We start from the raw sequence: 54158 nt of genomic DNA, 5'->3' as shown, positions 1-54158 counted from the left end.
GCAAGGCGACTGGCAATTCCTCCGGCGGCACTACTCCGCCCCTCTGCAATTCATCGATCTCTGCGGGCAGCCGGCTCACATCGCAGTCCGGCCCGGTGAGCACTTCCCCGAGGGCTCCCGGTGGATCGATAGAGATCAGATGTTCCGAGTTGAGCGCCTCCGGCGCCGCGACACCGTGCCCGACGACGAGTGGGGTCCTGTCTGGGCGGTCATGCGGACGCTTGCCGGGCTGCACGGCAACGACGGGGTCAGACTGGTGGTCTGGTTCGACGACTGACTCACCCCACGGCGCGGTCGTTCTCACCAATCGCCAAGTCGATCACCTGCCCAACCGGGTCGACCCCGTCGAGCGGGGCGGCCTCCCGGCCGCCTTCCACGCCGCGCCCCGGTTGCCGGCACCTGCCCGGAAACCCCGGCTTCATCGAGGCCATGTCGCCCCGCTCGGGACGTCTGGCCCGGCGACGGGTCATTCTTCGTAGCGGGCAGCGAGGGTCCGGACCGTCAGGGCGATGCGGTTGCGTAGTTCGGCCGGTGCCAGGACCTCGATGTCGGCGCCCAGCCGCAGGAATTCCCGGTGGGCGTGGTCGATGGACTCGATGGGCACGGAGGCCTCCGTCCATCCGTCGCCCGTGGGTGTCAGACCGAGGAGGCGGGCACCCTGCGGCGTCAGGCGCACCAGGGCGTCCGCGGTGTGGAGTCGGGCCCGGAAGCCGGCGAGGTAGGCGTTCCAGTGGGCGGCCAGGTCGAATCCGTCCGGAGGGGTGAACTCTTCGTCCAGCGGCCGGACTCCGAGGATCTGGTCGACTCGGTAGGTGCGGATCCCGGACGGTCCGCCGGCGACCAGGTACCAGCGGCCGGCCTTGAGAACGAGTCCGTACGGCTCCACCCGTCGCTCGATCTCCTCCGGCGCGCGCCAGCGCCGGTACCGCAACTCCACCGCGCTCCGCGCCCACAGCGCGGCGGCGACGGTGGCCAGGTGGGGCACCTGGTCGGCGGCGCCGTACCAGCCGGGGGCGTCGAGCAGGAAGCGTTCCTGGATTCGTTCGGCGTGCTCGCGCAGTTCGACCGGTAGGGCCGTACGCAGTTTGAGCAGGGCGGTGGTGAGCGCTTCTCCGAGGCCGAGTTCGGCGGCGGCGCCGGGGAGGGCGACGAGGAAGGCGGCCTTCGCCTCGTCCACGGTCAGTCCGGTGAGCCGGGTCCGGTATCCGTCGACGAGGCGATAGCCGCCCGCGTGCCCGGCGGCGCCGTACAGCGGGATCCCGGCGGCGCCGAGCGCGTCGACGTCCCGGTAGACCGTCCGGACGGAGACGTCCAGTTCCTCGGCCAGCTGCCGGGCGGTCATCCGGCCCCGGTTCTGGAGCAGCAGAAGGAGGGTGACCAGCCGGCTCGCGCGCATGCCGTTCAGTATCCACTGACAGAAGATGTCAGCAGACCGGCTCTAACCTGCGGCCCATGGATGACACCTGGGTCATGGACCTCACACGCACCGGGCAGGCCACCGCATGAGCATCGTCGAACTCCGGCAGTACACCCTGCATCCCGGCGCCCGGGAGACGCTGATCGAGCTGTTCGAGAGCGAGTTCGTGACGGGGCAGGAAGCGGTCGGCATCACTGTCGGCGGCCGGTTCCGCGACCTGGACGACCCCGACCGCTTCGTCTGGCTGCGTGCCTTCCCCGACATGGCACATCGCCGGCGTGCGCTGGAGGCGTTCTACACCGGCCCGGTGTGGCGGGAGCACCGCGACACCGCCAACGCCACCATGATCGACAGTGACGACGTCCTGCTGCTGCGCGGTCCGGGCTTCCTACCGCAGCCGGGCGCGCGCGAGGTGAGCGCGACCGTCTGTCACCCCGCCGACGCGGCCGCCTTCGACGCGTACGCCGTCCGGCACCTTGGCCCACACCACGCGCTGCACCGTACCGAGCACGCCGAGAACGACTTTCCCCGGCTGCCCGTACGAGCCGGGGAGGACGTCCGCGTCTGGTTCGGCCGGGCCGAGTCGGCCCCTTGGCCGGCCCGGCGGCTCCGATTGGAGCCGGTGGATTCTCGGAACTCCTCACGCACGCGCTCGTGAAATGTGCTGTCCGAGGGGGCGGCGGGGTTTGCGAGATGTGCCGCCTGCTGTCTCACGGCGGTTCCCGCACGAACCCTCCCCCTCTCGGCCAGCCCCGGCGCCGCACCGCTCAGCGCCGGACGATACAGAAGGGGTGTCCTGCCGGGTCGGTGAGGACCCGGGCCCTGTCACCGTGCGGCTGGTGATCCGGCTTTCCCGCACCCAGTTCCAGGAGACGGGCCTCGGTCTCCTCCAGGCTCTCCGCGGCCTTGAAGCAGATGTGAAGTTGCTGCGGGACGGCCCCGTCGGGCCAACTCGGGGCCCGGTAGTCCTCGACCCGCTGGAAGCCCATAAAGAGGCCGTCTTCTCGATTGAGGCCGGCGAACTCGGAGTCCGACTTCGGGTGCGGTTCAAAGCCCGTGGCCTTCTGGTAGAACGCCGCCAGAGCCAGTGGATCAGGGCAGTCCAGCGTTATCGCGACCAGTTCCATCCCCAGGGACATGCGACCTCCGAGCCGATTCGTGAACTGCCGGGCACGCCGTGGAGGAAGCTCCTCGGCGTTGAGCGGAACGGGAAAGGGTGTGGTGGTTCTCGTTCCGCCCAGGGCCGTAAGCACAGCAGGTCAGGACCTTCACATGCCAGCAGATATCCGGGACGGGCGGCAGGCGACTGCCTACGGACCCTCTGGCCGACCGTCGGGCAGTGTGCGCAGCCAGCCGCGATCGACGAGTTCGATCAGCTTGCTGCGTGGCGGTTCGAGTTCGGCCTTTACGCCGACGTCCGCCCCCACCAGGAGGCGGCAGAGCCGCAGCGTGCAGGAACCGGATTCAACTCCAGCTTCTGCTGCGGGCCTCGTGCTCAAGAACTGCTTCGCCGCCTCGACGGATCGACGGTGTCGCTCTGCCCTGTTGTTGCTCCGCGTGGTCCCTTATGCCGTTCCCCGGCAGCGCAGATGCGGATGCGGGCGGGTCCTCAGTTCTCCGTCGGCACCTGGACGTCGTAGACCAGCGCGTACACGATGTCCCGGGCCTGCCGCAGGTCGTAGCCTGTCGCGTCGACGATCACCTTGACCGCCCGGATGGTGTCGCCGCCCAGCATGAACATGCGCGCGTCGGTCTGCGCTCCGGCCGGAACCGGCAGGGCACGGGCCCGCCGTGGGTCCACGCTCCGTGGAATCTTCGGCAACCCGCCGTCGCTCCTCCTGGCCCCCAGCACCACAAGCCCCCACCCGTCCATCCGTTCGGCCACGTTCGTGGAGCGCATCCTATGCCGCCGGGGGCGCGGCTGAAGGTGACGTCTCCTTGCCGCAGCGGGGCGTGGTCGGGGTCAGCCGTTGAGCCAGTCGCCGGGGATCAGGTCACGTACGCGGTCGATGGCCTCCGCGGTCCGGCCACGGGCCAGGAGGGCCGCGCCGTCGTCATCGCGTACGAGGGCGTCGCGGCCGAGGAACCAGCGGGTCTCCTCCCCCTGGGGACAGGTGGGGAACGGCAGCCGCGTGAAGTGCGTCTCCAGCAGTTCCAGGCTGTCGTCCTCCGGGAGGAGGAAATCACAGAGCTCGTCATCGGCGTGCAGGGACTCGGACAGAGTGATCTCGACGGAGCAGAGGGAGAGACGTTCCAGCCACGGCTCCCACTGCTCGGCGCTCTTGTCGGCAAGATCGAGCCGGATGAACACCGCGGGATCATCGTCCTGAAGGTGTTTCAGGAGGATGCCCCAGGAAGCGGCTCCCTGGTTCTCGTGGCGGAAGACCAGGGCCTCCTGTGCCTCATCGACATACAGGTCCGCCGGGTCGAGCAGCACATCGTGGTTGCTGGTGAGATCCCGGCGACGCCCGAAGAGGGCGTATGCCTCACGCAGCACGGCCGGGAGGGGAACACCCAGCCTCGCCTCGGCGGAGGCGAGGTCGGCCTCCGTCCATCCGTCGGCGGCGCCGAGTGCGGCCCCGGCCCAGTGAGCGGCAAAGTTCTGGATGAACGTCCATGCGCCGCTGCGGCTCTCCACGCCTTCGGAGAGGGACGCGGCAAGATCGAACTCTTGTGTCATGCCAGGACGATATCCGCCCCGCCCACGACGACGTCGCCACCGCCGGACGGACGGACGTGGTGCCCGCTACGGATGGCGACGCGCCGCGGCCGTCGGCCTCGGGCAGGTCGACGGTGACGCGGTGGCCGGGCGGGTCCTCTCCTTCTCCGAGGATGCGGACGCGGCTGCGGGGTTAAGGGGCGCCTGCCTACTCGAAGCCGACCGCGCGGAGCTCTTCTATCGCTCGGCGGAGGTCGTCGAAGGCGCGCTGCTCGTCGCGGCGGGAGTCACGGCCGGTCGGGAGGAGTCGGTTGCCCGCCCCACGGGCACGGTCGTAGGCGTCGAAGCAGATGAGCACCCTTTCGATGTGGGGTTGGGAGGAGGAGGCGGGTGTTCGTGGGGGCATGGCTGGTCCTTGGTGGGCGGGAGTTGGGGGGGGAGGAAAGCGGAAAGCGGAGGGCGGCGGTGTGGTCGAGGGTCGTGGTGAGTCCCGCAGTTGCTGCGGGGCCGGCTCCGGACCGGCGGGGGGGGTGGGTGCGGCCCTGCGGGAGGCGCGACGCCTGTCTCGGTGCGCCAGCGGCGTCGGGCCACGGGCCACGGCGCTCGGCGGTCTCCCGGGAACGAAGGCGGACCGGCGGTGGTGGCGGCGGGCGGCATCGTGGGCACGCGGGGGCCGGGTACGGGACAGCGGGGGCACGGCAGACCTTCCAGGGCACGGCTGAGACAACGCCGACCAGGCTTCCCGGCACACCACCCGCTCCGAAGGAACGAGCCAGGCGACATGCTATCCGGAGGGACGCGGCGGAACAGGGGGCCGTCCACCTGTTCGCAATTCGCGCAGTCCGTGGTGACCCGGTGCTGACGCGGCCCACCGTCGTCGTGCGGTGCGCGGCGGGGCCGCGCAGGGCAGCGCAGACGGCTGAACGGGCAAGGGAGAACGGGATACACGCCGAGCCGGCCTGGGCCGGCGGGCGCTTCCTACCGGCGACGGGCTCCGGCGCGGCGGAGTGCGTACACGGCGGCACCGGCGAGGAGTACGGCCGCGCCGGTGACGACGGAGGGCAGGGGCAGGGCGCAGGCCAGAGCGGTGCAGCCGGCCAGGCCGAGGGCGGGGACGAGGCGGGCGGGGCGGCCCTCGGCGGGGGTCAGGGTCCATGCGGAGGCGTTGGCGACGGCGTAGTACGCCAGGACGCCGAAGGAGGAGAAGCCGATCGCACCGCGTACGTCGGTGGTGGCGGCCGCGACGGCGACGACGGCGCCCACGAGGAGTTCGGCCCGGTGGGGGACCTTGAAGCGCGGGTGGACCGCGGCCAGGGCGTGGGGAAGGTGGTGGTCGCGGGCCATGGCGAGGGTGGTGCGGGACACGCCGAGGAGGAGTGCGAGAAGGGAGCCGAGGGCCGCGAGGGCGGCGGTGATCCGGACGACGGGGACGAGCCGGCCGGCGCCGGCCGCGCGGGCGGTCTCCGTCAGCGGGGCCGCGGCGGAGGCGAGGTTCTGAGGACCGAGGACCACGAGAGTGGAGACCGCGACGACGGCGTAGACAAGGAGGGCGACCCCGAGGGCGATCGGAATGGCGCGCGGAATGGTCCGGGCGGGGTCGCGGACCTCTTCGCCCAGCGTGGCGATGCGGGCGTAGCCGGCGAAGGCGAAGAACAGCAGGCCCGCCGCCTGGAGCACTCCGCCCGGCGTCGCGTCCGCACCGACGCCCAGGCGGTGGGCCTCCGCCCCGTCGGAGCCGAGAGCGGTGACGGCGACCGCGGCCAGAACGGCCAGGACGACGGCCACGATCACGCGCGTGAGCAGGGCGGACTTCTGTACACCGGTGCAGTTGGCCACCGTGAGAGCGATGACTGCGGCCACGGCGACCGCGTGTGCGTGCGCGGGCCAGAGGTAGGTGCCGACGGTCAGCGCCATGGCCGCGCAGGAGGCCGTCTTCCCGACGACGAACGCCCAGCCCGCCAGGTGGCCCCAGAACGCGCCCAGCCGTTCGCGTCCGTACACATAGGTGCCGCCGGAGGCCGGGTAGAGGGCGGCGAGCCGGGCGGAGGAAGTGGCGTTGCAGTACGCGACGACCGCGGCCAGGGCCAGTCCGAGCAGCAGCCCGGAACCGGCCGCGCGGGCCGCCGGGGCCAGCGCGGCGAAGATCCCGGCGCCGATCATCGACCCCAGCCCGATCATCACGGCGTCCGGCACGCCCAGACGCCGCCGCAGTTCGTCGGGGAGTCCGGCGGCGGGTGAGGGCGTGCTGCTCATGGTCGCTTCTCCTTGCCCGATGCGCACCGCGCGGACGGACTCCGCCGTGCGCGGGCACGATAGAGCACGAATCCGAACAGCCGGTGGCGAACGGTGACGGTGCACCGGGGCGGGCCGGAGGGGACTGCGGTCCGTTGGCGTCGGGTGCGCCCGCTCATGCGGCGCTCGCGGGGAGTGAAGCCGTATGGGCGCGCTCGCGCAGCAGGCACAACCGTTGAGGCGCGTTCGCGCAGCAGGCGCAGCCGTTGAGGCCGAAGGCGACGGCGGAGCCCGTGACGCCGAGCGGCAGGCGTGCCGTCATCCGCCTCGGCCGCGCCGCCGTGCGCCTGCGCCACGGAGCCCCGGTGCGGGACGCCGCCCGGTTCAGGCTCCGGCCTGGATCCGGAGGCCGGCCAGGGTGAGATCGAGGGCGGAGCGGAACTGGTCGGCGTCGTCGTGGCCGTCGAACTCGTCCACGGTCTCGTGGATGTACGGGAATTCGGCGGGGTCGAGGGTGCGCCAGGACTGGGTGTAGCGGCCGAGGAACTCCTCACGGCTCACCGCCCCGTCGAGGACCTCGGCGGGCGGCTCCTGTCCGATGTCGAGGGCCGAACTGACCACGACGCCGAGGACGGCCGTCACCGCGTGGAAGCGCTGGCGCGGGGTGAGGTCGAGGCGCAGGGTGTGCTGGCCGATCCGTTCGTAGAGCCGCAGCGAGTTGCCCTGGGCGAGTGCGGAGCGCATGAAGCGCATGCCGAGCCAGGGGCGCTTCACGATCGCGGCGAAGAGGGTCAGCGCCGTCGCGCGCAGGTCGTCGACGGGGTCGTCGGTGGAGGGCAGTGCTTCGACCTCGGTCAGGACGCCGGCGATCACGTGGTCGGTGGCCCGGTCGAGGAGTTCCTCCTTGTTGGCGACGTACCAGTAGATGCTGGCGACGCCGCCGCCGAGGCGCTGCGCGAGGGCGCGGAAGGTCAGCGCCTGTTCGCCGGCCTCGTCGAGCAGGGCCACGGTCTCGGTGATCACGGACTCCAGCGAGTGCGACGCCCGTCGGCGTCCTTCGCCCGAGCGGCTCTGCATGCGTGCCACGGCTCACATCCCTACGCGACCGGTTCCTGTCCTGCCTGCCTTGCATCCGTATCGAACGCTGTTCTATCGTAACTCATCGAACGTCGTTCGATAGTCGAACGCTGTACGAGTGGAGGACGCCATGACTACCGATACCGGCACCGCCGGCACCCCTGACGCCACCGGCGCCGCCGCCCTCGACAGCGGCTCGCGCACATATCCCTCGCTCCGCGCGGCCTGGATCCCGCTGTTCGCGCTCTGCCTGGCCTTCTTCGTCGAGATGGTCGACAACACGCTGCTCTCCATCGCCCTGCCGACCATCGGCCGCGACCTCGGGGGCAGCACCACCTCGTTGCAGTGGGTCACGGGCGCGTACTCGCTGACCTTCGGGGGCCTGCTGCTGACCGCGGGCTCGATGGCCGACCGGATCGGGCGGCGCAAGGTGCTGCTGGTCGGCCTGGGCATCTTCGGCGCGCTCAGCCTCTGCGCCTTCGCGGTCGACACGAGCGGCCAGCTCATCGCGTTGCGCGCCGCGCTCGGCATCCCGGCCGCGGCGATGGCCCCGATCACCAATTCGCTGGTCTTCCGGCTCTTCGACGAGAAGGCCCTGCAGATGCGGGCCATGACCGTCATGATCATCGTCGGCATGTCCGGCTTCGTGCTCGGCCCGCTCCTCGGCGGGACGGCCCTCGCCCATGTGCGGTGGGAGTGGCTGCTCGTCGTCAACGCGCCGATCGCGCTCATCGCCTGCATCGGCGTACGGCTCGGGGTCCCGGCCGACCGCCGCGAGGACCTCACCACCGACCGCCTCGACCTGCCCGGCGCCGTCCTCAGCGTCGCCGCCATGGGCCTCGCCTGCTACTCGCTGACCAGCGGCGTCGACCACGGCTGGCTGTCGGCCGCCACGCTGGCCTCGGTCGTCGGCGCGGTGGCCGCCGGGGCCGGGTTCGTATTGCGCGAGCGCCGGGCCGCCGCACCCATGCTGGATCTGAAGGTGTTCAAGCGGGGTACAGTCCGGGGCGCCGCGATCGCCCAGGTCGGCACGGCCATCGCCATGGCCGCCGTGATGTTCGGCATGATCCTGCACTTCCAGTACGCCTACGGCTGGAGCCCGGTCCGCGCCGGTCTGGCCAACCTGCCGATCATCGTGACCATGATCGCGGCCACCCCGCTCTCCGAAGGGCTCGCCCGCCGCTTCGGCCACCGTGTCGCCTGCCTGGTCGGCTCGGCCTGCCTGGCCGTCTCGCTGGCCGGAATGGCCTGGGGCGTCTACCACGGTTACGCGGTCATCGCGGCCTGCATGGTGGTGATGACGATCGGCCTGCGCACGGTGATGACGATCTGCGCGGTCGCGCTGGTCGACGCGATGCCCAGCAACCGCACCTCCATCGGCACCGCCCTCAACGACACCGCCCAGGAGGTCGGTTCCAGCGTCGGCACCGCCGTCGCCGGCACCCTGATCGCCGCCCTCGTCACCGCCACGCTCCCGGCCGGTGTCTGGAGCGGCGAACTGATCCAGTCCTTCTTCCACGGCGAACGGATCACCTACGGCATCCTCGCCGTCGTCGTCGGCCTGATCGCCGCCCTCGGCTCCCTCGGCCTCACCGACTCCCACTCGGTCGAGGAGCACCCGCAGGAGGCGTAGGCCGGGCGCGCAACACCTTCCCGGACGACAGCACCGGCCACCCGCCGCGTACCCGACCATGGCGCTGGTCGGGTACGCGGCGGCCGCCTCCGCTCACACGGCCCGCCGCATGCACACGAGTTGCTTCCGCTCCTCCCAGGACTCGGTCACGGTGAATCCGAGCCGCTCGTAGAGGGCGATCGCCCCGGTCCGCCATTCCCACACCGAGAGCCGGAGCGTGTGCACGCCGTCCTCGGCGGCCTGCGTGAGCGCCGCACCGATCAAGGCCGACGCCACCCCTCGGCCGCGCGCCTCCGGGTCGGTCCAGAGCCTCTTGATCTCCGACCGCCCCTCGGCCGGCGGGGACACCACCAGGCACCCCACGGGGGCATCCCCCAGGAGCGCCACCAGCACGACGGCGTCCGCGAAGGCGGTGCCGGGGTCGGTGATCTCCGCCCGATACCGGTCCGGCAGTTCGTCCACGCCGGCCACGGGAACGCCCTTCTCGGCCTCCGTCCGCAGGTGGTACGCGGTGAGCAGCGCGGCCAGACCGCCCGGAGGGGTCCGACCCGGCCGGCGGACGACGGCGAGGGCTCTGTGATCAGTCATCCGGTCACCCTGGCACGGGCAGAGGCCGCCGATGACGCACCGCGCCCAGGGTCAGGCGGCACAGCCCGGCCCGCACCCGTGGGCGTCCATCGCGGCCACCAGGTCCCGGGCCGCGGCCCGCACGGAGGGATCGCCGTCGCCGGTCAGCCGGTCCGCCCGTGCCCGGCCCTCCAGTACGGCGCGGTGGGCCGCGTACTGCACGTCGAGGCGTGGAGGATTGGCCTGCTCCAGGACGGTCCTGAGCAGGTGGATCACCTCGCCTCGGCCGTTGACCGACTCGGTCACGGCGAGGTCCCAGAAGAACGGGACCGCCTCCACCGTCGCGTCGAAGACGGACAGTTCGGCGAGCCAGAGTCCGAGATCGGCCAAGGCCGAGGCGCTGGTCGCCGCATCGCCCCACGCCACCCGGGAGAGCCGGCCGGGAACCGCTTCCGCCGTCCCGTACGCGTGTGTCAGCCGGCGCCACGGAATCCGGTTCACGCCCTTCAGGATCGTGCCCACCGCGCCTCCGCCCCGGTCCTGGTGTGCCCTCTGCGCGCTCGCGCGGCTACGGCTGCTGCCCGACGGGGAGGAGGCCGCGCTCGGCGAAGACCTTCTTGGCCACGAAGGTGGCGTTGAGGGCCTTGGGTATGCCGCAGTACACGGCGGCCTGGAGGAGGGCTTCGACGATCTCCTCGGGGGTGAGGCCGACATTGAGGGAGGCGTTGATGTGGACGTCCAGCTGGGGTTCGCAGCCGCCCAGGGCCGTGAGCATGCCGAGGGTCACGAGCTGGCGGTCGCGCGGAGGCAGGGCGGTGCGCTCGTAGATGTCGCCGAAGGCCCAGGAGACGACCTGGTGGCCGAGTTCGGGGCTGATGTCGGCGAGGGCGTCCACGACGCGCCGGCCGCCCTCGGCGTCGATGGCCGTGAGGGTCTTCATTCCGCGGTCGAAGCGGTCCTGGCGGGTCTCTGCGACGGCGGGGGCGGGCGTGTTCATGGCTGGTCCGTTTCCGGCTGCTGGTCGAGCAGCTGTTCGTAGTGCGTGATCTTGGTGTCGAGCGCGGCGGCGTTGCGGCGCAGGGTGCGGATGCGTTCGGCGAGGTCGTGGCGGTGGTCGCGCAGCATCGTGAGGCGTGCGGCGACGGTGGCGTCACCGGCGGCCCGCAGCCGGGCGTACTGCTGCATGTCGCTGATCGACATGCCGGTCTCGCGGAGGCGGATCAGGAACTCCAGCCAGGCGAGATCCGTTGCGGCGTAACGGCGTTGGTTGCCGGTGGTGCGTCCGACCCGGTCGATCAGGCCGGCGCGCTCGTAGTAGCGGAGGGTGTCGTGCGAGAGGCCCGTACGCTCGGCGACCTGGGCGATCGTGAGGGTCGGTTCCGGTTGCGGGAGGGCGTTTCCGTCGGTCACAAGACAAACCTAGAACCTGGAGCGCGCTCCAGATCAAGCGGCGCCATGGTGACGCGCGCCACTCGGGCGCTGCGGGCCCGCGGTCCGCAGGGCGGTGACTCCGTCACGACGGGAAGAAGGTGAACCGGCTGTACTCGTAGGCCAGTCGGGTGGTCGACTCCGGCACGGGCCGCGCCGGGGCGCTGTGCCGGCCGCGTGGTGCCGTCGCACTCAGTGCGGACGAGCCTCGTGGTCCAGCACCCCGGTCACCACCGTGTGCAGATGGTGGCGGAACCGGTCCAGGGCGGGCAGGTCATGGGGGCCGCGGCGGCGGCCGGCGGGGTCGATCACTCCGGCCTGGCCGAAGGAGTGGGTCGTCCAGACGATGGTGAAGACGAGCATCTCGATGTCGACCCCGGCGCCCATTCCGGCGCGGTCCAGGACCGTGCGGACACCGGCCGCCACCTCGGCGACGAGCGGGCCGGCGAACTCCGTCTCGATCTCGTCGAGTTCGGCTCCCTCCGAGAGCCAGCGCCGCATCCACAGCGCGGGGACCTCGGGGTGGCCGAGGCAGAAGGAGAGATAGGTGTCGACGAACCCGAGCAGCGCGGCGCGGGTCTCGTCCGCGGAGGAGCCGCAGGCGCGCAACTGGTCGAGGGCCGTGGTGGCGACATCGCGCTGGGCGAGGTGGGCGCGGCGCATGACGGCGCGGTAGAGGTCCGGCTTGCCGCCGACGTGGTAGGCGACCGTGGCGATGTTGAGGCCGACGGCCTCCGCGATGGCGCGGGTGCTGGTGGCGTCGTACCCGCGCTCGGCGAAGAGTCGGGTGGCCGCTTCCAGGATGCGCTCCCGGCTGGATCCGTCGTCGGCTCGCTGGCTCATGGCTCAGAGGCTACCCGACGGGCGGGGGCCGGTTCAATCAGCTGCCGGAGAGCAAAAGAGCAGGTCAGAGACGATTGCACTCTTCTCCATCATTCGATTGAATGAGCGCCCTCACGGAAGGGAGGGCTTGGCATGGGTGCGACGAGGGTGGCGGTGATCGGTGCCGGCGCGGCCGGGCTGGCCGCGGCGAAGGCGCTGCTCGACGAGGGTCTGGACGTCACGGTCCTGGAGCGCGGCGAGCGCGTCGGGGGTCTGTGGGCGCCGGACGACGAGGGGGCGACACCCGCGTACGGGAGTCTGCATCTCAACACCAGCAAGGGGCGGACCGAGTTCGCGGACTTCCCGATGCCCGCGCGGTGGCCGGACTTTCCGTCGGCGGCCCTGGTCGGGGGCTATCTCGCGGCGTACGCGGACGCCTTCGGGGTCACCGAGCGCGTCCGGTTCGGTGCCGAGGCCGGTGCCGTGCGGCGGTGCGGCACCGGGTGGGAGGTGACGACCGGGCACGGCGGGGATGCTGCGGCGGAGGTGTACGACGCCGTGGTCGTGGCGAACGGGCACAACCGCGAGCCGAAGTGGCCCGCCCCCGCGTATCCGGGCGCGTTCGACGGTGTGCAGATGCACGCCCACGACTACCGGAGTCCGGAGGTGTTCGCCGGGCGGCGGGTTCTCGTCGTGGGCATGGGCAACTCCGCGATGGACATCGCCGTGGACGCCTCGTACGTGTCCTCGGGGCCGGTGCTGCTGTCGGCGCGGCACGGGACGCACATCGTGCCCAAGTACCTGTTCGGCCGTCCCGCGGACGCGACCGGCGGGGCCCTGGCGGTGCTGCCGTGGCGGATCCGGCAGAAGGTGGCGGAGAGCGTGCTGCGCCTGGCGGTCGGCACGCCGGAGCGTTACGGGCTGCCGCGTCCGGCGGGCGGGCTGTTCCAGAACCATCCGACGGTCAGCGACACGATCCTGCACCGGCTCACCCACGGCGAGGTGGTCGCCCGGCCCGGCATCGAGCGGCTGGACGGGGGCCGGGTGGTCTTCACGGACGGCTCGGCCGAGGACGTCGACGTGATCGTGTGGGCGACCGGCTACCACGTGACGATGCCGTTCCTGGACCGCGACTGGACCGGGGACGATCCGGAGGAACTGCCGCTCTACCAGCGGGTCTTCCATCTCGACGATCCGACGCTGTCCTTCGTCGGCCTGATGCAGTCCACCGGCGCGGCCCTGCCGGTCGTCGAGGTGCAGGGCAGGCTCGTCGCCGCGTATCTGTCCGGCCGGTACGCCCTGCCCTCGCCGGCCGAGCAGCGCACGGCGGTCGGGCGTGCCCGCGCCGCCGCGGTCGGGCGCTGGGGCGCGCGGCGGCCGGTGATGCGGATCGACTTCGACCGGTACGTGGCCGCGCTCCCCCGCGAGATCCGGGCCGGTGTCCGCCGGGCCGCCCGCGGTGCCACCGTCCACACCTCGACCACGAAGGCTGATGTGTCATGACCTCTTCGTCCTCCGGCCGCCGTCACGACGCCCACGGGCGGCGGGTCCTCATCACCGGTGCGTCGGGCACCATCGGCCGGGCCCTCGGAGAGCGGCTGACGCGTGCGGGGGCGCGGGTGGTCGGTCTCGATCTGCGTCCGGGAGGCGACGAGCCCTTCCCCGTCCTCGCGTGCGACGTCACCGACGACGCCCGTACGGCCGCGGCCGTCGCGGAGGCGCTCGACGTGCTCGGCGGTCTGGACGTGCTGGTGAACAACGCGGGCCTCGGCGGACCGGCTCCGGCCGAGTACGCGCCGGGGGCCGAGGTGCGCCGGCAGCTGGAGCTGAATCTGCTCGGGACCTGGCGGGTCACGGCCGCCTGCGTCGGCGCGCTGGTCGCGGCGCGCGGGCGGGTGGTCATGGTGACCTCGCGGATGGCGGTGATGCAGCTGCCGCTCGCCGCCGCGTACGGCGCGTCGAAGCGGGCCATGGTCGCGTACGCAGACGCGCTGCGCCTGGAACTGGGCACGCACGTCTCGGTCAGCTGTGTGTACCCGTCGGCGGTGCGCAGCCCCATCCATGACTCGACGAAGGCGGCGGGGCTCTCGCTGGAGGGCATGAGCGTGTACGAGCCTCTGGACGGCGTGGTGGACGCGCTGGTCCGTACGGCGCTGGCCCGACGGCCGCGCCGGGACGTGACCACGACGCGGCGGGGCGCGGTGGAGTTCTTCCTCGCCCGGCATCTGCCCGCGCTCACCGACCGGGTCGTGGCCCGCACGCTCGCCGCGCGCGCCCGGTCGGGGGTCTTCGACGGGGCGGACCTGGCCGCCGGTGTGGTCGAGCGGCACCGGAGCGGGACATGACGGCCGACCGGGCCACCGGGGCCGGCCCGGTCACCGGCGCGTCGCCGGGCCGGGGCGCGCTGTCGGCGTACGCGGCGGGCTCGGTGGGCATGGGCGTCTGGGTCACGGTGCCGGGGCTGCTGCTGCTCTACTTCCTGACGGACGTTCTCGGCGTGCCCGCGTTCGCGGCCGGTCTGACGCTGCTGCTGCCCAAGGTCGTCGACATCGTCGTGCACCCGCTGCTGGGTTCGCGGTCGGACCGGGAGGCCCGGCGGTTCGGGCACCGGCGCCGGATGCTGCGGTCCGGGCTGCTGCTGGGGCCCGCCATGGTGGCGATGTTCAGCGTGCCGTCGGGGCTGAGCGGCGGGGCGGCCGCGCTCTGGGTGGGCTGCTGGTTCGTGGTGGGCAATCTGCTGTTCGCCGGCTTCCAGGTGCCGTATCTGACGACCCCCTCCGACCTTCCGATCGGGTACCACGAGCGGACCCGGGTCTTCATGTTCCGCATGGTCCTGCTGACCGTGGGTCTCCTCGGCGCGGGTGTCGCCGCTCCGGCGCTGTCCTCGGCGGGCGGGCGCGGCGACTACACCCTGATGGCGGCGGTCCTCGCGGTGGCCATGACCGGCTCCGCGGCCGTCGCCCTGGCCGGCGTACGCGGGCTCACGGACGCCTGCGGCTTCCGGACACCCGGCGTACGGGCGGGTCACTCCCCGCTCGCCGATCTGCGGCTGGCCTGGCGGGACGGCGCGTACCGGCCGCTGGTGCTGTCGTACCTGTTCACGGGGACGACGACGCATCTCTTCCTCGCGGCGCTGCCCTATGTGACCGAGTACGTCTTCGACGCGCCGGGGCTCACCGCGCTGTTCATGGGGCTGTTCCTCGGACCGGCGCTCTTCGCGGCCCCGGTGTGGACGGCGTGGTCGCGCCGGCACGGCAAGCAGCGCGGACTGCTGCTGTCGCAGGGCGTGTTCGCGGCCGGGTCGCTGGCGCTGCTGCCGGGCGTGTCACTGAGCGGGACACCGGGTGTCGTGGTCACGTCCGCCGTGGTGATAGTGATGGGCGTGGCGTTCGCGGGGCTGCAGTTGTTCGCGTTCTCGATGCTGCCCGACGCGATCGTGGCGGCCGGGGCGGCGAAGGCGGGGGCGTACACGGGGGTGTGGACCGCGACCGAGGCGACCGGGACGGCCGTCGGGCCGTATGTGTACGCGGCGGTCCTGGCGGCGGGCGGATTCGTCTCCAGCACGGCGGGCACGTCCGCCGAGCAGTCCGGTACGGCGCTGACCGCGCTGCTCGTCGGCTTCACCTGTGTGCCGGCGGTGCTGATGGGGGTGGCGCTGTGGTTCCAGCGGCGTTGTGCGCTGGACGGGGCGGCGTGAGCGTGCGGGAGCGGGTGACGAGAGGGGTGGGGACGATGGCGGTGGGTCCGTCCGGTGTGTGCGGTGCGCCGGTTCGCGTGGCACGGGGGACGGGCTTCCCGCCGGGCGGTGCGCGGTGAGCATGTGGGAGCAGGCCGCCGTCGCGGCGGTCGCCCTCGGCGCGTTCGCGCAGGCGTCGACGGGGATGGGCTTCTCGCTGGTCGCGGCGCCGGTGCTGATCGCGGCGTTCGGGCCGCACCGGGGCGTGCCGATGGTCCTGGTCCTCGCGGTGGGCGCCTCCCTCCTGCCGCTGTCGCGCGACTGGCGGCACGCCCGGCCCCGGGACGCGGGCCGGCTGCTGCTGCCCGCCGTCCTGGGGACACCCGTGGCGGCCTGGCTGCTGGGGGCCATGGACACCCGGGTGCTGGCCGCGGCGGCCGGCTGCGGGGTCCTCGTCGGGGTGGCGCTCCTGGGCCGCGGGGTGCGTTCGTCGTTCCTCAACACTCCGGCGGGTGCCTGGCTGACCGGGCTGGGCAGCGCCGGACTCAATGTCATCGGCGGTGTGGGCGGGCCGCCGGTCGGGCTCTACGCGGCCAACGCGGGCTGGCCCGCCCGCGAGACCCGGGCCACGCTGCACTCCTTCTTCCTCGTCCAGAACCTCGTCACGGCCGCCGTCCTGGGCTTCGCCCTGCCGCCCTGGCCGGCGGTGGCCGCCCTCGCCGCCGGCGCGGCCGCCGGGATGGTGTCGGCGCCCCGGCTGCCCGCGACGGCGACGCGCGTCGGGGTGCTGGCGGTGTCCTGCGCGGGCGGGCTGACGCTGGTGGGCAGTGCGCTGACCTGACCTTGGCCGGCCTGCGGTGGCGCGGCCGGGCGCGTGCGCCGGGTCACGGCCGCTCGGCGCGCCGGCGGCGGTGGTAGGAGACCGTGACCGCGCCGAGCAGCGGTCCCCAGGCCACCAGCGGCAGGTAGAGGAGCCCGGCGACCAGGTTGCCGGTGTCGGTCATCCCGTCGTGGGGAACGGTCCACCACAGGGCGAACGGAGACCACAGCACCGTCAGCGCGACCGCGCCCACGGCGGCCGGGACGACGGCGGCCCGCACCGCGACCCGTCGGCCGCCGAGCACGGGGATCCACCCGGGCACCCTCTCGCCCCAGGGCCGCACCAGGCCCAGCGTCAGGAGGGCGGCCGCCTCCACGGCCGCGCTCAGGCCGATCACGTAGACCGTCCCCCAGCCGTCGATGCCCATGGCCGCGTACCCGGCCTCCGTGTACCCGCCCCGGTGTCCGGCCGCCAGCCACAGGCGCCAGAGGCCCGAGGGCAGGGTGAGCAGCGGGACGAGGTGGGCGGTGCGCACGGCCCAACGGGGCGGCGCGGAGCGGACGTCGGCCGCCGGGCGGGTGATCGTGCGCTTCGTGGTGGTCATGCCTCCATCGTTCCGGCGGCCCGGCGCCGGGGCGTCGGCCCGGGGGCCCGCTCGTTCGGCCGCCCGGGAAGGAGGCGTCCGCCTCCGGTCCCACCCGCGCGGCGGAGGGGGTGTCATCCCGAGGTCCCTGTGGAACGCCCCCCTCCGGTGCCCGGCCGGGCTCAGGCACCCGGTTCGCGCAGCGCTCCCCCGACGACGGCGGTCACGGTCCGGCGGACGGCGGCGGCCGGTGGCGGGGGGCTCGTCCGGTCGGCGAAGAGGAGATGGGCGGCCCCGACGAGCGTGGGGGCGAGGGTGTCGATGTCGGCGTCCTCGGCCACGCGTCCGCGCTCCCGTTCGGCGGCCAGATAGGCGGCGATCCCCGTCGTGGCCTGCGCGGCCAGCGGGATCCCGGCGAGACCGGCCTCGCGCAGCCGGGCCCGCAGGCCGTCGCGGAAGGTGATGAGGGCGACGACCGACACCGTGAGGGGGCCGAACAGGTCCTGGAGCGCCTCGGTCAGACGGTCCGCGACATCGCCGGTCCCGGCCGCGTCGAGCAGGGCCGCGGTCCGGTCGTCGACGGCGCGGACGCGGTCGAGGACCAGTTCGGCCAGGAAGGCGTCGAAGTCGGCGAAGTGCCGGTGCAGGACGCCCTTCGCGCAGTTCGCCTCGTCCGTGACCGCGCGGCTGGTGAGGGCGCTGGGCCCGTCCCGGAGCAGCACGCGCTCGGCCGCCTCGAACAACTGGCCGCGCACGTTCCGGAGGTGGACTCCTGTCGGCATCGCTCCTCTTCCCGGTCCGGCCCACTTCCACAAGTGGGCACTCGCCCACTAGTGTGGGCACATGCCCACTCTAACGCGGGGACCGTCAGGACCGTCCGGACCCGAACCCCATCACCACCGGCGGGTGGCCGAGTCCTTCGGCACGGACGCCGCTCGTTACGACCGCGCCAGACCGCCGTATCCCGACGCCCTGGTGCACCGGATCGTCGCCGCGCTGCCGGGGCGGGACGTCCTCGACGTGGGGGCCGGGACCGGCATCGAGGCCCGGCAGTTCACGGCGGCCGGCTGCGCCGTGCTCGGCGTCGAGCCGGATGCGCGGATGGCCGGCTTCGCCCGGCGCGGCGGCGTCGATGTCGAGGTCGCGCGGTTCGAGGACTGGGAGGCGGCCGGGCGGCGGTTCGACGCGGTCGTCGCGGGAACGGCGTGGCACTGGGTGGACCCGGTCGCCGGCGCGGTGAAGGCGGGGCAGGTGCTCAGGCCGGGCGGCCTGCTCGCCCCGTTCCACCACGTTCCCCAGCTCCCGGGCGAGGTGGCCGGCGCGCTCGCCGAGGCGCACCGGCGCGTCGCCCCCGACTCCCCCATCGATCTGGGGCGGTTGAAGGGCTCCGCCCTCGACCCCTCGCAGCCGCTGTTCACGCGCATCGCCGACGGCATCCGGCGGTCGGGGCTCTTCGAGGCGCCGGAGCAGTGGCACGTCGCCTGGGAGCGCACGTACACACGGGAGGAGTGGCTGGACCAGCTGCCCACGTTCGGCGCCCTGACCGGGCTCCCGCCGGACGGTCTGCGGGAGGTCCTGGACGCGGTCGGAGCCGTGGTCGACGCGCGGGGTGGCGAAGTCACCGTGCCGTACACCACGGTCGCGGTCACCGCGCTCCGCTCCGGCGACGCCTGACCCGGGGAGCGGCGGGCGGTGGCGCCCGTACGGGGGCTCACACCGCGTCGGCGACGCTCTCCCGCGCGGCGTCCCCGTCCTCCGGGCCGTCCGGGGACTCCTCTTGCGGGGCGGCTGCGCGCAGGGCCGCCTCGACCCGGCGGTTGCTGGTCATGGAGGCGGTGACGGCCGTCATGGTGAGGAGCAGCACGGCGGCGGCGTACAGCGGGGTGCGGATGTCGTAGGCGGTGGCCAGCCAGCCGCCGAGGAGGGCCCCACCGGGGGCGGCGCACATCGCGAGCATGCGGGAGGTGGAGGCGACCCGGCCCATCAGGTGCCCGGGGACGATGGCCTGTCGCAGGGAGGGGGCGAGCACCATCGTGGCACCCATGCCCGCGCCGCAGACGGCGAGCGAGAACCCGGCGACGTACGGGTCGGGCGCCGAGGCCAGGCCCAGGATGGCCAGGCCCTCGACAGCGGCCGTGCAGGTCAGCGCGGTGCCGGTGCCGAGACGCCGGCCCAGGTACGAGGCGATGCCCGCGCCGAGCAGACCGCCGGCGGCCTCCGCGGTGAGGAGCAGACCGAAGCCGTAGGTGTCGATGCCGAGACGCTCGTGCGCGAAGAGCGCGAGGACGGTCTCGACGGCGACAAAGGCGATGTTCCCGACGGCCGGACGCAGCGCGAGGCCGAGCAGCACCCGGTCCCGGAAGACGTACGCGGCACCGGCCCGCGCCTGGCGGAGCAGTGATTCCCGGGCCTCCGGCACGGGCCGGGGCACGGCGGGCAGCGTCCGGACGAGCAGGGCGGAGCAGAGGAAGGAGAGCGCGTCCGCGAGCAGCGGTACGGCACGGCCGAGGGCGAGCAGCGCGCTGCCCGCGGGCGGTCCGGCGAAGCCGGACATGGCGGTCTGGGCGCCGCGCAGGCGGGAGTTGGCGCGCTCCAGGAGGGCCGGTTCGCGGTCGAGGAGGGCCGGCAGATAGGCGGTGGCGGCGGTGTCGAAGAAGAGTCCGCCGAGGCCGAGCAGGAAGGCGACGGCCGCCAGCAGGGGGATGCTCAGGGCGTCGAGGACGGCCGCCGCCGCGGGGATCGCGAGCAGCACCGCGCGGGCCGTGTCGGCGACCCACATCGTGCGCCGGCGGTCCCAGCGGTCCACAAGCGCGCCGCCGAGCACCCCGAAGAGCAGCCACGGGAGTGTCCCGGCGGCGGTGACGGCGGCGAGCGCCATGGGGTCGCGGGTCAGCGCCAGGGCGAGCAGCGGGAGTGCCGCGTGGGTCACGCCGTCGCCGAACGAGGAGACGGTCTGGGCGGTCCACAGCCGCCCGAAGCCGGTCGGCAGCTTCTGCGTACGCGTACTCACTCGGCACCCTCCGCGGTCCGCGTGCCCGACGCGGGGTGGAACAGGGCGAAGACGAGCGAGGTGTCGGGCAGGGCGGGGTCGGACAGCGCGCGGTACTCGTCCGCCAGGGCCTGAAGCCGCTCCCCCAGTTCCGCGAACTGCGTGTCGGTCAGGCGCAGATGGGCCATCCGCACCTGCCGGTCCTCCACCGGCGACGCCTCCAGGTCGGCGACCGCGTGGCGCATCAGGACGTCGGGCCCGCCCTCTCCTGGATCCGGCAGCGTGACGGAGCGTGCGGCCATCGCGTAGTACCGCTCCATGACACCGCGCACCTTGCGGGTGCGCACGACCTTCACCAGGCCGGCCCGTTCCAGGAGCCGTACGTGGTAGCTGGAGCTGCCCTTCGCGAGGCCCACGCGGTCGGCGATCTGCGTGATCGTCGCGGGCTCGAAGCGGAGGACGGCCATGATCCGATGGCGCGTCAGATTGGAGACGGCGCGCAGTTGTTCGTCGGTGGTGACGTGAAAGGTCTCGGGGAGATCGTCGGCAGGCATGCGAGCAATGGTCAACGATTCTTGACCATTGCGCAAGGGGGTCATCGCGGAGGTGTTCATTCCGCTCCGGAAACGCCAACTGGCCCCGGCCGTCCGGGTGGACGGGCAGGGCCAGCGGGTGTGCGGTGAGGGCGGGCGGCTACGGCTTGGCGGCCACGAAGCCCCACTGCTCGACCGGCGTTCCGGTGAAGGGCTCCTCGGGGCGCCACAGGCTGATGGAGCCGAAGCCCGGCTCCACCAGGTCGAGCCCGTCGGCGAAGGTCGCCATGATCTCCTTGGGGCGCGAGATGTACGGCATGGCGCCACCGCTGGCGTACTCGTCGGAACCGGCCGCCGTCATCGGCGTCTCGATGGTGTCGCACTGCATCAGGTAGCTGCCCGAGGGCAGCGCGTCCAGGTAACCGCGCAGCAGCGCGGAGGCCTCGGCGGAGTCCGCCACGTGACCCAGCGTCGAGAGCAGCATCACCGCCACCGGCCGGTCGAGGTCCAGCGTCTTGGCGGCCTCGCGAAGAACCGATTCTGCGTCTCGGAGGTCCGCGTGCACGTAGTCCGTGGCGCCCTCGGGGTGGCTGGTCAGCAGGGCGCGGGCATGGGCGAGCACGATCGGGTCGTTGTCCACGTACACGATACGCGCCGTCGGATCCACGTCCTGGGCGACCTCGTGCGTGGCGTTCGCCGTCGGCAGTCCCGTCCCCAGGTCGAGGAACTGACGCACCCCCTTCTCACTCGCCAGGTAGCGCACCGCCCGCGCCTGGAACGCCCGCGAGGCACGCGCTATCTCGATGATCTGCGGGTACAGCTCCTCCATCGTGGCACCGAGGCGGCGGTCCACCTCGTAGTTGTCCTTGCCGCCCAGCCAGTAGTTCCACACCCGCGCCGAATGCGGCGTCCCCGTGTCGATCCCGTCCACCGCCGCCGGATACCCCTGCTCGCCAGTCATCAGCCCTCTTCATGTCGCATTTTCGGCCACGCGGACAACCCCCGTACCGCGCACCCCCATGTTTCCTCACCAGCAACTTTCGCACCAGCCCCCGCAGGAACAACTCCCCTTCCAGGGGCGGAAACCCGATGCCCCGCCGGGGACGAGGCGGTGCCCGTGCCGGTCGTCGTCGCACCCCGCCGCCCCGTGACGGGGCCGTGCCGGATCTCCGCACCGAACGCACCGGGCGGGATGGTCCACGCCCCGGATACGCTCGTCCGCATGACCGATCGAATGCCCTTCACCGAGCAGCTGCGCTCCGCCGTCGGCACGCCCCGGCGTGCCACGTTGCTGGACAGCAGTCCGCGATCCCGCGTGTGGCGGGTCCAGCTGGCCGACGGGCGGCAGGTGGCCGTCAAACAGATCACCGACGACGGCGCTCCGGGCGTCGACGCGGGCAGCCGGTTCGCCCGTGAGGTGGCCGCGCTGCGTCTGGCGGGGCGGGCCACCGCGCCGGCGGTCGCGCCCGTCCTCCTGGCCACGGACCCCGAGGTCCGGATGATGGTGCTGGAACTTCTCGACACGTCCGCCGCACCGGAGGACTGGCTGCCGGGCTACGCCGAGGCGCTGGCCCGGCTGCACGCGCTGACCGGGCCCGCCGACGCCGGAACGCTGCCGGTCTGGGCGGGACCCACGGCCGCCGACGCCGAGTCCTTCCTCTCCCTCGCGCGGGCGCTCGACGTCCCGGTGCCGCCCCGCGTCCCCGACGAACTCGCCGCGCTCCTCGTACGGCTGGACCCCGCCCCGCACCACGCGCTGCTGCACGGCGACCCGTGCCCCGGCAACGACGTCCACACCTCCGGCGGCGTCCGCTTCCTCGACTTCGAGGGCGCCTCGCTCGGGAACGGGCTGATCGAACTGGCCTACTTGCGCATCGGCCTCCCCACCTGCTGGTGTGCCATGTCCGTGACGGGGGCCCCGCTCGCCGAGGCCGAGGGGATCTACCGCTCGACCTGGCGGGACCTCACCGGGCGCGAGGTGCCCGGTGATCTCGCCGACGCGTGCGCGGCCTGGCTGATCCGGGGCGACTCCCTCGTCGAACGGGCCGAGCGCGGCACCGTGGACCAGTTCGCCCGGGTCCCGGGCAAGGACTTCGAGTGGGGGTACATCACCGCCCGCGAACGTCTCGTCCACCGCCTGGACGTGGTCGCCGGACTGGCCCGCGACCACGACCACCTGGAGTCGCTGGGCCGCCTCTGCTCGGACCTCGCCAACCGCCTGCTCACCCACCGGCCCGCCCCGCGGCCGCTCCCCACGCACCACACCCGCCCCTGGTTCTGACACCGCCTCAGCGGTTCCGGCCGGACGGAACGCCGTCCCCGGTCCGGGCGTGTCCACGTGCGACCGCCCTGGTCGGCTTCTGCCTCATAGTCAGGTGACCGTACTATGGGCGCTCGTCGAACGAACGGACCAGAACCCCGCATGACCGACCCCCGGCCCTCCCTCCGTGTGCTGTCGCTCTACCCGCGCCGCTACCGGGCGCGCCACGGCGCCGAGATCCTGGAGATGTACCGGGCGGCCACGGCGGACGCCTCCCCCGCCGCCCGCCGCCGGGAGCGGCTGGACATCGCGGCGCACGCGGTGCGCGTACGCACGCGCACCGGCTCCGATCGCCCGGCCGGCCGTTTCCTGGTGGCCGTCGCCCCGTACGCCCTGGCCGCCGCCGCTGCGATCTCGGCCGCCGGACCGACCGTCGCGGTCTCGCGCGCCCTGCACGGCGGCCCGTTGCCCGGCCTGCCGGAGACGGCCTTGTGCACGGCGGTGCTCGTCGCCGGGGTGCTGGCCTTCCTGGGGCGCCGGCCCGCGGCCCGGGGCACGGCCGCCCTGTGCCTCGTGGCGCTGGTCGCGGGCGTGCCGGGTTCCGCCTGGCTCCTGCCGCTGCTGGCCCTGGTCGCGGCGATGCCCCCGGCGGTCGCTCCGGCGGACCGGGACGGCCGGCTCGCCGCCGCGTTCGCCGTCATGACGTGGCTGCCGTCGCTGGGTTCGGCCCTGTCGGGCGGTCACGTCGGCTTCGGCCTCGTGCAGCAGGTCGGTCCCACGATGCTGCTGCTCGCCCTGCGCACGGCGGCTCCCGATGTCCGGCCCCGCCACCTCCTCGCGATCCTGGTCGCGGGAGTGCCCTGGGCCGCGTCCCCCACGGGCTCACCGGCCGGTGCCCTCGTGGTGGCCGCCGCCCTCGGCCTGGCCTGGACGGGCGGCCGCCTGTCGCGGGGCGGCACGCCCGCCGTCGGCTAGGGACGGGTCCTTCGCGCCCTGCCCGGTGGTGGAGCGGTGGCGTTCAGGCGCGTTCCGGGTCGAACTCCAGGACCTGGGTGAGCCGGATGTTGTTGCCCGAGGGGCGGGGCCGGCCCTCAGGCGCCGGCGGGGCGGGTCCCGTCGAGGCGGTCCAGTTCCTCCTGGGACAGCCGGATCGTGCCGGCGGCCATGTTCTGGGCGAGGTGGTCCGGGTCGCCGGTGCCGGGGATCGCCAGGACGTGCGGGCCCTGGTGGAGCGTCCACGCGAGCCGGATCTGCGCGGGGGACACGCCGTGCGTCCGGGCGACGGCCGTCACCGCCTCCTCGGATTCGGCGGCCGGGCCGCTCTCACGGCCGGTTCCCGCGATGGCGAAGAACGGCACGAAGGCGATGCCCTGGTCGCCGCAGAACCGCAGGAGTTCCCTGCTCGCGTCGTTCGCGCCGAGCCCGTACGGGTTCTGGAGACAGACGACGGGCGCGATGGACCGTGCCTCGGCGAGCTGCGCGGAGGTGGCGTTGGAGAGACCGAGGTGCCTGATCAGTCCGGCGTCCCGCAGGCGGGCCAGGGCACCGAAGTGCTCACCGACCGGTCCCTCCTTGCGGCTCGGCGGCACACGGAGGTTCACGACGTCGAGATGGTCGCGGCCGAGCTGGCGCAGGTTCTCCTCGACCTGGCCGCGCAGCTGCTCCGGGGACGCCCACCACCACTCCCCCGAGGCGTCGCGGCCCGGCCAGACCTTGGTGGTGATGACCAGCTCCTCCGGGTAGGGCGCGAGGGCCCGGTTGATCAGCTCGTTCGCCGAGCGGGTGGTGGAGAAGTAGAACGCGGCGGTGTCGATGTGGTTCACCCCGAGGTCGACCGCTCGCCTGAGGACCCGTATCGACTGCTCCCGGTCGCGCGGCACCCCCTGGTCGAAGGGCTTGGTCCCGGTCAGCCGCATCGCGCCGAATCCGATCCGGTTGACGGTCAGATCACCGAGACGCCAGGTGCCGGCCGGTGCCGAGGTCGTCGCATGGGTGCTCATGGCAGGATTTCTCCTTGTACGTATCGGGGGCGGACGGCGGCCTTGTCTCCCGGGCCGGGGCCGTCCGGTGCGGGGCGCGGAACGGGCCCCGGACACAAAAAAGCCTTCCTGGTGGCGGGATCTCCATCAGGAAGGCTCGGCTGCTTCGGTGAGGCATTCTAGCAGGCCCGGGGGCGGAGGGTTCCGCCCCCGGGCCTGACGGACGGGGTGTCAGTCCGCACGGACCTGGGTGTTCTGGCCCACGTGCAGCAGCCAGCCTCCGTCGTCCTGCTTCGTCATCACATACAGCGGGGTGCCCTCCGAATCGCCTTCGGGCGCGTGGTAGACCTGCCGGATCTTGACGGCCGCCACGTCCGGGCGCAGGAACTTCGTGTGGACGGTCTCGTAGGTGACGGCCCCGTCCCAGTCGCTGTCGGGCAGGACCTCACGGGTGAAGTCCGCGATCGCGTCGTAGCCGACCAGGACTTTCCCGTGGGCCGTGGTCCACAGCGCGTCCCGGTGGAAGAGGGCGAGGAATCCCTCGACGTCCTTGTCGCGCTGGGCGCGTTCGACGGTGGCCACGACGTCCTCGATGGCCTTGATGTCCGCGGTCTCGGTGTCCATGGAGATCACTCTGCGACCTCGATCACGCTTGAGGTCAAGGAAGTCACCCGGCCCGGTTCTCCCGGAGCGGATGCCAGGCCCGCTGTTCCCGCGTGTCCGGTACGGAGAGGCCGCGGGCGCGCTGGATGGTACTCCAGGCGGTGTCGGGGTCGACGCCGTCGAGGATGAGGACCGCGGCCGCGAGGAGGGAGGAGCGTCCGATGCCGGCCCGGCAGTGGACGACGATGTGCGCCCCCTCGCGCCGTTGCCGGAGGAGGTCGCGCAGGGCCGGCAGCACGGCGGCGTGATCGGGGACGGACAGGTCGGGGACGGGCAGGGCGACGAAGCGCAGCCCTGCCGCCGTGGCGGACCGCGGCTCGTCCGCGAGCCCCAGCTCCGCGCGTTCGGGTTCGGTGAGCGCGCAGACCAGGACGTCGGCCCCGGCGTCCTTGAGCGCGGCCATCTCCGGCTCCAGCCAGTCGCCGCCCCGGGGTCTGGCCATGGTGCTGAGCCGCCCGGGGCCGGGGAGGTCGACGGTGAAGAGGGTGGGACGCATGCGGGACACCGCCTTCGGGTCGGACGGGTGAGGTGGTGCGCTCTTGCGGGCCGGGCCTCGCGCGGCGGGCCGCCTCGTCCGACGCTCCTCGTCCCAGGGGCGCGGGCGGTCGTCGCGGCGCCGGACGGTGGGAGGCGGGACCCCGGTGAACGGGGGTGGCGGGAGGGGGCGCGGTCATATGTGGCGGTGGTAGGCCTTGTTGGCGATGCGCCAGCCGGTGTCAGTATGCACCAGCAGGAACACGTCGGTGAAGGTGTCCGCCCCGTGCCACAGCGTCATGCGGGCGGTGGCGACGGTCCCGTGGACGTCGACCGTGTCGACGCGGCGGACGCGGGAGATCTCGTCCGGTGCCGGGTGGCCCGGGAAGAGCGCGCAGTAGGCGTCGAGGTCCCACGAGACGAACGCGCCGTCGCGCACGCCCTCGATGTGGGCGGTGGGCAGGAAGGCCTCGCGGAAGTGGACGGGGTCGCCGGTGGCGTGGCCGCGCAGGTACGCGCGGAGCGGCGCGCGGACCGCGGCGTCCGGGGCGGGGGCCGTCGCGGCGAGCGCGATGTCGGCACCGGGGCCCGCGGGGGTCGCGGCCAGCTCCGACGCGCTGGGCAGCGGAACGTCCGAGGCCGCGGCGAGGAGGGCCATGTCCTTGGCCAGGGCGCCCGTGGTGAAGTCGGCGTTCCCCTCCGTCGGCCCGCCGAGCAGGAAACGGCGTTTGCCGGCCACCAGGGCACCGAGCCGGCCCAGTTCGAGGACGTCGAGGACATCGGCGCGCGGGAGCCCGAGGGCGTCCGCCTGGCGCAGCGGATCGCGCAGGGCGAGCACGGCACCGGCGAGCCCGCTGTTGGCGACGAGTTTGAGCGCGGCGGCCGTGGCGGCGTCGTCGACACGGCGCACCGTGCCGAGATCGTCGAGCACCGGCCGCACGCGGTCGAACGCGCTCCCCCGCGCCGCCGCGAGGATCTGGAGGGTGCCGGCGGCCGCCGCCGGAACGGATCCGAGCACCGGCGCGTGGACGTACGACGGGCCGAGCCTCCCGGCCAGCGCCGCCGCCTCGGCGGGCGACACGGTGGCGGTGTTCACCACCACCGCGTCCTCGCGCAGCGACGCGCTCGTCGCGTCGACGACCTGGGCGCAGGCCGGTCCGTCGAACAGGGCCAGGACGACGACATCCGCCTCTGCGACGGCCTTCGCCGGATCGTCGGTGGTCCTGACGGCGCCGTCCGGCCGCCCCGAGCGGGTCCAGCCGACGACGTCATGTCCCCGGGAGGCGAGTCGTGCGGCGAAGGCGGTTCCCATACGTCCCAGACCGAGGACGGCGATCGTGTGCGATGCGTTCATACGAGCCACGGTGCGGCACGACGAGAGATGCGACAAGCGCATAGTTCGCATGCCTGATCTGCCTCGCACGCATACCTGGGAGGCATACTTGCCGCATGGATCTGCAGGTGTGGCGTGCGTTCGTGACGGTGTGCCGGCTCGGTTCGCTGTCCGCGGCGGCGGCCGAGCTGAACCACACGCAGTCGGCCGTCTCCCGGCAGATCGCGGGCCTGGAGCGGCAACTCGGCGTTTCCCTGATGGAACGTCATGCGCGTGGGGTGCGGCCGACGGAGGCCGGGGAGGTGTTCCGCCGTCATGCCCTGGCGACACTGGCCGAGGCCGACCGTGCGCTGCGTGCGGTACGGGAGGCGCGGGACGGGACGGCCGGGCGGCCGCTGGTCATCGGGGCGACCCCGTCGCTGGCCGCCGGGATCGTGCCCGAGGCCGTCCGGCGTCTGCTGGACGGGGCGGGGGCGCTGCGCTGGAGTCTGCTGCCGGGGCTCAGCGCGCATCTGGTGAGCCGTGTCGTCTCCGGCGATCTCGACCTGGCGGTGGTGACCGACGCCCCTCCGGGGCTGCCCGCCGACGCGTCGTGCGAGCGCCGCTTCCTGGGGCTCGACGCGATGGTGGTCGTGGTTCCGGTGGGTCATCCGCGGGCCGGACAGGGCCCCGTGGAGATGCGGGCCCTGGGTGACGAGACCTGGGTGGAGGACAACGAGGGCTCGGCCGCCCTGCTGCGCCGGCACGCCGCCCGAGCGGGGGTCGGCGCCCGGATCGGTCTCGCCGCGGCCGATCTGCCCGGCAAGCTGGCCATGGTGGCGACCGGGCACGCGATCGCGCTGGTCCCGGGCGTGCTCGCGGGCGCGCTGCGGGCCGACGTCACCACCGTAGGGCTCGTGGATCCTCCGACCAGGGGCATCTACGCGCTCACTCCGCGCCGCTCCCCCCATCCCGCCGCCGCACCCCTCGTCGACCTGCTGGCCGAGGCCTTCGCGTGACTCCCTGCGCCGCGGCGCCCGGTGGGTGGGGCGCGGCGGCCCGGTCCGGCGCTCCTGCGCGCCGGACGGTTCGCGCGATCGGGCGGGGTGCGCGCGGGTGAGTCCGTACGGGTGGGCCGGTCCGCTGGACGGGGCAATGACACGTGTCGTCCATCGTTCCCTGTGTGCCGCCTGTTCAGGATGCCCGTATGAAACCCAAGCCCCAGCGCCTCGCCGCGCTGCGTTCACGCGCCCGGTCCACAGGCGTGGCCTGTGCCGTGCTCGCCGCGGTCGTACCGGCCGTCACCCTCGGCTTCGGCGTCACGCCCGCATCGGCCGCCCCGCTGCCGGGGGGCCTCGGCCCGTGTGTGCCCGGTGACTGCCCCGACCCGTTCCCCGGCATCAACAACGGCGACATCGCCGGCCGGGACAACGGCATCAACATCTTCGTGGGCAACGACTTCCTCGTCCGCGGCCGTGCCGCCGAGGCGGAGGGTCGCGTCGTGGTCCTCGACGACTTCGACCAGAACAAGGACGCGGACGCGAGCGCCCTGTACAACCTCGGTGTCGCGGGCGTCGGGTCCCGGGTTCCGCCGCCCAACGGCGCGGACTCCCTGACGACCGGCGGGGACGTCACCATCGCCGACGGACAGCGTCTGGACACGACGGGCGGTCTGCCCGACGAGCAGGGCATCGTGCGGTACGCGGGCGACCAGACCGGCACGCTCATCGGCACGCCGATCCAGGACCCGAACGCCATCGCCCCGTACGCGGCGCTGCGCGACGAACTGACCGCCGCCAGTCAGTGCTACGCCCGTCCCGACGGTTCGCTCCGCACTCCTACGGGCACCGCCGTCAACGAGGGCTTCCAGACGCGGTTCACCGGTGACGGGACGTCCGCGCTCCAGGTGTTCAACGTCGACTTCGACATGACGAACGCGACGGGCGGCCAGCAGGCGGTCCTCTTCGAGAACATCCCGGACAACGCGACGATCCTCGTGAACGTCATCGGGGCCGACCGGACGATCAACACGTCCAGTGGCGGCATCGACGACTCCACGGACCCGCTCAACGCCTACCGCGAGCGCCTGCTGTGGAACTTCCCGGACGCCACGACGGTGGATCTGACGGGCTCCGGCCAGTTCCAGGGCAGCTTCCTGATGGGTGAGCAGTCGTCGATGACGACCGTGTCGCTCCCGGGTGTGAACGGCCGCTTCTTCACCACCGGTTCGGTGACGCACACCAGTCCCGAAACCGGGGGCGGGGGCCAGGAGTTCCACTCGTACCCGTTCAACGGCGACCTTCCCGACTGCGGCGGGCCGCAGCCGGTGACGGGGCAGGTCAGCGTCCTGAAGAAGGACTCGGACACCGGTGACCCGCTCGCGGGCGCCGACTTCGAGCTGTGGCGCGAGACCAACGGCGTGGACGGCCTCCAGACCACCGGCACCGATCCCGACACCCAGGTCAGCGACTGCACGACCCCGGCCGACGGCATCTGCTCGGAGACCACGGCCCTGGGTACGTACTACTGGCGCGAGACCGCGGCGCCCGACGGCTACGACCTCCCGGACCCCAACGTCTTCGGCCCCCTCGTCCTCACCGAGGACAACGCCGAGGACGGCGTCCGTGTCGAGGCCTCCAACACCCCGAGCGTCGTCCCTCCGGTCACCGGTGAGGTCAGTGTCCTGAAGCAGGACGCGGAGACCGGTGAGCCGCTCGCGGGCGCCGACTTCGAACTGTGGCGCGAGACCAACGGCGTCGACGGCCTCCAGACCACCGGCACCAACCCCGACACCCAGGTCAGCGACTGCACCACCCCCGCCTCCGGCATCTGCTCGGAAACCACCACCACCGGCACGTACTACTGGCGCGAAACCGCAGCCCCCGACGGCTACGACCTCCCCGACCCCAACGTCTTCGGACCCCTCGTCCTCACCGAGGACAACGCCCAAGCCGGCGTCCAGGTCGAAGCCGCCAACACGCAGACCCCCGTCCCGCCGGTGCGGGGCGAGGTCAGCGTCCTCAAGAAGGACGCGGAGACCGGCGACCCGCTCGCCGGCGCCGACTTCGAACTCTGGCGCGAGACCAACGGCGTCGACGGCCTCCAGACCACCGGCACCAACCCCGACACCCAGGTGACCGACTGCACCACCCCCGCCTCCGGCATCTGCTCGGAAACCACCACCACCGGCACGTACTACTGGCGCGAAACCGCAGCCCCCGACGGCTACGACCTCCCCGACCCCAACGTCTTCGGACCCCTCGTCCTCACCGAGGACAACGCCGAGGACGGCGTCCAGGTCGAAGCGGCCAACACGAAGACCGTGATCCCGCGCACCAACGGGCTGGTGAGCGTGCTGAAGAAGGACGCGGACACGGGTGCCCCGCTCGCCGGGGCCGACTTCGAGCTGTGGAAGGAGAGCAACGGCGTCGACGGTCTCCAGACCACCGGGATCAACCCCGACACCAAGATCACCGACTGCACCACCCCCACCTCGGGCATCTGCCAGCAGCTCACCCTTCTGGGGAAGTACTACTGGCGCGAGACCGCGGCCCCCGACGGCTACGACCTCCCCGACCCCAACGTCTTCGGACCCCTCGTCCTCTCCGAGGACAACGCCGAGGACGGTGTCCGGGTCGAGGCCGCCAACACGAAGGCCCCGGTGCCGCCGGTGAAGGGGTCGATCACGCTGGACAAGACGGACTCGAAGAACGGGGAGCCGCTTCCGGGCGCCGTCTTCGAGCTGTGGCGCGAGACGAACGACGTGCCGGGTCTGCAGACCACGGGAACGAACCCGGACACGCTGGCCGACGCCGGCTGCTCGACCGACAGCGCGGGGGTGTGCACCTTCGACGACCTGCCGCTCGGTGAGTACTACCTGCGGGAGATCGCCGTTCCGGAGGGCTACGTCCTGCCGGCCAACCCGGTCTCGGGTCCGTTCGAGGTGACGGAGGCGAACAGCTCCCAGGGCGTTCACGTCGAGCTGTCCAACAAGCGCGGCGAGCCGTGCAAGGGCAAGTCCTGCAAGGACCGCTCCCACCAGGGGGCGCGTGCCTGACCGGGTCACCCGCCCGGCCGTTCATCGATGGGCGGCCGGGCGGGAGCACTGATTGGCTGGCGGCACGGGGTTTCCGATCCGCCAGGAGGTCAGGCAGTGCGTCCCAACAGCCTCATCGGTGCCGTGGTCGCCACAGCGGCCACGGCACTGCTGTGTTCCGCGGGCCCCTCGGCGGCCTCCTCCCCGCGCGAGGCAGCGTGCACGGCGCCGGCCGGACCGTACCAGCGGCAACTGGAGAAGCATCTCGGACTGCCCGTCGACGGGCGCCAGTCCGCCGCGGACTGCCGGGCCATCCGCGCCTTCCAGACCGCGCACGACCGCCCGCACGCGGACGGTCTCGCCGATCTCGGCACGTACCGCACCATGCTCGTGGTGGAGGCGACCCCGAATCCGAACGCGGCCGGCCACTGCCCGGTGGAGTCCTCGCGGGTGACGTGCGTCGACATGGACCGGCAGCTGCTGTGGGTGCAGAAGGGCAAGAAGGTCGTCTTCGGTCCGGTGCCCACCCGTACCGGCCGTGACGCCCAGGAGACGCGGCCCGGCCGCCACACGATCTACTGGCGGGACCGCGACCACGTCTCCACGATCTACGACAACGCGCCGATGCCGTACTCGCAGTTCTTCGACGGCGGACAGGCGCTCCACGGGCACCCGGGCGATCTGTACGACGGCGGCGGTTCCGCCGGATGCGTCAATCTCACCGTGGACGACGCGGCGAAGCTGTGGGAACTGCTCGCTCTGGACGATGTCGTCTATGTGTGGGGTGTGAAGCCCGGGACCGGCGACTGAGCCGGGCGAGGGGGCGGGGCAGGCGGGTCCGCGGCGTTGTCGTCGGTTGCCGACGCTCCGCGTTGACGCCCTTCTCCGGCTCGCAGCCGCGCGCGCCGCACCCCGCTCCCTGATGCAGCCTGATCCGGACGAAGGACCCTAGGCTCCCGGTCTGCCCGGGAGCGTGGTCCGGGTCCTGAGGTCGGTGTCCAGGAGGCGGACCAGTTCGCCGACGCGTCCGCCGCCGTCCGGGGCCGCGGGGAAGCGGGTGAGGACGTCGACGACGAGCGGAGTGGCGTGCCGTGCCAGCTGCCGGAGGTGGCGGGGGCCGACGTTCCGGTCGTCGTCGGCGAGGAGTTCGGCCGTCCGCGCCGCGTGGGCGCCCGCTCCGAGGATGTGCTTGACCTGGGTGGCCCTGGCCAGCGGGTGGAGGTACGCGGCGGCGGCCGCGGACATGGCGGCCCAGGCGGCCTGCCGTCCCGCCTCGGTCTCCGCGCACTTGGCCGCTCTGAGGGCCGCGGTCGCGGTGTCCCTCAGGGCCTTTCCTCGTGCGCCGCCCCTCGCGAACTCCCCGGCGGCGGCAAGGGCGTCGCGGGGCCGGGTGTCTCCCGGCCGATCGTCCTCGAAGGCGCCGAGCGCCCCTTCCGCGCACGCGGCGGCGAACGCGGTCACGGCGCGCAGGTCCTGTGTGCTGAGGGCGATCGCGTCGCTGTCGTCGGTCATCCGGCCATCCTCCCCCGACGGGCGGTCCGAGGGCCCGCCGGGTCCCGTCGACGGAGGGCGGGCGTGCCTGTCGCGAAAGCCGGTTGAGCCGCGGCCGGGTGTCGGCGAGAGTCGTGCGCATGGAGTTCATCTGCTATCACCGCGACCGGCCCGGTTCCCTCCCCCTGCGACAGGCGTTGATCGAGGAGCACTGGTCCTACATGGACCGGTTCGAGAAGGAACTGATCGCCCGCGGCCCGGCCTTCGACGCCGCCCGCGAGGTGCCCGTCGGCAGCGTGCACATCGTCGCCCTGCCGGACCCCGCTGCCGCGCGGGCCTTCGCCTTCGACGAGCCCACCTACCAGGCCGGTGTCTACCGTGATGTGCTGCTGCGCCGGTGGCGCAACCTGCTGGGCCGCACGATGTGGGAGTTCCCGGGGGGCACGGAGGGGGACGACCGCTATCTCGTACTCGGGCTCGGGCAGGGGCAGGCGGTCGACCTCGACCCGCCGGCGAACCGGGACGACCTGCTCGCGTACGGACCGCTGCTGTCCGACGACGGCGAGACCTGGCTCGGCACGGCGGTCCTGCTCCGGGCCTCGGGCCCCGAGGCGGCGCGGGCCGTCCTGACGTCCGACGCGTACGCGTCCGTCGAGGTGCATCCGTGGGAGTGCGGCGGGCGGCGTTAGCGGGGCGGGCGCCTCGGCACGAGAAGGATCCGGAGGCGGACCGCGCAAAGTCCCGCCGGGCCTGCACGGGCAGGTCCGGCGGGACGGCGGCGGGGCCGGGCAGGTCGGTGCCCGGCCCCTGAGGGAGGGGAGTTCACGGACCGTCACGGGGTGGGGGTCCGTGGTCTCCCCTCCGGTCGGTGGGGGCGATCAGCGCCGGTGGTGGTGGCCGTGGCCCCGGCCCCAGGACTCGGTGTCGACGGTCCGGCCCCGGCTGTCGCGCAGGGTGGCGGTGTCGGAGTAGTTGTCCCAGACGTAGTCGCGACGGTCCTGGTAGAGGTCGGTGCGGGTGTCCCGGCCGTGTCCGGTGTGGACGCGGACGGTGGCGCGCCCGGCCAGGCGGACGTCGTCGAAGCGGTAACGGTGCCCGTCGGAGCTGCGGAGGGTCCAGCCGTCGAGGTTCACCGCATGGCGGCCCCGGTTGGTGAGCTCGACCCATTCGGCGTTCAGGGACCGGTTGGACCCGTCGTCGCGTCCGGGGCTGTCGGCCCGGACGTCGCTGATGACCACCTGGGCGCGGGAGGGGTGCCGGTCGTGGTCGTGCGCGGAGGCCGGCAGGGCCGCGGCCGAGACGAGGGCGCCCGCCGTCAGGACGGTCGCGGCGATACGGCGCGGGGTCGAAGAAGCAGACAAGGTGATGTCTCCTCAGGAACAGTGCCCCGGATGGTCCGGCGTGGGCCGGCCGGGGCGGTACGGGTTCCCGGTCCGTTGCGGGCCGGGAGCCAGAACTCTGCGCCTCGGGACGCCGCCGTGTCGGGCGTCGTCGGCCCGGTTACCGTTCGCGGACATTTCCGCAACTCTCGGTTGTATCCGGCACGCATACGCGCCGGGCGTGGCCCTGACATTCACTGAACGTCGCACCGACCCGTTCAACGCTCAACGGGAAGCCCTTTCGGTCACGCTCCGGCCGACGCGGTTCCTCCCGTGCGGCGTCCGATCGGGGCGCGGCAGCCACGTAACGGCTGTTCTGCACGTTTCTTCGCACACCAGGACTTATTCAGCGCATACCACCGATTACGGGCGGAAGGGTGTGGGTCAGTGCGTGGGCGGGGTGAACTCGGGCTGGTCGAGAAGACGCAGCCAGCTTCCGTCCGGCTGGCGGCGGACGACCTGGGCCCGCGCGCCCGCGCCGTCCTTGGGCGGGGTCGAGGTGAGCGCGATGCCGCCGCTGATCAGGGTCGGCAGCGGCTGCTCCTGCTCGAAGCGGGGCCGGTTCGCGAGCACCTTCTCCCACAGGGCGCGGATCGCCTCACGGCCCTCCGTCCTGCTTCCCGCCGGATAGGCCATCACCGCGTCCTCCTCGTAGAGCGCGGCGACGCCCTCCGCGTCACCGGCGTTGGACCGCTCGACGAAGAGGCGGGTGATGTCCTCGGGGTGCATGGCCTTCTCGTACTCGGTCATGTCCGTCTCCTTGAGTGAGCCGCATCGAAAGCCGCGTCCTGGGCGAACCGGTGCGGCGCGTGCCGTTGTGCCTCCCAGCGTGCGCGGAGCCCGACGAGAAGTCCAACAGATGGTTCTTGTGCGAGCTAGAATTACCAGTCATGGAACTGAGGCAGCTGGAGTACTTCGTCGCGGTCGCCGAGGAGCGCAACTTCACCCGGGCCGCCGCGCGCGTGCACATCAGCCAGTCCGGTGTCAGCGCCCAGATCCGGCAGCTGGAACGGGAGCTGGGCGCCGAGCTGTTCGACCGTTCGGCGCGGACCGTCACCCTCACCGTCGCGGGGAAGGCCGCGCTCGGTCACGCGCGCGCGGCGCTCGCCGCAGCCGGGGCGGTCGGCCAGGCGGTGGGCGAGGTGACCGATCTGATCCGGGGGCGGCTCACCGTCGGCATGGTCGTCGGCTGCACCCTGACGCCGCTGTTCGACGCCCTCGCCGGGTTCCACCGGGCGCACCCCGGGGTGGAGGTCTCGCTGCTGGAGGACACCTCGGAACGCCTCGTGGAGGGAGTGCGTACGGGGGCGCTGGACCTGGCCCTCGTCGGGGCGGCGAGCGCGCCGCCCGAGGGCCTGGAGGCGCTCGTCCTCATCAGTGAGCGGCTCGTCGCGGCGGTCCCGGCCGGACATCCTCTGACGTCACGGCCGGGGCTCGCCCTGAGCGATCTGGTCGCCCATCCCCTTGTGTGCATGCCGCCCGGAACCGGGCTGCGCACCGTGCTCGACCAGGCCTGCGCCGCGCGGCGGCTCACGCCGGTGGTCACCCTGGAGGCGGGCGCCGCGGACGCCATCGCCGCCCTGGCCGCGCGAGGGCTGGCCGTCGCCGTCCTCAGCGAGTCGATGGCCGCGGCCTACCAGGACACCCTCGTCGCCCTCACCCTCGACGACGTGGACACCCCCGCCCTGCTCGCCCTCGTCTGGAAGGGCACGCACAGCCCCGGCATGCGCGAGCTGCTGGCGCACAGTCGGCGCGCCTTCGCCCTGCCCGAACCCCCGCCGGCCGCCGTCTGACGGGGTCCGGCGCCCTCAGTCGAGGCAGAACTCGTTGCCCTCGATGTCCTGCATCACGAGGCACGACTCGTTCTCCTCGTCCGCCTCCATCAGATACAGGCGCTTCGCGCCCAGCTCCGTCAGGCGTGCGCATTCCGCTTCGAGCACCGCCACCCGTTCCGCCCCCACCAGACCGGTGCCCACGCGGACGTCCAGATGCACCCGGTTCTTGACCACCTTGCCCTCGGGCACCCGCTGGAAGTACATCCGCGGCCCGACCCCCGTCGGATCCATGCACACGAAACCGGCGTCCCGGCGCTCCGGCGGCAGCGTGCTCTCGTACGCGTCCCAACTCGCGTGGCCGTCCGGGGGCGACGGAACGACGTACCCGAGCACCTCGCACCAGAATCGGGCCACGCGCTGGGGCTCCGCGCAGTCGAAGGTGATTTGGACTTTCTTGATCGTCGCCATTGGACCACCATAGTCGGGCGCGTTCACGAGGCCCCGCGACAGGGACACCGGCCCGGCTCCACACGCCCTCCGGCCGGGCGCCGCACCGCTCTTGACCCTGACGCGCGGGTCAGGGGTTAGCGTCGCCGCACCTCGTGGCCGGTGGCGGTGGTGCCGTCGGCCGGGTTTCGGTCAGGAGTTGTCCATGGGTACATCGCTGCCGCGCGTCACGCGGGAAGTCCGGCTCGTCTCGTCGCCGGAGGGGTTGCCGAAGGCGGCGGACTTCCGGGTGGTGGAAGCGCCGTTGGGGGCGGTCGGGGACGGTCAGGTGGTGGTCAGGAACCGGTTCTTCCTGGTGTTCCCGGGGCTGCGGACCCTGATGGGCGACGAGCACGACGGGGTGCCGCTGCCGCCGCTGCGGGAGGGCGACACACTGTTCGGGCCGGCGGTCGGGGAGGTGGTGGCGGCGCCGGAGGGTGCTGGGGTGAAGGTCGGCGACCTGGTGACGCATCTGCGTGGATGGCGGGAGTACGCGGTACTGCCGGCCGGTGAATGCGCGGTGGTGGGTGAGGAGTTGCCGGACCCCGTGGCACTTCTGGCTCAGGGATCCTCGGGATACGGCGCGTTGACGCGGCTGGCGGGCGTGCGTGAGGGCGATGTGGTCTTCGTGACGGGGGCCGCCGGGGCGGTGGGGTCGTTGGCGGGGCAGACGGCCAGGCTGCTGGGCGCCGGGAGGGTGATCGGGAGTACGGGCTCCGCGCGGAAGGCGGAACGGCTCGTGTCCGAGCTGGGGTACGACGCGGTGGTGGTGCGCGGAGCCGGTCCGATCGCGGACCAGTTGGCCGTCGCGGCGCCGGACGGGATCGATGTGCTGGTCGACACGGTGGCGGGCGAGCAGTTGGTCGCGGCGATCGGCGCGGCGCGGCAGGGGGCCCGGTTCGCGCTGGTGGGGGCCTTGTCGGGGCAGTTGTCCGCACGACGGGGCGGGGGCAGCGCGCCGGTGGAGGTGGACGCCTACCGTCTGGTCGTGAAGGGGATCTCGCTGCGCGGGTACGCCGGCCTGGACCACCCCGATGTCGAGAAGGAGTGGGTCGGCCGTTTCGGCGACTGGCTGCGCTCCGGGCGGATCACCTTCGTGCACACCCGGATTCCGGGCATCGATCGCGCTCCCGCGGCGTTGCAGGAACTGATCGAGGGCCGCCATTTCGGTTCCGTGGTCGTGGAGTTGTGACCCGACCCGACCCGGATCCGGTGGCGGTGGACGTGGACGCCGGGTCACGGGAACGGGAGTGAGAGCGGTGCGGATCGGTGAGGCGGCGGCTGCGGCCGGAACGACGGCCAGGGCCCTGCGGTTCTACGAGCAGCGGGGGCTGCTGCCCCCTCCCGAGCGGACGGCGTCCGGCCAGCGGGAGTACGGACCCGACGAGGTGGCGCGGGTCCGGGTGATCCGTGATCTGCTCGGCCTGGGGCTCACGGTCGAGGATCTGCGCGGCTGCGCCGACCGTCTGCACCTCGTGACCGAGGACGCCTCGCCCAAGTGCGGGTCCGCCGGGGCCGGAGGCGCACCCTCCGGCGTCGTCGGCCGCAGGCTCGCAGCCCTCGACTCCGAGATCGGCCGCCTCGTCGCACTCCGCGAGAACCTGGCGCGACGAGCCGCCGGGCGCTGATGCTCGGCCGGGCGCGGTGGGGGCTCCTCCCGGCGGGGTGGAGGCCCCGCAGCGTGCGGGTCGGCCCGGCGGGCGCGGCGGGTCGGCGCGCCTTGCGGAGCCGGCACGCCTGGCGGAGCTGGCGGACACGGCGGGCCTTGCGAACCAGGCAGTCCTTGCGAACCAGGCGGACTCGGCACGCCTAACAGACCCGGCGGACGCGGCATCCATGGCGGAGCCGACGATCACGGCGGGCCTTGCGGACCCGGCGGCCCCAACCGACCCAACGAATCCAACAGACCACCGCCCCTCAGCGCCCACCGGCCCGCGCCCCCATCCCCCCGACCCCCGAGTTCCCCGCCGGTTCATCGCGCCTTCCCGCCCGGTTGTCCCCGCGCTGCTGCACTGGCCGGAGCGGCCAAGATCCACACGGTGCCTCCGGGCCCCTGTGGATCGGCCGCCCGCCCACGATCAAGCTTGACGTGCACACGTCTTGACTCATGGTCACTTTCGCAGCGACCTTTACTGAGCCGATCTTTCCCCGGGGAGACATATGAACAGCAAGGTTCTCGGCGCGGCCACGACGCTCGCCCTGTTGGCCGTGGTGGGGGCCTCGCCGTCCCCCGCCGCCTCCGCGTCCCGTACGGCCCCCTCGGCCGGTCTGCCGCTCGGTGCTCCCGGGCTGACCGAGACGCGTACGACACGGACCCTTCAGCCGGGCGTCACGCTCACCCGGATCGTGCGGGGCGCCGATGCCGCCGCGCTCGCGTGGACGGTCGAGCTGTCCATCCCGGGCGGGGCGACCTCGCCCGATCCGGACGCACCGCCGTCCGCGCTGAAGGACCGGGCCAGCGCCGACGAACTGGCGGCCGGTGTCCGCGCCCACGGCTTCGACGCCCGCGTGGAGGACGTACGGACCCCGGCCGTCGCGGACTTCGCCGGCGGTTCGCTCGGCTGGCGGGTCCGGGTCGGCTCGTACGACTCCCAGGCCGCGGCGGCGGCCGGGCTGGCCGCGCTGAGGAAGGCCGGGTTCACCGGGTCCGCCCTCTACACCGGCTGGGACGGCGAGGCCACGGACCGCGGGCCCTGGCGCGTCGATGTGCTGACCATCGATCCCCGGCGGTTCCGGGGCGGTCTCACCGCGTCCTACGGACCCGATCTGGAGAACCGGGAGACGACCAGCGCCCTGGCGACCGCCTCGGGCGCGACCGCGGCGGTCAACGCCGGGTTCTTCGTCCTGGATCCGAAGGCGGGCGCGCCCGGTGACCCGGCCGGGGCCGGGGTGTACGGCGGGCGGCTGCTCAGTGAGCCGGTGAGCGGGCGGCCCGCTCTGGTCCTCCGGGACGACGCCCGCGCCACCGGCGTCGCACGGTTCACCTGGACGGGCCGCGTCACCGCGCGGGGCACCTCGCTGGCCCTGGACGGCATCGACCGCGTCCCGGGGCTCATCAGGAACTGCGGCGGCACGGCGGACGACAGCCCCACCTCGCTCCCCCTGCACGACGTGACCTGCACGGACGACGACGAACTCGTCGCCTTCACCCCGGAGTACGGGCAGCGGACCCCCGCCGGCGAAGGGCTGGAGGCCGTCCGAGACGCCCGCGGCCGGGTCGTGGAGCTGCGCTCACCGCGCGGCGGGACGCTGCCCGCCGGCGGCTCCTCCGTCCAGGCGACCGGCGACCGGGTCGCCGCCCTGGCGGCCCTGGCCCGGACCGGCCGGCCGCTGCGCGTCGAGACCGCACTGCGCGACGACAAGGGCCACCGGATCACCCCCTCCCCCGCGACCAGCATCGTCAACGGGGGTCCCGAACTGGTCCGCGACGGCCGTACGCACATCACGGCGGCGGCCGACGGCATGGTGCAGCCGGACAACCCGAGCTTCTACTACGGCTGGGTGCACAAGCGGAACCCTCGCACCCTCGCCGGGGTGGACGCGGCCGGCCGGACCGTCCTGGTCACCGCCGACGGGCGCGACACGGACGCGCTCGGGCTCAGCATCCCCGAGGCGGCGGCCGTCGCGCGCTCCCTCGGACTCCGTGACGCGATCAATCTCGACGGCGGCGGGTCCACCACCCTGGTCGCCGGCGGCGAGGTGCTCAACGACCCGTCCGACGCCGCCGGTGAACGGCCCGTGGGTGACGCCCTGCTGATCCTCCCGGCCCGGCGGGAAACCGCCCCGCGGTGACGTGAACCGGGCCCGGCCGAAGCCGCACGGTCCCGGCCGACGGCCGCGACCTTCCCACCACCAGGAGACGACGATGACCGCGATCCCCGTCCGCAGAGCACGTCTCGTGCTCGTCGTGGCCGCACTGCTGCTGACGCTGGTGTCGGCGCCGCCGCTGACGGCCCGTGCCTCGGCCGCTCCGCCCGGCTCCGGGACGGGGGCCGGTCCCTCCCGGGGTGCCGAGGTCGTCGGGGTCACCCGGGTCGCCGACCGGCAGGTCGACCTCTCGGTCCGTTCGGCGGCGCTCGGCGGGCGGACGGTCACGGTGCGGCTGCTGACGCCCGACGGCTGGGCGCCCGGCGAGCGGAGCCGGCGCTGGCCGACGCTGTGGCTCCTGCACGGCTGCTGCGGTGACTACACCTCGTGGACGGCGCAGACGGACGTGGCCCGGACGGAGAGTCTGCGCAACGTCCTGGTGGTGATGCCGGAGGCCGGCTGGAACGGCTGGTACAGCGACTGGTGGAACTACGGCGAGGGCGCCGATCCGGCCTGGGAGACCTTCCACACCGAGGAACTGCGTTCCCTGCTGGAGCACGGCTGGGGCGCGAGCACCAACCGGGTGGTCGCGGGGCTGTCCATGGGTGGTCAGGGGGCCCTGCTGTACGCGGCCCGGCACCCGGGCATGTTCAAGGCGGCCGCGGCGTACTCCGGTTCGGTGCATCCGCTGCTCGACGACGAGTCGGTCGGCCGCATCATGGGCTTCTTCGCCGGACAGGGCAACGACCCGCTGAGGGTGTGGGGCGACCCGGTGGCGCAGCGCGACGTGTGGGAGGCCCACGACCCGTACCACCTGGCGCGGCGGCTCACGACGCTGCCCGTCTATCTGTCGTGCGGTGACGGCAGCGCCGGTCCGTTCGACCCCCCGGGCAGCACCAACGCTCTGGAGACGGACTTCAACCGGCAGAACCAGGCCCTGGCGGACGAGCTCCACCGTCTCGGCGCCAAGCGGCTGACCACCCACTTCTACGGTCCGGGCACCCACGGATGGAAGTACTGGCAGCGCGAGCTGCACGCCTCGCTGCCGATGCTGCTCCACGCCCTGCGCGCCGACCGCTGACGCGGACGTCCGGTCCCCGGCATCGGGTGATGCCGGGGACCGGACGTGTGCGCGGGGAGGTGCGGGGTCAGGAGGCGACGAATCGCGCGATCTGGCCGAGGACCACGGTGTCGGCCAGATAGCCGATGTGGGTCTGGCAGAGCACGTTGTTGTTCGTCGCGCCGCTGAGCTTGGTGCTGGTGTACGGGAGGATGATGCCGTCGCACGCCGAGTACCAGGTGGCGTACTTGGTGTCGCCGGGCGTCTCGTCACCCGAGGTGATCTGGGAGATGAACGAGGAGCCGGGGTACATCTGCTGGCACGTCGTGTAGATCAGGCAGGCGCCTGCGTACGTGGTTCCGTGGTTGGCGCCCGCGATGGAGGCGAGGTGGCTGACGCTGGTGTTGCCGCCGAGGACCTTCAAGTAGTACTGGCTGACCAGGCCGCCCATCGAGTGGTTGACGATCGCGACCTTGTTCGCCCCGGTGCGCGCCTTCACGTTGTTCACGAAGGCGGCCAGGCCCTGGGCATTGGTGATGTTGTTGCCGTAGGAGTCGTACTCGTACGCGAAGAGGTTGGAGCTGGACCAGCCGTTGAGGCGGAAGACGCTCATGGCGGTCACCCAGTTCGACGCGCTGCCGGTGTAGCCGTGCACGAACACGACCGGCGTGCTGGTCGACAGCGGCTGCACGGCGGACGCGGTCGCTGTGGCGGGGGCCGCGCCGGCCGCGGAGGCCGAGGAGAACAGGGTGAACGCGACCGTGACGGCGGCGAGGGCGCCGAGAAGCCGGCGTGGTGAACGACGACGCATGGGGGACTCCTGACGGGGATGGGTGCGGACGGATGTCCGCCCGGTCCAGAGTCGGGGCGCCCGGCGCCGCCGCCATCGGTGAAATCACCGGCCTTCGGCCGAGGAGTCACCGGGGCGGGTCGTGGGTGATCAGCTCGCCCGGCTGGCAGTCCAGGACCTCGCAGATCCTCGACAGGGTGGAGAAGCGGATGGCCTTGGCCCGTCCGTTCTTCAGGACGGAGAGGTTGACCACGGTGATCCCCACGAGAGCGGAGAGCTGGGTGAGGGTCATGCCGCGCTCGGCGAGGATCCGGTCGAGATGGATCCGGATGGCGTGGTGCTCCTCCTCGGCCATCAGATGGTCCCTTCGAGGTCCTCTCGCATCCGTACGCCCTCGGTCATGATCTTACCCATCACGACCGCGGCCAGACCGGCCAGGATGAACTCCTGCGCGCCCACGACCTCCGGTCCGGACCCCACGACGGGGTCCATGCTCCCGGCGAGCCAGGACTGCGACCAGCCGACCACGAGCCCGGCGAGCGGGGTTCCGGCGGCCACGGACCAGCCGAGGACGGAGAGCCGGCGCGCCACGGCCCGGGTGAACGGCCCCTGTTCGACGACCGCCTTCATCATGCGGGAGAAGAGGAGCAGGGCGACGGCGGCGAAGAGCAGCCACGGCAGTTCGCCGCCGAGGTCGGCGGCGCGCTGGGCGGTGGACGGGTCCTCCTGGCAGAGGCGGGTCGTGCTGCTGGTCGCCGTGACGCCCGGACCGCCCGGGGTGTGGTCGGAGGCCAGCCGGGCGTTGTGCCAGAAGTCCGTCTCCACGCAGACCGCGCCGTCGTCCAGCATGTGCGTGGCGGCCGTGCCGAGGAAGGCGAGCCCGAAGAGCACCGCCAGCACGGCGGTCAACGAGCCCAGGGTCCTTGTCAGTCGCGTGTTCACCGCGCCCCATCCTTATCGTTTTTCGATATGTCGGAGACTAGTCGTACCTATCGATATTCGACAAGTCACGTGAGGGTGGACCGCGGCGGGAATAGCGGCGGCCGGGCGCTGTTGACGCCAGCATGACTTCTGAGACGCACAAGGACTTCGGACGGATCGGCATCTGGAGCGGCGCCCTGCATCCGTCGCGGACCGACGACGCGGGACGGGCGGCGATCACCGAAGCCCTGGCCGAGCTGGAGGAGTTGGGCTACGGAACCCTGTGGCTCGGCAGCAGCCCCTCCCCCGAGGACGCGGCCGCGATCGTGACCGCGACGCGCAGGATCACCGTGGCCACCGGGATCCTGAGCATCTGGAACCACGACGCGGCCCAGGTCGCGGCACGGATCGCCGCACTGGACCCGGCCGACCGCGAGCGGTTCGTGCTCGGCCTCGGGGTCAGCCACGGCCCTCTGGTGCCGCGGTACGCGAAGCCGTACAGCGCGATGGTGGCGTACCTCGACGAACTGGACGCGGCCGCCGAGCCCGTCGGACCCGGCCGGCGCGTGCTGGCGGCGCTCGGTCCCCGGATGCTGAAGCTGGCCGCCGAGCGGGCGCTCGGCGCGCATCCGTATCTGGTGACCGCCGAGCACACGGCGGAGGCCCGCACGGCGCTCGGCCCCGGCGCGCTGCTGGCCCCCGAGCTGACCGTCGTGCTCGGCACCGACCTGGACCTGGCCCGCACGACCGCGCGTGGCGTACTGAGCCGCTATCTCCAACTCCCCAACTACACCGACAACTTGCTGCGCCTGGGGTTCACCGAGGACGACTTCGGCGGCGGGGGCAGCGCGCGACTGCTGGACGCCCTGTTCGCACTGGGCGACGCCGGCCGGGTGAAGGAGCGCGCCGGGGAGTACCTCGCGGCGGGCGCCGACCATGTGGCGCTCCAGGTGTACACGGCCGGGGACGACGGCTCCGCGCTGCCGCGCGCCGCCTGGCGCGAGCTGGCCGAGGCCTTCGGCGACGAACTCTAGGACGGCCGGGAAGCGGCGGCGGGCGGGCCGGGGGGAACACCCCGGCCCGCCCGCGTACGGGTGCGGTCTACGGCGTGCGCAGCAGCGCGCAGACGAAGTCCTCCTCGACGGCCCGCAGCCGCTTGAGCAGGGCGGGTTTGTTCGTCTTGTTGACCTGGGTGGTGAGGGAGAGCGTCAGGGACCGTTCGCCGTCGGGGGTGGCGGCGATCAGCTGGGTGTAGCCGGGGAAGTTGCCCGTGTGGCCGTACACGACACCGCAGCGGGTGGCGTAGCGGAAGAGGGCCAGCCCGGCGCGGTTGGTGCCGGGGCCCGCGGGCTCGGAGGCGCCGTCCACCCAGGTGCGCTGGTCACGGCGGGTCCGGGCCGAGAGCAGGGTGCCGCCCGCGTAGCCCCGGACGAAGGCCGTCATGTCCTCGGGGGTCGAGACGATGCCGCCCGAGGCCCAGACCCCGGACGCGCCGAGCACCTCGCTGACGTCCTCGGGACGGGCCGGCGGGGCGCCGACGTCGTAGCCGTGCATGAAGGGGACCGGCATCCGGTAGCCCTGCGGCAGGGTGGTGTCGCGCAGGCCGAGCGGGCGGTACACGAGACGGGCCAGCAGGTCCTCGTAGCGGCGGCCCGTCGCCGCCTCCGCCATGAGTGCGACGGCGATGTTGTCCGAGTTGGAGTACGCGTACCGGGAGCCCGGCCGGAAGAGCAGCGGCCGGCCGGCGACGTAGTCGAGGAGCCGTCGGGAGTCGAAGCGGCGGCGCGGGTCCTCGGTGACCAGTGCGAGGAACTCCTCGTCCTGCGAGTAGTCCGGGAGTCCGCTGGTGTGCTGGAGGAGCTGGCGCAGGGTGACCCGGTGCCAGGCGCGCGGGAGCCGGGGAAGGACGCGGCCGACGGTGTCGTCGAGGCGCAGGCTCCCCCGGTCGACGAGGCCGAGGGCGACGGCGCCGCTGTAGGCCTTCGCGGTGCTGGCGATCCGCATGTGGTCGGTGACCCGGACCGGGCGGCCGCTGCCGGTCCTGGCCACGCCGGCCCGGTGCACCTCGGTGCGGGTTCCCCGTCGCAGGACGGCGATGGCTCCGGGCGGGCCGCCGGGTGCCGTGGTCAGCTCGCGCAGCCCGCGGTCCAGTGCGTCGGGGCGGCCGTGGTCCGTGTCGGCGGCGGCGGCGGCCGGGGCGAGCAGCGGACCGGTCAGGCAGGCGGCGGCCAGCAGAGCGATCAGGGGACGGCGGACGCGGGGTGGGACGGTGGGCGGCACGGGCGGACTCCTGGGGGCGTGGACGCGGTGGGGCGTCCAGCTTCGCCCCGGGTCCGGCCGGTGGCGCGGGACCGTGCTCCATCCGGCCGAGGGGCCGGGCGGAGGACGGCCGCCCGTGCCGGTCCGGGGAGGGCGGGAGCGCGGCGGCTGCGCCCTCCCCGGACCCGGGAACCCTTGCGTCAGCCGCTGTTGCGGACCGTTCCGGAGGCCTTCACGTCCGCGCCCGTGCCGTCCGCCGGGGTGGCGGTCAGCTTCCAGGTGTAGTTGCCGGACGGCGCGGCCGTCCCGGCGTCCGTGGTCCCGTCCCAGGTGACCCGGACCGTGCCGGGGGTGTGCTCCCCGGTCCAGGTGCGCACGACCGTCCCGGTCGACTGCTGGGTGAGCGTGAGACGCCAGGAGGCGGCCGGCTTGGAGAGCCACCAGGCGGCGGACCATTCGCCGGTCCAGGCGGGCGGGGCCTCGGTGCGCGCGACGCGCAGGGCGGAGACCTTCTGCTGCGGCGCGGTGATGTGCACGGTGTCGTCGGCGCCGACCGTGACGAGCTTGCCCGCGGCCTCGTCGAGGGTCCAGGTGGTGCCGCGTCCGTCACCGCTCGCGGGCTCCTTGACGTCCGTCACGGTGCCCAGGTCGGAGGTGGTGCCGTCGGCCAGGAGCGCGGTGAGGCGGATCCCGGTGCCTGCCTCGCGCCGGGCCAGGAAGTGGTCACCGAGCAGGACGCCGGAGGCCGGGGCGTCGTACGTCCGCCCGGTCGCCAGATCCTTGACGCCCGCGGCGTTCCCCGCACCGCACGCCCAGTACAACAGGGTTCCGCTGAGCTGGAGTTCGTCGGGGACGCAGGCCGTTCCCAGCGCGGTGGTGCGGGTGACGGTGCCGGTGAGCAGGTTGATGGTGTTCACCGTGCCCGGCTTGTTCGGCGCCGCCTTGACCAGCCGCTTCTGGTCGAGCACCGAGGCCATGGCCGGCTGTTCGCGGACGATGAGGTCGCGGACGGTGTCGACGACGTACTGCCGGCCGGCCGCCTCGTACAGGACGAAGTCGGGTGCCGTGTCGACGATGCGGCCGTCCGTGCCGGGCAGGGTGAAGCGGTCCGCCGGGTGCTCCGGGTCGTCGCCGGTCACGAGGACGTCGGCTCCGCTGTCGGGATCGGCCACGAGGCGGGCGAATCCCTCGTCGTTGCCGTCGGCGAAGCGGCCCGCGGCCAGGCCCGGGAACTCGGGCAGCGGTTCGCCCTCGACGGGGTCGAGTCCGGTGCCGATGTTCCTGCCGTGGAGCGTACGGGTGCCCTGGAGGGCGTTCACGTAGCGCAGGCGTCCCCGGTCGAGGCCCAGTGCCTCGATCGAGCCGTCGGCGGTCTTGACCTTGGGCACCTCGTGCAGGGGCAGCGCGAAGACGCCTCCCGCGCTGGTCCAGCTGAGCAGGCGCACCGCCCGGTCGCCGTCCGGCTTCCTGCCGAGCGCGAACAGGGTGGACTCCTCGGCGCCCTGGAAGATCTGCTCGATGTCGTCCAGCGGCGTGCTCAGGGCGGCGGATCCGTCGAGGGGGCTGAACCACAGCGGTCCGTCGCCCTCGCGCCAGGCGACGCTCTCCCGCACCACGTACGTCGTGACCTCGCTGTCGGGCGACCGCGTCGGCAGCGGGAAGATCCGGGGCGCGGCGCTGCTGCCGCGCTGCATGATGCGCACGCCCGGCTCGCCCGAGCGGGAGTACCAGCTGATGGTGGTCTGGGTGATCCGCACGTTGGTGGCGTCGGCCTCGACGGGCAGCGGGGCGACCGTGCCGTTGTACGCGGTGAGGATGCCGTGGCCGGGTGTGCCGTCGGCCTTGCGGTAGCGGATCAGGAGCTGGTTGTCCCAGCCGCTGACCACGTCGGGCACGGCGCCCGTGGTGGCGCCGGCGGGCAGTTGCACGACCGGGTCCGGATACGGGGAGCCGACGCCGCGCACGACGCGCAGCTGGTACGTGCCGTCGCCCTGGTCGACGGTGGCCAGCGGCCAGCCGCTGACGATCCGCAGGTTGAGGTAGTTCGCCGGGACCACCGTGACACCTGAGTTACGGGGGTCCTCGACGCCGATCTTCACGATGTCGGTGCCGCCGTCCTCGCGTGGGCGGAGGTACATGACGCGGTTGTACCCGTCGTGGCCGCCGACGATCGCATCCTCCGCCACGCCGTCGAGGTCGGTGACGCGGGTGGTGGCGCTGTTGTAGGTGTTCGTCCACAGGTAGGCGTCGCCCTCGCGGTACAGGACGCCGTTCCTTCCCGTGGCCAGCAGCTTCACGGACGCCTCCCCGTAGGCGTCCGGCGCGGGTATCGCGACCTCGGCGGCCTCGGCGGCGTGGGCCGTGGCCGGCAGTACGGTCGTCAGGCCCGCGGCGAGCACGGCGGCGACGGCCGCGGCGGTGGCCGTGGTGCGCGTGCGCCGGGTGCGGTGTGTCGTGCGCAGGTGATGAGACACCTGACCCCCCTCTTGGTAACCGCACACATGTGCGTGTTGCGGTGATCGCGGCCAAAGATACCCAGCTGTGCAGGAGTTGTGACCGGATTGTGCGTACTCCGTGTGTCGCGACGGGACTTGACGGCTCCGGGGTTCACCGCGCGTCCATCTGCCCTTTCCTCAACTGTCGCTCCGTGGGCTCCCGTTGATCGCCCACAGGGCCGTACGATGCGCGTGCGACCGGGGGAGGCGCGATGCCGGGTGGAGCGTACGGGGGCCGTTCTTCCGTGCTGCCCGAAAAGGTGCGGGACGCACTGCCGGAGGGCGTCGAGGTGTACCGCCTGGGGCCGGGCGGGCGGATCGCGCTGGCCCGCCGCGACGGGGAGCGGGTGCTGGGGCCCGAGCGGGAGTTCCTGAGGTTCATCGACGACGGACAGTTCGCCCGCTATCTGGTGGGCGACGCGGCGACCTCTCCCGTACGGCCCTCCAACGCGACGGTGAAGCTCGGCGTCGTGGGACCGCGCAGCGCCTTCACGCCGCACGCCCACGGCGGGGAGCACTTCGTGCTGAGCCTCGGCCACGCGGCGTGCGGGCTGTCCGACGTACGGGCCGGGCGCGTCGTCGACGTACCGCTGCGGCCCGGCATGCTCATCCGGATCCCGGAGCTGATGCCGCACTCCTTCGCGAACCGGGGACGACGTCCGCTGACGATCCTCGCGGCCAACACCGGATACGGGATCGACCACGAGGACTACGCGATCACCGCGGCCGAGGCCGAACGGCGCGTCACCGAGGAGTCTCCCGCCGGCCGGCCGCTCGCGGTCGCCGCCCCCGTGGACTTCCGGGCGATGGGCACGGCGCTGCGGGAGATCGAACGGCTCCAGCGCGAGCGCGGCATCGCGGCCGTCACCGTGCGCGAACGGGTCGCGGCCCGTCTGCGCGGGCTGGCGGCCGCACTGGAGGGCCACCGGTGATCTGTCCGCACTGCGCCCGGAACCTGCTGTTCAAGGAGCGGCCGGGCCACACGTGCTCCGCGTGCGGCCGGGCGTTCGCCCTGGATCCGAGGACCAACGCGCTCGGGCTCAGCGATCTGCGCGTGCGACGGATCCTCGCGAGGATCACGCGGGAGGGCACGGTCACGGTGACACCGGACCAGTTGTGGTACGCCCTCGCGCGCGGCCGGCTGAAGGAGTCCCGGATCCCCCGGGGACGCGGCGGGGCGTTCGTCCTGATCGGACTGGTCGTCGGGGTGCCGGGGCTGGTCGTGGGGGCGGTTCCGATGCTCGTGGTCTCCGGTGTGCTGCTGCTGATCGGGGCCGGTTGTGCGGCGGCCCGGAGGGCGGGGGTGGGGCGCGGGCGGCCGGTGATGGACCGGGCGGCGTTCCGGAAGAAGGCGCTGGGGGCCTGGCGGCGGGTGTACGGCGGGCTGCCGCCCGGAGTGGCCGACGACTCCGCTCCCCCGGCGTTCACCGCGCCGGGCGGGGCCGCCGCGCAGGACTGGTCCGGGGGCGTGCTGCTGTGCACCGACCCGGGGATCAGGACGTTCCTGGCCGCCAACGGGCTTCCCGACCGGTGCGGTGTCGCACTGGCGGGCCGTCCGGATCTGCTGGCGGCACGGGCGTCGGACGGTCCGGTGCTCGTGCTGCGGGACGCGGACGCCTCGGGCGAACTCCTGGTGCGCGCGGTGCGCGAGGCCCTGGCTCCTCGGCCGGTGATCGACGCGGGGCCGGATCTGCGCACCGCGAGGGCCCTCAGCCGGGCCGTTCCGCTGCGCGAGCGCGGTGCGCGGCCCGGTCCGGCGGCGCTGGCGCGGCTGACCTCGCTCGGCGGGTTCACCGAGGAGGAACTGGTCTGGCTGGGGAAGGGCTGGCGGATCCCGCTGCTCGCCCTGCCGCCGGCCCGCCTCCTGGAGACCGCGGCCCGACGGGCCGGGCGGGCCGCGGGGCCCGGTCCGGAACGCCGCCGCGCGGCGGCCACCGGCTTCATGACCTGGCCCGCCCAGGAGACCGGGGACGGGACGGGGGCACGATGATCTGTCCGCACTGCGCCGCCTCGCTCACGCGCCGGGAGCGCACCGGGAACGTCTGCGGGCACTGCCGGAGGCGGTTCGCGCTCGATCCGGCCGTCCACGGGCCGGGTATGACGGACGTCCGGGTGCGGGCCGTCGTGGACCGGGCCACGGACCACGGCAGGCTCACGGTGACGCTGGGTCAGCTCTGGTACCTGGCCCGGACGCAGAACCACGCGTGGGCGGGGCGGGAGGCCTCGGGGGTGCCGGGCTGGGTGCGGGCCCTGGTGGCGCTGCCGGTGGCCGGCGCGCTCTTCGTGTGCACGGCCCCCGCCGACGGTGCCCTCGCCGTCGCGGCCACGGTGGCGGGATGCGCCGTCCTCGTCGCCGCGGTGGCGCTGCGGCACCGACCGGCCCGGGCGGCCGTGTCCCGGATCGTTCCGTCCGAGGACGCCTTCCGGGCGCTCATGGAGGGTGCCTGGACCACCACGTACGGCCGGCTGCCGAAGGGGGTCGTGGACGACGCCCCGCCCGATCGGAAGCGGTCGCGGACGGGCGGGACGGGGTCCGCGCCCCGGGCGGTGATCCTGTGCACCGACCGGGTGGCGGCCCGCTTCCTGACGGTGAACCGGATTCCGGACCGGCTCGGCGCGGTGCTCGTGGAGACGGGCAGGAAGAAGCGGTCGTCCGGTCGGCAGCCGTTCCCGGAGAACGCCGGGTCCGTACTCGAAGACGCTCTCGACGTGCTCGGCGCGTACAGCGGCAGGCTTCCCGTCGTCGTCCTGCACGACGCCGATCCGGCCGGGGTGCTGCTGGCTCCGCTGCTGCGCGCCGCCGCACCGGAACGGGTCGTGGTGGACGCGGGGCTCCCCGTTCCGGCCGCCAGGACCGCACCGGGCGCCGTCCGGCTGTTCCACGGGGACGACACCGTCGACCCGGCCGTGCTGCGCGGCCTGGGAGGGCTGGCGGAGCGCGACGCCGCATGGCTGGCCGAGGGGTTCCGGAGCCCGGTCGCGGCGGTGCCGCCGCGCGTCCTGGAGTCCGTGGTGACGCGGGCGGTCGAACACGCCGCGACGGCTGCGGCGCCCGGTGCGGGGCCGGGCCGCGAGGACGGCTTCCTCTCCTGGCCCGAGGGCCCGTCCGCCGTCCGCGCGCCGGGGAGGAAGGGGGCGGACGGCGCATGATCCCGCACCGCTCGTCCTCCGCACCGGCCGCCGGGCCCGGGGCCCGCCTGATCGGCGCGGCGCTCGTGCGTGCCGCCGCTCGTGCGTCCGGCCCCGGCACGGTGAGGTTCACCGAGCGGCAGCTCTACTACGAGACCTGCCGGGTCCTGGATCCCACCTCGTCGCTGCTCCGCCGTGTCCCGCGCACCGCCGCCCCGCTGCTGCGCCCCGCCGCCTTCGCCCGCGCCCTGGAGGCCCGGGGCCCGGAGTCCGTGCCGGGGCTGCTGCCCCCGGCCGGGATCCGCCCGCCCAGGGACCCGGCCGACGCGCCGGAGCCCGATCTGTACGCGTACGGGCTGCCGCGCGTCCTGGTCTGCCAGGACCCGGAGATCGCGGCGATGCTGCTGGCCAACCAGGTCCATCTGGAAGCGGCCTGCCCGGTGCTCGCCGCCGGGCACGCGCTGCCGCTCGCCCCGCATCTGCGCGCGGCCCTGGAGCGGGCGGAAGGGGCCGCGGTGCAGGTGCTGCACGACGCGAGCCCGGCCGGGATCGCGCTCCCCGCCCGGATCCGGGAGGCGCTCGGACCCGTGCCCGGGGTCCGGGTCGTCTCGATGGGGCTGGTCCCCCGGCACGCGGCGGCGCTCCGTCTGCCCGGCGGACGGGGACCCTCGCCCGCGGCCGGGGCCGGGGACCGGCCCCCGGGGCTCACCCCGCGCGAGTGCGCCTGGCTGGACCGGGGGCACTTCGCCGAGGTCGCGGCCGTGCCCCCGCCGCGTCTGGTGCGCACCGTGCTCCAGCTCGCCCGGGGGCCACGGCCGCCCCGGTCCTCCCTGCGGTCGGACCTGCGCGGGCTGCGCACCGCGGGCTTCCTCACCTGGCCCGCCCCCTGACACCTCGTCCCGGACGGCCCGTTGCCCGTCCGGGCCCGCCCCTCCGACAGACCCGAGGACGCCCACGATGATCCGGCCCCAGGAGATCGGCTACTCCGACGAACTGCTCGCCGACGGCAGCGTCCACCGGCGCTACGAGGACGGCCGGGAGGAGTGGCGCCGCCGCGCGGACGGCACCGGCCGGCTCGTCCGCTGGCACGACGACCGGGGCGGCTCCGGCACCGATGAACTGCTCGGCGGGCGCGTCGTCAAACGGACGCTCGCCGACGGCACCGTGACGTTCGCCCGCGACATCGGCTACGGGCGCACGGTGTGGGGGCGCGGGGAGCGCGTGACGGTCAACCGGACCTCCTTCGGCGGCCGGATGGGGGTCCTGCTGGCCGGGCTGGGGGTGGCGGGTCTCGTCGTCACCGCCGCGCAGTTGCCGCCCGTGAGCCTGACACCGGAGGAAGAGGAGGAACTGCGGCAGCAGGCGCGGGCCCAGTCCTCGTCCCCGGGGGACGGAGGGGACGGGGGCGACGACTGGGACGCGGACTGGGACCACGGTGAGGACAGCTGGAGCGACGACGACTTCGGCTGAGCCCGCGGACACGCCCCGTGCCCGTACGAGTGCCGTGACCGGCAGGACGCACACGACAGCGAAAAGGAGGAGGGCGGCGGTGACACGGTTCTGTGTCTGCCTCTCCCCGACGACCGGGCGGGCCCGGACGGAGATCGGGGCCATGACCGGGGCCGACTCGGTGGCGGTGGAGGGCGCGCAGGGGTTCGCCCTGGGGCTGCTCCGGGACGAACCGGGGCGCGCCGAGGGCCCGTTCACGGCTGACGGGGTGACGGCGGCCGGGGAGGTGACGCTGCACAACCGCGCCGAACTGGTGGCCGCGCTGCGTGCCTCGGGGGCCGTCGTGCCCGAGGGCTGCCGGGACGGGGAGGTGCTGCTGCGCTGCTGGTCGCGGCTGGGTGAGGCGGGTGTGGCGCGCGCCGAGGGGATGTTCGTCCTGGTCGTGCCGGAGCGGGCGGGCCTGGTCCTGATCCGCGACCAGGTGGGTGCGCGCACCCTCTTCTACGCGCGCGCCGGCGGCTCCTGGGCGGCCTCGACCTCGCTGCGGGCGCTGCGGCGCTGGCCGGCGCTGGGCACCTCGATGAATCTCGCAGCGGTCCGCTCCTTCCTCACCTTCGCCTATCTGCCGGGCGAGGAGACCCTGCTGACGGGGGTGCGGGAGGTGCTGCCGGGACGTGTGGTGCGCCTGGCGGCGGACGGCTCGGTGACGCGGTCGGTGTACTGGGAGCCGCACGAGCGCGTGGTGCGGCCCGTGCCGGAGGATCCGGCGGAGTACGTGCGTACGCTCCGGTCCCTGCTGGAACGGGCGACGGCGGACCGGCTCCCGGTCGCGGAACCGGCGGCCGTGCTGCTGTCCGGCGGGATCGACAGTTCGCTGGTGACCGCGCTGGCGGCCCGGCTGCACGACCGTCCCGTGCGCACGTACTCGATCGCCTTCGGTGACGGGCTCCCCAACGAGCTGGGGTACTCGGGCCTCGTGGCCGCGCACTGCCGCACGCGTCACCGGGTGCTGAGCGTGTCGGGGACGACGGTCGCGTCCCGGCTCGCGGACGCGGCGGCGCTGCTGGACAGTCCGGTGGGCGATCCGCTGACCGTGCCGAACCTGCTGCTCGCGGAGGCGGTCGCGGCGGACGGGGCGACCTGCGTCCTCAACGGCGAGGGCGGCGACCCGGTCTTCGGCGGGCCGAAGAACCTGCCGATGCTGGTGCAGGAGATGCACCGCACGCCCGGTGCCCCCTGGGACGAGGACCGGGCGACGGCCTATCTGCGCTCGTACCGCAAGTGCTGGACGGATCTCCCGGACCTGCTGACGGCGGGCGCGCTGGAGGCGCTGCGGGACGCCCCGCTCCCGCAGCGGTTCGTCGCGCCGTACCTGGGCGGCGGGGCCGGGGATCCGTACCGGATGGGCCATCTCCTCAACCAGCTCCTGCACTGCAATCTGCGGACGAAGGGCGCGCACCACATCCTCACCAAGGTGGAACGCCTCACCGCGTCGCAGGGGATCGAGGGGCGGTCGCCGCTCTTCGACCGCCGGGTGATCGACCATGCCTTCGCCACTCCGCCGGAGTTCAAGCTGCGGGGCGCGGCGGAGAAGTGGATCCTCAAGGAGGCGGTGCGCGATCTGCTGCCGGCGACGGTCGTCGACCGGCCGAAGAGCGGGATGCGGGTCCCGGTGCAGCAGTGGCTGGCGGGGCCGCTGCGGGAGCTGGGGCACGATCTGCTGCTGAGCCGGCGGGCGGCGGAGCGCGGGTTGTTCCGCCGGGACACGGTGCGGACCTGGATGCGGGGCGAGGGCACGCTGCTGGCCCGCCAGGGCGGCAAGCTGTGGCTGGTGCTGACGCTGGAACTGTGGCTGCGCTCCCACGCGTTGTAGGGCGGGGACCACCGTGGCGGGGGCCCGGCCCCCCCGGCGCCCCCCCCCCCCTCCGGAGGGGTTAGGCCGGCCCACCCGGCCCCC

General features: G+C 73.4%; 56 protein-coding genes (1 of these 56 running past the window's edge). 26 read left to right on the top strand and 30 right to left on the bottom strand.

Annotated elements, in window-relative coordinates; all coding sequences use genetic code 11:
* Nucleotides 1-277 carry the final stretch of a hypothetical protein gene (locus ACZ4FH_RS31830; protein ID WP_467309243.1) on the top strand. Its footprint begins 341 nt before the window's first position, so the window shows 277 of its 618 coding nt (coding positions 342-618); its start codon lies off the left edge, out of view; the stop codon is at nucleotides 275-277.
* A gap of 189 nt (nucleotides 278-466) precedes the next feature.
* Here ACZ4FH_RS31830 and ACZ4FH_RS31825 read toward each other — a convergent pair whose 3' ends face one another.
* Nucleotides 467-1396, bottom strand: a complete 930-nt coding sequence (locus tag ACZ4FH_RS31825) for a helix-turn-helix transcriptional regulator (protein WP_467309242.1) — start codon at nucleotides 1394-1396, stop codon at nucleotides 467-469.
* Between the two features lie 106 nt (nucleotides 1397-1502).
* Here ACZ4FH_RS31825 and ACZ4FH_RS31820 point away from each other — a divergent pair, with 106 nt between their 5' ends.
* A complete protein-coding gene (locus tag ACZ4FH_RS31820) occupies nucleotides 1503-2075 on the top strand; it encodes an NIPSNAP family protein (RefSeq protein ID WP_467309241.1) in 573 nt (190 codons plus the stop codon).
* A gap of 109 nt (nucleotides 2076-2184) precedes the next feature.
* Here the strand turns inward: ACZ4FH_RS31820 and ACZ4FH_RS31815 are convergent, their stop codons facing one another.
* The 6 genes from ACZ4FH_RS31815 to ACZ4FH_RS31790 all read right to left on the bottom strand — a co-directional run bounded on the left by ACZ4FH_RS31815 (nucleotide 2185) and on the right by ACZ4FH_RS31790 (nucleotide 7340).
* Complete coding sequence (locus ACZ4FH_RS31815) at nucleotides 2185-2556, bottom strand: VOC family protein (RefSeq protein ID WP_467309240.1); 372 nt, start codon at nucleotides 2554-2556, stop codon at nucleotides 2185-2187.
* Nucleotides 2557-3026: 470 nt separating this feature from the next.
* Complete coding sequence (locus tag ACZ4FH_RS31810) at nucleotides 3027-3218, bottom strand: hypothetical protein (RefSeq protein ID WP_467309239.1); 192 nt, start codon at nucleotides 3216-3218, stop codon at nucleotides 3027-3029.
* A gap of 162 nt (nucleotides 3219-3380) precedes the next feature.
* On the bottom strand, nucleotides 3381-4097 hold the full coding sequence (locus ACZ4FH_RS31805) for an SMI1/KNR4 family protein (RefSeq protein ID WP_467309238.1): 717 nt from the start codon (nucleotides 4095-4097) through the stop codon (nucleotides 3381-3383).
* A gap of 187 nt (nucleotides 4098-4284) precedes the next feature.
* Nucleotides 4285-4482 (bottom strand): hypothetical protein, encoded by a 198-nt coding sequence (locus ACZ4FH_RS31800; RefSeq protein WP_467309237.1) that lies wholly within the window; start codon nucleotides 4480-4482, stop codon nucleotides 4285-4287.
* A gap of 572 nt (nucleotides 4483-5054) precedes the next feature.
* The gene (locus ACZ4FH_RS31795) at nucleotides 5055-6329 is read right to left on the bottom strand and encodes an APC family permease (RefSeq protein ID WP_467309236.1); all 1275 of its coding nucleotides are present in this window, start codon (nucleotides 6327-6329) and stop codon (nucleotides 5055-5057) included.
* Nucleotides 6330-6692: 363 nt separating this feature from the next.
* A complete protein-coding gene (locus tag ACZ4FH_RS31790; protein ID WP_467309311.1) occupies nucleotides 6693-7340 on the bottom strand; it encodes a TetR/AcrR family transcriptional regulator in 648 nt (215 codons plus the stop codon).
* A 175-nt stretch (nucleotides 7341-7515) separates the two neighbouring features.
* Here ACZ4FH_RS31790 and ACZ4FH_RS31785 point away from each other — a divergent pair, with 175 nt between their 5' ends.
* Complete coding sequence (locus tag ACZ4FH_RS31785) at nucleotides 7516-9018, top strand: MFS transporter (protein WP_467309235.1); 1503 nt, start codon at nucleotides 7516-7518, stop codon at nucleotides 9016-9018.
* Nucleotides 9019-9111: 93 nt separating this feature from the next.
* On the opposite strand, the gene ACZ4FH_RS31780 is transcribed toward ACZ4FH_RS31785, so the two are convergent.
* The 5 genes from ACZ4FH_RS31780 to ACZ4FH_RS31760 form a co-directional block, all read right to left on the bottom strand.
* Nucleotides 9112-9606, bottom strand: coding sequence for a GNAT family N-acetyltransferase (locus tag ACZ4FH_RS31780; RefSeq protein WP_467309234.1), 495 nt, complete (start codon nucleotides 9604-9606; stop codon nucleotides 9112-9114).
* Nucleotides 9607-9657: 51 nt separating this feature from the next.
* Nucleotides 9658-10107 (bottom strand): hypothetical protein, encoded by a 450-nt coding sequence (locus ACZ4FH_RS31775; RefSeq protein ID WP_467309233.1) that lies wholly within the window; start codon nucleotides 10105-10107, stop codon nucleotides 9658-9660.
* Between the two features lie 46 nt (nucleotides 10108-10153).
* Nucleotides 10154-10582, bottom strand: a complete 429-nt coding sequence (locus ACZ4FH_RS31770; protein ID WP_467309232.1) for a carboxymuconolactone decarboxylase family protein — start codon at nucleotides 10580-10582, stop codon at nucleotides 10154-10156.
* On the bottom strand, nucleotides 10579-10995 hold the full coding sequence (locus ACZ4FH_RS31765; RefSeq protein WP_467309231.1) for a MerR family transcriptional regulator: 417 nt from the start codon (nucleotides 10993-10995) through the stop codon (nucleotides 10579-10581). Before ACZ4FH_RS31765 ends, ACZ4FH_RS31770 begins: the two co-directional genes overlap by 4 nt.
* Before the next feature lie 210 nt (nucleotides 10996-11205).
* A complete protein-coding gene (locus ACZ4FH_RS31760; protein WP_467309230.1) occupies nucleotides 11206-11856 on the bottom strand; it encodes a TetR/AcrR family transcriptional regulator in 651 nt (216 codons plus the stop codon).
* Nucleotides 11857-11988: 132 nt separating this feature from the next.
* On the opposite strand from ACZ4FH_RS31760, the gene ACZ4FH_RS31755 reads away from it, so the two are divergent.
* The 4 genes from ACZ4FH_RS31755 (at nucleotide 11989) to ACZ4FH_RS31740 (ending at nucleotide 16352) form a co-directional block, all read left to right on the top strand.
* A complete protein-coding gene (locus tag ACZ4FH_RS31755; protein WP_467309229.1) occupies nucleotides 11989-13338 on the top strand; it encodes an NAD(P)-binding domain-containing protein in 1350 nt (449 codons plus the stop codon).
* Complete coding sequence (locus ACZ4FH_RS31750; protein WP_467309228.1) at nucleotides 13335-14180, top strand: SDR family NAD(P)-dependent oxidoreductase; 846 nt, start codon at nucleotides 13335-13337, stop codon at nucleotides 14178-14180. The genes ACZ4FH_RS31755 and ACZ4FH_RS31750 overlap by 4 nt, the downstream gene beginning before the upstream one ends.
* Nucleotides 14177-15532 (top strand): MFS transporter, encoded by a 1356-nt coding sequence (locus tag ACZ4FH_RS31745; protein WP_467309227.1) that lies wholly within the window; start codon nucleotides 14177-14179, stop codon nucleotides 15530-15532. Before ACZ4FH_RS31750 ends, ACZ4FH_RS31745 begins: the two co-directional genes overlap by 4 nt.
* 121 nt (nucleotides 15533-15653) lie before the next feature.
* Nucleotides 15654-16352, top strand: coding sequence for a sulfite exporter TauE/SafE family protein (locus tag ACZ4FH_RS31740; protein WP_467309310.1), 699 nt, complete (start codon nucleotides 15654-15656; stop codon nucleotides 16350-16352).
* Between the two features lie 43 nt (nucleotides 16353-16395).
* Here the strand turns inward: ACZ4FH_RS31740 and ACZ4FH_RS31735 are convergent, their stop codons facing one another.
* Both ACZ4FH_RS31735 and ACZ4FH_RS31730 read right to left on the bottom strand, forming a co-directional pair.
* Nucleotides 16396-16935 (bottom strand): hypothetical protein, encoded by a 540-nt coding sequence (locus tag ACZ4FH_RS31735; protein WP_467309226.1) that lies wholly within the window; start codon nucleotides 16933-16935, stop codon nucleotides 16396-16398.
* Nucleotides 16936-17096: 161 nt separating this feature from the next.
* Nucleotides 17097-17696, bottom strand: coding sequence for a TetR family transcriptional regulator (locus ACZ4FH_RS31730; protein WP_467309225.1), 600 nt, complete (start codon nucleotides 17694-17696; stop codon nucleotides 17097-17099).
* A 61-nt stretch (nucleotides 17697-17757) separates the two neighbouring features.
* Here ACZ4FH_RS31730 and ACZ4FH_RS31725 point away from each other — a divergent pair, with 61 nt between their 5' ends.
* Complete coding sequence (locus tag ACZ4FH_RS31725; RefSeq protein ID WP_467309224.1) at nucleotides 17758-18588, top strand: class I SAM-dependent methyltransferase; 831 nt, start codon at nucleotides 17758-17760, stop codon at nucleotides 18586-18588.
* 37 nt (nucleotides 18589-18625) lie between these two features.
* Here ACZ4FH_RS31725 and ACZ4FH_RS31720 read toward each other — a convergent pair whose 3' ends face one another.
* The 3 genes from ACZ4FH_RS31720 to ACZ4FH_RS31710 all read right to left on the bottom strand — a co-directional run bounded on the left by ACZ4FH_RS31720 (nucleotide 18626) and on the right by ACZ4FH_RS31710 (nucleotide 21397).
* The gene (locus ACZ4FH_RS31720; protein WP_467309309.1) at nucleotides 18626-19903 is read right to left on the bottom strand and encodes an MFS transporter; all 1278 of its coding nucleotides are present in this window, start codon (nucleotides 19901-19903) and stop codon (nucleotides 18626-18628) included.
* Nucleotides 19904-19920: 17 nt separating this feature from the next.
* A complete protein-coding gene (locus ACZ4FH_RS31715; protein WP_467309223.1) occupies nucleotides 19921-20457 on the bottom strand; it encodes an ArsR/SmtB family transcription factor in 537 nt (178 codons plus the stop codon).
* A gap of 139 nt (nucleotides 20458-20596) precedes the next feature.
* Nucleotides 20597-21397, bottom strand: coding sequence for an SAM-dependent methyltransferase (locus tag ACZ4FH_RS31710; RefSeq protein ID WP_467309222.1), 801 nt, complete (start codon nucleotides 21395-21397; stop codon nucleotides 20597-20599).
* Between the two features lie 261 nt (nucleotides 21398-21658).
* On the opposite strand from ACZ4FH_RS31710, the gene ACZ4FH_RS31705 reads away from it, so the two are divergent.
* Nucleotides 21659-22717, top strand: coding sequence for a phosphotransferase family protein (locus ACZ4FH_RS31705; RefSeq protein ID WP_467309221.1), 1059 nt, complete (start codon nucleotides 21659-21661; stop codon nucleotides 22715-22717).
* A gap of 141 nt (nucleotides 22718-22858) precedes the next feature.
* On the top strand, nucleotides 22859-23671 hold the full coding sequence (locus ACZ4FH_RS31700) for a hypothetical protein (protein ID WP_467309220.1): 813 nt from the start codon (nucleotides 22859-22861) through the stop codon (nucleotides 23669-23671).
* Between the two features lie 116 nt (nucleotides 23672-23787).
* Here the strand turns inward: ACZ4FH_RS31700 and ACZ4FH_RS31695 are convergent, their stop codons facing one another.
* The 4 genes from ACZ4FH_RS31695 to ACZ4FH_RS31680 form a co-directional block, all read right to left on the bottom strand.
* The gene (locus ACZ4FH_RS31695; protein ID WP_467309219.1) at nucleotides 23788-24696 is read right to left on the bottom strand and encodes an aldo/keto reductase; all 909 of its coding nucleotides are present in this window, start codon (nucleotides 24694-24696) and stop codon (nucleotides 23788-23790) included.
* A 210-nt stretch (nucleotides 24697-24906) separates the two neighbouring features.
* Entirely contained in the window at nucleotides 24907-25299 is a 393-nt protein-coding gene (locus tag ACZ4FH_RS31690) for an SgcJ/EcaC family oxidoreductase (RefSeq protein WP_467309218.1), read from the bottom strand.
* A gap of 43 nt (nucleotides 25300-25342) precedes the next feature.
* Nucleotides 25343-25834 (bottom strand): protein-tyrosine phosphatase family protein, encoded by a 492-nt coding sequence (locus ACZ4FH_RS31685; RefSeq protein WP_467309217.1) that lies wholly within the window; start codon nucleotides 25832-25834, stop codon nucleotides 25343-25345.
* A gap of 174 nt (nucleotides 25835-26008) precedes the next feature.
* Nucleotides 26009-27208: a nuclear transport factor 2 family protein gene (locus ACZ4FH_RS31680; protein WP_467309216.1), complete on the bottom strand. Its 1200-nt coding sequence runs from the start codon at nucleotides 27206-27208 to the stop codon at nucleotides 26009-26011.
* 53 nt (nucleotides 27209-27261) lie between these two features.
* Between ACZ4FH_RS31680 and ACZ4FH_RS31675 the strand changes: the two genes are divergently transcribed.
* The 3 genes from ACZ4FH_RS31675 (at nucleotide 27262) to ACZ4FH_RS31665 (ending at nucleotide 31970) form a co-directional block, all read left to right on the top strand.
* Entirely contained in the window at nucleotides 27262-28143 is an 882-nt protein-coding gene (locus ACZ4FH_RS31675) for a LysR family transcriptional regulator (RefSeq protein ID WP_467309215.1), read from the top strand.
* 188 nt (nucleotides 28144-28331) lie between these two features.
* Nucleotides 28332-31181: a SpaA isopeptide-forming pilin-related protein gene (locus ACZ4FH_RS31670; protein WP_467309214.1), complete on the top strand. Its 2850-nt coding sequence runs from the start codon at nucleotides 28332-28334 to the stop codon at nucleotides 31179-31181.
* Nucleotides 31182-31277: 96 nt separating this feature from the next.
* Nucleotides 31278-31970 (top strand): L,D-transpeptidase, encoded by a 693-nt coding sequence (locus ACZ4FH_RS31665; protein WP_467309213.1) that lies wholly within the window; start codon nucleotides 31278-31280, stop codon nucleotides 31968-31970.
* A gap of 138 nt (nucleotides 31971-32108) precedes the next feature.
* On the opposite strand, the gene ACZ4FH_RS31660 is transcribed toward ACZ4FH_RS31665, so the two are convergent.
* Entirely contained in the window at nucleotides 32109-32672 is a 564-nt protein-coding gene (locus tag ACZ4FH_RS31660; protein ID WP_467309212.1) for a putative immunity protein, read from the bottom strand.
* Nucleotides 32673-32791: 119 nt separating this feature from the next.
* Between ACZ4FH_RS31660 and ACZ4FH_RS31655 the strand changes: the two genes are divergently transcribed.
* Nucleotides 32792-33340, top strand: coding sequence for a YciI family protein (locus ACZ4FH_RS31655; protein WP_467309211.1), 549 nt, complete (start codon nucleotides 32792-32794; stop codon nucleotides 33338-33340).
* 189 nt (nucleotides 33341-33529) lie between these two features.
* Here ACZ4FH_RS31655 and ACZ4FH_RS31650 read toward each other — a convergent pair whose 3' ends face one another.
* On the bottom strand, nucleotides 33530-34018 hold the full coding sequence (locus tag ACZ4FH_RS31650; protein WP_467309308.1) for a lamin tail domain-containing protein: 489 nt from the start codon (nucleotides 34016-34018) through the stop codon (nucleotides 33530-33532).
* Between the two features lie 396 nt (nucleotides 34019-34414).
* Nucleotides 34415-34780 carry a YybH family protein gene (locus ACZ4FH_RS31645; RefSeq protein WP_467309210.1) on the bottom strand — a complete coding sequence of 122 codons (366 nt, stop codon included), beginning with the start codon at nucleotides 34778-34780 and terminating at the stop codon, nucleotides 34415-34417.
* A 140-nt stretch (nucleotides 34781-34920) separates the two neighbouring features.
* Here ACZ4FH_RS31645 and ACZ4FH_RS31640 point away from each other — a divergent pair, with 140 nt between their 5' ends.
* On the top strand, nucleotides 34921-35823 hold the full coding sequence (locus ACZ4FH_RS31640; RefSeq protein ID WP_467309209.1) for a LysR family transcriptional regulator: 903 nt from the start codon (nucleotides 34921-34923) through the stop codon (nucleotides 35821-35823).
* 15 nt (nucleotides 35824-35838) lie between these two features.
* On the opposite strand, the gene ACZ4FH_RS31635 is transcribed toward ACZ4FH_RS31640, so the two are convergent.
* The gene (locus ACZ4FH_RS31635; RefSeq protein WP_467309208.1) at nucleotides 35839-36273 is read right to left on the bottom strand and encodes a VOC family protein; all 435 of its coding nucleotides are present in this window, start codon (nucleotides 36271-36273) and stop codon (nucleotides 35839-35841) included.
* Between the two features lie 184 nt (nucleotides 36274-36457).
* Here ACZ4FH_RS31635 and ACZ4FH_RS31630 point away from each other — a divergent pair, with 184 nt between their 5' ends.
* The 4 genes from ACZ4FH_RS31630 (at nucleotide 36458) to ACZ4FH_RS31615 (ending at nucleotide 41179) form a co-directional block, all read left to right on the top strand.
* Entirely contained in the window at nucleotides 36458-37483 is a 1026-nt protein-coding gene (locus ACZ4FH_RS31630) for an MDR family NADP-dependent oxidoreductase (protein ID WP_467309207.1), read from the top strand.
* A 67-nt stretch (nucleotides 37484-37550) separates the two neighbouring features.
* Nucleotides 37551-37919: a MerR family transcriptional regulator gene (locus tag ACZ4FH_RS31625; RefSeq protein ID WP_467309206.1), complete on the top strand. Its 369-nt coding sequence runs from the start codon at nucleotides 37551-37553 to the stop codon at nucleotides 37917-37919.
* 532 nt (nucleotides 37920-38451) lie between these two features.
* Complete coding sequence (locus ACZ4FH_RS31620; protein WP_467309205.1) at nucleotides 38452-40083, top strand: phosphodiester glycosidase family protein; 1632 nt, start codon at nucleotides 38452-38454, stop codon at nucleotides 40081-40083.
* 73 nt (nucleotides 40084-40156) lie between these two features.
* On the top strand, nucleotides 40157-41179 hold the full coding sequence (locus tag ACZ4FH_RS31615) for an alpha/beta hydrolase (protein WP_467309204.1): 1023 nt from the start codon (nucleotides 40157-40159) through the stop codon (nucleotides 41177-41179).
* 67 nt (nucleotides 41180-41246) lie between these two features.
* On the opposite strand, the gene ACZ4FH_RS31610 is transcribed toward ACZ4FH_RS31615, so the two are convergent.
* The 3 genes from ACZ4FH_RS31610 to ACZ4FH_RS31600 form a co-directional block, all read right to left on the bottom strand.
* Nucleotides 41247-41969 (bottom strand): esterase/lipase family protein, encoded by a 723-nt coding sequence (locus tag ACZ4FH_RS31610; protein ID WP_467309203.1) that lies wholly within the window; start codon nucleotides 41967-41969, stop codon nucleotides 41247-41249.
* 106 nt (nucleotides 41970-42075) lie between these two features.
* Nucleotides 42076-42303 (bottom strand): helix-turn-helix domain-containing protein, encoded by a 228-nt coding sequence (locus ACZ4FH_RS31605; RefSeq protein WP_467309202.1) that lies wholly within the window; start codon nucleotides 42301-42303, stop codon nucleotides 42076-42078.
* Nucleotides 42303-42890, bottom strand: coding sequence for a DUF2975 domain-containing protein (locus tag ACZ4FH_RS31600; protein WP_467309201.1), 588 nt, complete (start codon nucleotides 42888-42890; stop codon nucleotides 42303-42305). The genes ACZ4FH_RS31605 and ACZ4FH_RS31600 overlap by 1 nt, the downstream gene beginning before the upstream one ends.
* A gap of 122 nt (nucleotides 42891-43012) precedes the next feature.
* Here ACZ4FH_RS31600 and ACZ4FH_RS31595 point away from each other — a divergent pair, with 122 nt between their 5' ends.
* Complete coding sequence (locus ACZ4FH_RS31595; protein WP_467309200.1) at nucleotides 43013-43903, top strand: LLM class F420-dependent oxidoreductase; 891 nt, start codon at nucleotides 43013-43015, stop codon at nucleotides 43901-43903.
* Nucleotides 43904-43970: 67 nt separating this feature from the next.
* On the opposite strand, the gene ACZ4FH_RS31590 is transcribed toward ACZ4FH_RS31595, so the two are convergent.
* Both ACZ4FH_RS31590 and ACZ4FH_RS31585 read right to left on the bottom strand, forming a co-directional pair.
* Entirely contained in the window at nucleotides 43971-45149 is a 1179-nt protein-coding gene (locus ACZ4FH_RS31590) for a serine hydrolase domain-containing protein (RefSeq protein ID WP_467309199.1), read from the bottom strand.
* A 179-nt stretch (nucleotides 45150-45328) separates the two neighbouring features.
* Nucleotides 45329-47602, bottom strand: a complete 2274-nt coding sequence (locus ACZ4FH_RS31585; RefSeq protein WP_467309198.1) for a FlgD immunoglobulin-like domain containing protein — start codon at nucleotides 47600-47602, stop codon at nucleotides 45329-45331.
* A 266-nt stretch (nucleotides 47603-47868) separates the two neighbouring features.
* On the opposite strand from ACZ4FH_RS31585, the gene ACZ4FH_RS31580 reads away from it, so the two are divergent.
* The 6 genes from ACZ4FH_RS31580 (at nucleotide 47869) to ACZ4FH_RS31555 (ending at nucleotide 54074) form a co-directional block, all read left to right on the top strand.
* A complete protein-coding gene (locus ACZ4FH_RS31580; RefSeq protein WP_467309197.1) occupies nucleotides 47869-48555 on the top strand; it encodes a cupin domain-containing protein in 687 nt (228 codons plus the stop codon).
* On the top strand, nucleotides 48552-49613 hold the full coding sequence (locus ACZ4FH_RS31575) for a hypothetical protein (RefSeq protein WP_467309196.1): 1062 nt from the start codon (nucleotides 48552-48554) through the stop codon (nucleotides 49611-49613). Before ACZ4FH_RS31580 ends, ACZ4FH_RS31575 begins: the two co-directional genes overlap by 4 nt.
* Complete coding sequence (locus ACZ4FH_RS31570; RefSeq protein WP_467309195.1) at nucleotides 49610-50773, top strand: hypothetical protein; 1164 nt, start codon at nucleotides 49610-49612, stop codon at nucleotides 50771-50773. Before ACZ4FH_RS31575 ends, ACZ4FH_RS31570 begins: the two co-directional genes overlap by 4 nt.
* Nucleotides 50770-51642: a serine/threonine-protein kinase gene (locus ACZ4FH_RS31565; protein WP_467309194.1), complete on the top strand. Its 873-nt coding sequence runs from the start codon at nucleotides 50770-50772 to the stop codon at nucleotides 51640-51642. Before ACZ4FH_RS31570 ends, ACZ4FH_RS31565 begins: the two co-directional genes overlap by 4 nt.
* Before the next feature lie 67 nt (nucleotides 51643-51709).
* Nucleotides 51710-52222, top strand: a complete 513-nt coding sequence (locus ACZ4FH_RS31560; RefSeq protein WP_467309193.1) for a hypothetical protein — start codon at nucleotides 51710-51712, stop codon at nucleotides 52220-52222.
* A 79-nt stretch (nucleotides 52223-52301) separates the two neighbouring features.
* Nucleotides 52302-54074, top strand: coding sequence for an asparagine synthetase B family protein (locus tag ACZ4FH_RS31555; protein WP_467309192.1), 1773 nt, complete (start codon nucleotides 52302-52304; stop codon nucleotides 54072-54074).
* Nucleotides 54075-54158 lie beyond the last annotated feature (84 nt).

Source organism: Streptomyces sp. NPDC024555 (assembly GCF_055559335.1).
The sequence above is the reverse complement of the archived record's forward strand: the minus strand, read 5'-3'. Positions and strand labels throughout refer to the sequence as shown.

Bases quoted from the DNA above. Each gene is read 5' to 3' on its own strand.
- ACZ4FH_RS31670 (WP_467309214.1), top strand. From the start codon at position 28,332: ATGAAACCCAAGCCCCAGCGCCTCGCCGCGCTGCGTTCACGCGCCCGG.
- ACZ4FH_RS31795 (WP_467309236.1), bottom strand. From the start codon at position 6,329: ATGAGCAGCACGCCCTCACCCGCCGCCGGACTCCCCGACGAACTGCGG.
- ACZ4FH_RS31680 (WP_467309216.1), bottom strand. From the start codon at position 27,208: ATGCGCTTGTCGCATCTCTCGTCGTGCCGCACCGTGGCTCGTATGAAC.
- ACZ4FH_RS31820 (WP_467309241.1), top strand. From the start codon at position 1,503: ATGAGCATCGTCGAACTCCGGCAGTACACCCTGCATCCCGGCGCCCGG.
- ACZ4FH_RS31750 (WP_467309228.1), top strand. From the start codon at position 13,335: ATGACCTCTTCGTCCTCCGGCCGCCGTCACGACGCCCACGGGCGGCGG.
- ACZ4FH_RS31565 (WP_467309194.1), top strand. From the start codon at position 50,770: ATGATCCCGCACCGCTCGTCCTCCGCACCGGCCGCCGGGCCCGGGGCC.
- ACZ4FH_RS31595 (WP_467309200.1), top strand. From the start codon at position 43,013: ATGACTTCTGAGACGCACAAGGACTTCGGACGGATCGGCATCTGGAGC.
- ACZ4FH_RS31690 (WP_467309218.1), bottom strand. From the start codon at position 25,299: ATGGACACCGAGACCGCGGACATCAAGGCCATCGAGGACGTCGTGGCC.
- ACZ4FH_RS31610 (WP_467309203.1), bottom strand. From the start codon at position 41,969: ATGCGTCGTCGTTCACCACGCCGGCTTCTCGGCGCCCTCGCCGCCGTC.
- ACZ4FH_RS31710 (WP_467309222.1), bottom strand. From the start codon at position 21,397: ATGACTGGCGAGCAGGGGTATCCGGCGGCGGTGGACGGGATCGACACG.
- ACZ4FH_RS31755 (WP_467309229.1), top strand. From the start codon at position 11,989: ATGGGTGCGACGAGGGTGGCGGTGATCGGTGCCGGCGCGGCCGGGCTG.
- ACZ4FH_RS31640 (WP_467309209.1), top strand. From the start codon at position 34,921: ATGGAACTGAGGCAGCTGGAGTACTTCGTCGCGGTCGCCGAGGAGCGC.
- ACZ4FH_RS31605 (WP_467309202.1), bottom strand. From the start codon at position 42,303: ATGGCCGAGGAGGAGCACCACGCCATCCGGATCCATCTCGACCGGATC.
- ACZ4FH_RS31730 (WP_467309225.1), bottom strand. From the start codon at position 17,696: ATGCCGACAGGAGTCCACCTCCGGAACGTGCGCGGCCAGTTGTTCGAG.
- ACZ4FH_RS31685 (WP_467309217.1), bottom strand. From the start codon at position 25,834: ATGCGTCCCACCCTCTTCACCGTCGACCTCCCCGGCCCCGGGCGGCTC.
- ACZ4FH_RS31560 (WP_467309193.1), top strand. From the start codon at position 51,710: ATGATCCGGCCCCAGGAGATCGGCTACTCCGACGAACTGCTCGCCGAC.
- ACZ4FH_RS31815 (WP_467309240.1), bottom strand. From the start codon at position 2,556: ATGTCCCTGGGGATGGAACTGGTCGCGATAACGCTGGACTGCCCTGAT.
- ACZ4FH_RS31695 (WP_467309219.1), bottom strand. From the start codon at position 24,696: ATGAGCACCCATGCGACGACCTCGGCACCGGCCGGCACCTGGCGTCTC.
- ACZ4FH_RS31745 (WP_467309227.1), top strand. From the start codon at position 14,177: ATGACGGCCGACCGGGCCACCGGGGCCGGCCCGGTCACCGGCGCGTCG.
- ACZ4FH_RS31760 (WP_467309230.1), bottom strand. From the start codon at position 11,856: ATGAGCCAGCGAGCCGACGACGGATCCAGCCGGGAGCGCATCCTGGAA.
- ACZ4FH_RS31635 (WP_467309208.1), bottom strand. From the start codon at position 36,273: ATGGCGACGATCAAGAAAGTCCAAATCACCTTCGACTGCGCGGAGCCC.
- ACZ4FH_RS31705 (WP_467309221.1), top strand. From the start codon at position 21,659: ATGACCGATCGAATGCCCTTCACCGAGCAGCTGCGCTCCGCCGTCGGC.
- ACZ4FH_RS31805 (WP_467309238.1), bottom strand. From the start codon at position 4,097: ATGACACAAGAGTTCGATCTTGCCGCGTCCCTCTCCGAAGGCGTGGAG.
- ACZ4FH_RS31570 (WP_467309195.1), top strand. From the start codon at position 49,610: ATGATCTGTCCGCACTGCGCCGCCTCGCTCACGCGCCGGGAGCGCACC.
- ACZ4FH_RS31615 (WP_467309204.1), top strand. From the start codon at position 40,157: ATGACCGCGATCCCCGTCCGCAGAGCACGTCTCGTGCTCGTCGTGGCC.
- ACZ4FH_RS31770 (WP_467309232.1), bottom strand. From the start codon at position 10,582: ATGAACACGCCCGCCCCCGCCGTCGCAGAGACCCGCCAGGACCGCTTC.
- ACZ4FH_RS31660 (WP_467309212.1), bottom strand. From the start codon at position 32,672: ATGACCGACGACAGCGACGCGATCGCCCTCAGCACACAGGACCTGCGC.
- ACZ4FH_RS31675 (WP_467309215.1), top strand. From the start codon at position 27,262: ATGGATCTGCAGGTGTGGCGTGCGTTCGTGACGGTGTGCCGGCTCGGT.
- ACZ4FH_RS31715 (WP_467309223.1), bottom strand. From the start codon at position 20,457: ATGCCTGCCGACGATCTCCCCGAGACCTTTCACGTCACCACCGACGAA.
- ACZ4FH_RS31630 (WP_467309207.1), top strand. From the start codon at position 36,458: ATGGGTACATCGCTGCCGCGCGTCACGCGGGAAGTCCGGCTCGTCTCG.
- ACZ4FH_RS31700 (WP_467309220.1), top strand. From the start codon at position 22,859: ATGACCGACCCCCGGCCCTCCCTCCGTGTGCTGTCGCTCTACCCGCGC.
- ACZ4FH_RS31645 (WP_467309210.1), bottom strand. From the start codon at position 34,780: ATGACCGAGTACGAGAAGGCCATGCACCCCGAGGACATCACCCGCCTC.
- ACZ4FH_RS31785 (WP_467309235.1), top strand. From the start codon at position 7,516: ATGACTACCGATACCGGCACCGCCGGCACCCCTGACGCCACCGGCGCC.
- ACZ4FH_RS31655 (WP_467309211.1), top strand. From the start codon at position 32,792: ATGGAGTTCATCTGCTATCACCGCGACCGGCCCGGTTCCCTCCCCCTG.
- ACZ4FH_RS31825 (WP_467309242.1), bottom strand. From the start codon at position 1,396: ATGCGCGCGAGCCGGCTGGTCACCCTCCTTCTGCTGCTCCAGAACCGG.
- ACZ4FH_RS31725 (WP_467309224.1), top strand. From the start codon at position 17,758: ATGCCCACTCTAACGCGGGGACCGTCAGGACCGTCCGGACCCGAACCC.
- ACZ4FH_RS31740 (WP_467309310.1), top strand. From the start codon at position 15,654: ATGTGGGAGCAGGCCGCCGTCGCGGCGGTCGCCCTCGGCGCGTTCGCG.
- ACZ4FH_RS31620 (WP_467309205.1), top strand. From the start codon at position 38,452: ATGAACAGCAAGGTTCTCGGCGCGGCCACGACGCTCGCCCTGTTGGCC.
- ACZ4FH_RS31735 (WP_467309226.1), bottom strand. From the start codon at position 16,935: ATGACCACCACGAAGCGCACGATCACCCGCCCGGCGGCCGACGTCCGC.
- ACZ4FH_RS31780 (WP_467309234.1), bottom strand. From the start codon at position 9,606: ATGACTGATCACAGAGCCCTCGCCGTCGTCCGCCGGCCGGGTCGGACC.
- ACZ4FH_RS31800 (WP_467309237.1), bottom strand. From the start codon at position 4,482: ATGCCCCCACGAACACCCGCCTCCTCCTCCCAACCCCACATCGAAAGG.